General features: G+C 56.1%; 51 protein-coding genes, 1 tRNA gene and 1 pseudogene (2 of these 53 cut by a window edge). 30 read left to right on the forward strand and 23 right to left on the reverse strand.

Going from position 1 to position 57,671, the window contains the following annotated elements; all coding sequences use genetic code 11:
- The 7 genes from AC2FFF_RS01135 to AC2FFF_RS01165 form a co-directional block, all read right to left on the reverse strand.
- A protein-coding gene (locus AC2FFF_RS01135; protein ID WP_281972220.1) for a Do family serine endopeptidase crosses the window boundary here: on the reverse strand, nt 1–623 show its 5' end (the start). It extends 814 nt beyond the left edge of the window; the window shows 623 of its 1,437 coding nt (coding positions 1–623); its start codon is at nt 621–623; its stop codon lies beyond the left edge, outside the window.
- Between the two features lie 753 nt (nt 624–1,376).
- Complete coding sequence (locus tag AC2FFF_RS01140; protein WP_142634260.1) at nt 1,377–1,976, reverse strand: nucleotidyltransferase family protein; 600 nt, start codon at nt 1,974–1,976, stop codon at nt 1,377–1,379.
- Nucleotides 1,977–2,007: 31 nt separating this feature from the next.
- The gene (locus tag AC2FFF_RS01145; protein WP_281972219.1) at nt 2,008–4,425 is read right to left on the reverse strand and encodes a GcvT family protein; all 2,418 of its coding nucleotides are present in this window, start codon (nt 4,423–4,425) and stop codon (nt 2,008–2,010) included.
- 93 nt (nt 4,426–4,518) lie between these two features.
- Nucleotides 4,519–5,826 carry an HlyC/CorC family transporter gene (locus tag AC2FFF_RS01150; protein WP_142634257.1) on the reverse strand — a complete coding sequence of 436 codons (1,308 nt, stop codon included), beginning with the start codon at nt 5,824–5,826 and terminating at the stop codon, nt 4,519–4,521.
- Between the two features lie 63 nt (nt 5,827–5,889).
- Nucleotides 5,890–6,843 (reverse strand): site-specific tyrosine recombinase XerD, encoded by a 954-nt coding sequence (locus AC2FFF_RS01155; protein WP_496750531.1) that lies wholly within the window; start codon nt 6,841–6,843, stop codon nt 5,890–5,892.
- A 2-nt stretch (nt 6,844–6,845) separates the two neighbouring features.
- Nucleotides 6,846–8,369 (reverse strand): hypothetical protein, encoded by a 1,524-nt coding sequence (locus AC2FFF_RS01160; protein ID WP_281972217.1) that lies wholly within the window; start codon nt 8,367–8,369, stop codon nt 6,846–6,848.
- Nucleotides 8,359–8,508 carry a hypothetical protein gene (locus tag AC2FFF_RS01165; RefSeq protein WP_185956616.1) on the reverse strand — a complete coding sequence of 50 codons (150 nt, stop codon included), beginning with the start codon at nt 8,506–8,508 and terminating at the stop codon, nt 8,359–8,361. The genes AC2FFF_RS01160 and AC2FFF_RS01165 overlap by 11 nt, the downstream gene beginning before the upstream one ends.
- 79 nt (nt 8,509–8,587) lie before the next feature.
- Here AC2FFF_RS01165 and AC2FFF_RS01170 point away from each other — a divergent pair, with 79 nt between their 5' ends.
- Together AC2FFF_RS01170 and aroB are read left to right on the forward strand one after the other, a co-directional pair.
- Nucleotides 8,588–9,175: a shikimate kinase gene (locus tag AC2FFF_RS01170; protein WP_281972216.1), complete on the forward strand. Its 588-nt coding sequence runs from the start codon at nt 8,588–8,590 to the stop codon at nt 9,173–9,175.
- Nucleotides 9,176–10,282, forward strand: a complete 1,107-nt coding sequence (gene aroB, locus AC2FFF_RS01175; RefSeq protein WP_281972215.1) for a 3-dehydroquinate synthase — start codon at nt 9,176–9,178, stop codon at nt 10,280–10,282.
- On the opposite strand, the gene AC2FFF_RS01180 is transcribed toward aroB, so the two are convergent.
- Nucleotides 10,283–11,353, reverse strand: a complete 1,071-nt coding sequence (locus AC2FFF_RS01180) for a site-2 protease family protein (protein ID WP_271946697.1) — start codon at nt 11,351–11,353, stop codon at nt 10,283–10,285.
- An 18-nt stretch (nt 11,354–11,371) separates the two neighbouring features.
- Nucleotides 11,372–11,869 (reverse strand): single-stranded DNA-binding protein, encoded by a 498-nt coding sequence (gene ssb, locus AC2FFF_RS01185; RefSeq protein WP_142634245.1) that lies wholly within the window; start codon nt 11,867–11,869, stop codon nt 11,372–11,374.
- A 207-nt stretch (nt 11,870–12,076) separates the two neighbouring features.
- Between ssb and AC2FFF_RS01190 the strand changes: the two genes are divergently transcribed.
- Nucleotides 12,077–12,655 carry a lytic transglycosylase domain-containing protein gene (locus AC2FFF_RS01190; RefSeq protein WP_271946701.1) on the forward strand — a complete coding sequence of 193 codons (579 nt, stop codon included), beginning with the start codon at nt 12,077–12,079 and terminating at the stop codon, nt 12,653–12,655.
- A 141-nt stretch (nt 12,656–12,796) separates the two neighbouring features.
- Here AC2FFF_RS01190 and AC2FFF_RS01195 read toward each other — a convergent pair whose 3' ends face one another.
- From AC2FFF_RS01195 to miaA, 5 genes are all read right to left on the reverse strand, one after another.
- Nucleotides 12,797–14,884: a dipeptide ABC transporter ATP-binding protein gene (locus AC2FFF_RS01195; protein WP_142634241.1), complete on the reverse strand. Its 2,088-nt coding sequence runs from the start codon at nt 14,882–14,884 to the stop codon at nt 12,797–12,799.
- Nucleotides 14,885–14,976: 92 nt separating this feature from the next.
- Complete coding sequence (locus tag AC2FFF_RS01200; protein ID WP_281972214.1) at nt 14,977–16,440, reverse strand: ABC transporter permease; 1,464 nt, start codon at nt 16,438–16,440, stop codon at nt 14,977–14,979.
- Between the two features lie 13 nt (nt 16,441–16,453).
- A complete protein-coding gene (locus tag AC2FFF_RS01205) occupies nt 16,454–17,500 on the reverse strand; it encodes an ABC transporter permease (protein ID WP_281972213.1) in 1,047 nt (348 codons plus the stop codon).
- A gap of 117 nt (nt 17,501–17,617) precedes the next feature.
- Nucleotides 17,618–19,288: an ABC transporter substrate-binding protein gene (locus AC2FFF_RS01210; protein ID WP_142634235.1), complete on the reverse strand. Its 1,671-nt coding sequence runs from the start codon at nt 19,286–19,288 to the stop codon at nt 17,618–17,620.
- Nucleotides 19,289–19,608: 320 nt separating this feature from the next.
- Nucleotides 19,609–20,502, reverse strand: coding sequence for a tRNA (adenosine(37)-N6)-dimethylallyltransferase MiaA (gene miaA / locus AC2FFF_RS01215; RefSeq protein ID WP_496750527.1), 894 nt, complete (start codon nt 20,500–20,502; stop codon nt 19,609–19,611).
- Between the two features lie 95 nt (nt 20,503–20,597).
- On the opposite strand from miaA, the gene pyrH reads away from it, so the two are divergent.
- The 14 genes from pyrH (at nt 20,598) to AC2FFF_RS01285 (ending at nt 35,476) form a co-directional block, all read left to right on the forward strand.
- The gene (gene pyrH / locus AC2FFF_RS01220; RefSeq protein ID WP_271946712.1) at nt 20,598–21,350 is read left to right on the forward strand and encodes a UMP kinase; all 753 of its coding nucleotides are present in this window, start codon (nt 20,598–20,600) and stop codon (nt 21,348–21,350) included.
- Nucleotides 21,351–21,600: 250 nt separating this feature from the next.
- A complete protein-coding gene (locus AC2FFF_RS01225; protein WP_281972210.1) occupies nt 21,601–22,827 on the forward strand; it encodes an aminotransferase class V-fold PLP-dependent enzyme in 1,227 nt (408 codons plus the stop codon).
- 48 nt (nt 22,828–22,875) lie between these two features.
- A complete protein-coding gene (locus AC2FFF_RS01230) occupies nt 22,876–24,300 on the forward strand; it encodes a cryptochrome/photolyase family protein (RefSeq protein ID WP_496882809.1) in 1,425 nt (474 codons plus the stop codon).
- Between the two features lie 69 nt (nt 24,301–24,369).
- A complete protein-coding gene (locus AC2FFF_RS01235; protein ID WP_142634227.1) occupies nt 24,370–25,578 on the forward strand; it encodes an SAM-dependent methyltransferase in 1,209 nt (402 codons plus the stop codon).
- Between the two features lie 16 nt (nt 25,579–25,594).
- Nucleotides 25,595–26,035 carry a TrgA family protein gene (locus AC2FFF_RS01240; RefSeq protein ID WP_142634225.1) on the forward strand — a complete coding sequence of 147 codons (441 nt, stop codon included), beginning with the start codon at nt 25,595–25,597 and terminating at the stop codon, nt 26,033–26,035.
- Between the two features lie 28 nt (nt 26,036–26,063).
- A complete protein-coding gene (locus AC2FFF_RS01245; protein WP_281972208.1) occupies nt 26,064–27,182 on the forward strand; it encodes an NUDIX domain-containing protein in 1,119 nt (372 codons plus the stop codon).
- A 66-nt stretch (nt 27,183–27,248) separates the two neighbouring features.
- Complete coding sequence (locus tag AC2FFF_RS01250) at nt 27,249–28,283, forward strand: cysteine synthase A (RefSeq protein ID WP_142634220.1); 1,035 nt, start codon at nt 27,249–27,251, stop codon at nt 28,281–28,283.
- Nucleotides 28,283–30,709: a DUF3772 domain-containing protein gene (locus AC2FFF_RS01255; RefSeq protein WP_496882810.1), complete on the forward strand. Its 2,427-nt coding sequence runs from the start codon at nt 28,283–28,285 to the stop codon at nt 30,707–30,709. Before AC2FFF_RS01250 ends, AC2FFF_RS01255 begins: the two co-directional genes overlap by 1 nt.
- 88 nt (nt 30,710–30,797) lie before the next feature.
- A tRNA-Ser gene (locus AC2FFF_RS01260) sits at nt 30,798–30,887 on the forward strand.
- Nucleotides 30,888–31,250: 363 nt separating this feature from the next.
- Entirely contained in the window at nt 31,251–32,210 is a 960-nt protein-coding gene (locus AC2FFF_RS01265; RefSeq protein WP_271946727.1) for a glycosyltransferase family 2 protein, read from the forward strand.
- Entirely contained in the window at nt 32,207–32,593 is a 387-nt protein-coding gene (locus AC2FFF_RS01270; protein WP_271946729.1) for a GtrA family protein, read from the forward strand. Before AC2FFF_RS01265 ends, AC2FFF_RS01270 begins: the two co-directional genes overlap by 4 nt.
- Nucleotides 32,594–32,602: 9 nt before the next feature.
- Nucleotides 32,603–33,352 carry a methyltransferase domain-containing protein gene (locus AC2FFF_RS01275; protein ID WP_496750525.1) on the forward strand — a complete coding sequence of 250 codons (750 nt, stop codon included), beginning with the start codon at nt 32,603–32,605 and terminating at the stop codon, nt 33,350–33,352.
- On the forward strand, nt 33,349–34,758 hold the full coding sequence (locus tag AC2FFF_RS01280) for a hypothetical protein (RefSeq protein WP_281972204.1): 1,410 nt from the start codon (nt 33,349–33,351) through the stop codon (nt 34,756–34,758). Before AC2FFF_RS01275 ends, AC2FFF_RS01280 begins: the two co-directional genes overlap by 4 nt.
- Nucleotides 34,759–34,798: 40 nt before the next feature.
- Entirely contained in the window at nt 34,799–35,476 is a 678-nt protein-coding gene (locus tag AC2FFF_RS01285; protein ID WP_281972203.1) for a YrbL family protein, read from the forward strand.
- Between the two features lie 3 nt (nt 35,477–35,479).
- On the opposite strand, the gene AC2FFF_RS01290 is transcribed toward AC2FFF_RS01285, so the two are convergent.
- Nucleotides 35,480–36,358 carry a LysR family transcriptional regulator gene (locus tag AC2FFF_RS01290; protein ID WP_281972202.1) on the reverse strand — a complete coding sequence of 293 codons (879 nt, stop codon included), beginning with the start codon at nt 36,356–36,358 and terminating at the stop codon, nt 35,480–35,482.
- Nucleotides 36,359–36,569: 211 nt separating this feature from the next.
- On the opposite strand from AC2FFF_RS01290, the gene AC2FFF_RS01295 reads away from it, so the two are divergent.
- Together AC2FFF_RS01295 and AC2FFF_RS01300 are read left to right on the forward strand one after the other, a co-directional pair.
- Nucleotides 36,570–36,818: a hypothetical protein gene (locus AC2FFF_RS01295; RefSeq protein WP_142634203.1), complete on the forward strand. Its 249-nt coding sequence runs from the start codon at nt 36,570–36,572 to the stop codon at nt 36,816–36,818.
- A 43-nt stretch (nt 36,819–36,861) separates the two neighbouring features.
- Nucleotides 36,862–37,866 carry a GlxA family transcriptional regulator gene (locus AC2FFF_RS01300; protein WP_271946744.1) on the forward strand — a complete coding sequence of 335 codons (1,005 nt, stop codon included), beginning with the start codon at nt 36,862–36,864 and terminating at the stop codon, nt 37,864–37,866.
- 7 nt (nt 37,867–37,873) lie between these two features.
- On the opposite strand, the gene AC2FFF_RS01305 is transcribed toward AC2FFF_RS01300, so the two are convergent.
- From AC2FFF_RS01305 to AC2FFF_RS01325, 5 genes are all read right to left on the reverse strand, one after another.
- Entirely contained in the window at nt 37,874–38,434 is a 561-nt protein-coding gene (locus tag AC2FFF_RS01305; protein ID WP_281972201.1) for a sarcosine oxidase subunit gamma, read from the reverse strand.
- On the reverse strand, nt 38,427–41,372 hold the full coding sequence (locus tag AC2FFF_RS01310) for a sarcosine oxidase subunit alpha family protein (RefSeq protein ID WP_496750523.1): 2,946 nt from the start codon (nt 41,370–41,372) through the stop codon (nt 38,427–38,429). Before AC2FFF_RS01310 ends, AC2FFF_RS01305 begins: the two co-directional genes overlap by 8 nt.
- Nucleotides 41,369–41,656, reverse strand: a complete 288-nt coding sequence (locus AC2FFF_RS01315; RefSeq protein ID WP_281972199.1) for a sarcosine oxidase subunit delta — start codon at nt 41,654–41,656, stop codon at nt 41,369–41,371. Before AC2FFF_RS01315 ends, AC2FFF_RS01310 begins: the two co-directional genes overlap by 4 nt.
- 14 nt (nt 41,657–41,670) lie before the next feature.
- Nucleotides 41,671–42,921 (reverse strand): sarcosine oxidase subunit beta family protein, encoded by a 1,251-nt coding sequence (locus tag AC2FFF_RS01320; protein WP_271946755.1) that lies wholly within the window; start codon nt 42,919–42,921, stop codon nt 41,671–41,673.
- An 85-nt stretch (nt 42,922–43,006) separates the two neighbouring features.
- Nucleotides 43,007–43,855, reverse strand: coding sequence for a LysR family transcriptional regulator (locus tag AC2FFF_RS01325; RefSeq protein WP_281972198.1), 849 nt, complete (start codon nt 43,853–43,855; stop codon nt 43,007–43,009).
- A gap of 108 nt (nt 43,856–43,963) precedes the next feature.
- On the opposite strand from AC2FFF_RS01325, the gene AC2FFF_RS01330 reads away from it, so the two are divergent.
- The 6 genes from AC2FFF_RS01330 to AC2FFF_RS01355 are packed head-to-tail and all read left to right on the forward strand — an operon-like array spanning nt 43,964 to nt 49,652.
- Nucleotides 43,964–44,563, forward strand: coding sequence for an amino acid synthesis family protein (locus tag AC2FFF_RS01330; protein WP_142634190.1), 600 nt, complete (start codon nt 43,964–43,966; stop codon nt 44,561–44,563).
- A complete protein-coding gene (locus AC2FFF_RS01335; protein ID WP_271946763.1) occupies nt 44,535–45,314 on the forward strand; it encodes an alpha/beta fold hydrolase in 780 nt (259 codons plus the stop codon). The genes AC2FFF_RS01330 and AC2FFF_RS01335 overlap by 29 nt, the downstream gene beginning before the upstream one ends.
- A complete protein-coding gene (locus AC2FFF_RS01340; protein WP_496750521.1) occupies nt 45,311–46,219 on the forward strand; it encodes a flavin reductase family protein in 909 nt (302 codons plus the stop codon). The genes AC2FFF_RS01335 and AC2FFF_RS01340 overlap by 4 nt, the downstream gene beginning before the upstream one ends.
- Before the next feature lie 12 nt (nt 46,220–46,231).
- Nucleotides 46,232–47,266: an LLM class flavin-dependent oxidoreductase gene (locus AC2FFF_RS01345; RefSeq protein ID WP_496750519.1), complete on the forward strand. Its 1,035-nt coding sequence runs from the start codon at nt 46,232–46,234 to the stop codon at nt 47,264–47,266.
- An 8-nt stretch (nt 47,267–47,274) separates the two neighbouring features.
- Nucleotides 47,275–48,753 (forward strand): aldehyde dehydrogenase, encoded by a 1,479-nt coding sequence (locus AC2FFF_RS01350; protein WP_496750517.1) that lies wholly within the window; start codon nt 47,275–47,277, stop codon nt 48,751–48,753.
- 32 nt (nt 48,754–48,785) lie between these two features.
- Complete coding sequence (locus tag AC2FFF_RS01355) at nt 48,786–49,652, forward strand: urea carboxylase-associated family protein (RefSeq protein WP_282021309.1); 867 nt, start codon at nt 48,786–48,788, stop codon at nt 49,650–49,652.
- Here AC2FFF_RS01355 and argE read toward each other — a convergent pair.
- From argE to AC2FFF_RS01370, 3 genes and pseudogenes are all read right to left on the reverse strand, one after another.
- On the reverse strand, nt 49,649–50,806 hold the full coding sequence (gene argE / locus AC2FFF_RS01360) for an acetylornithine deacetylase (protein WP_282021308.1): 1,158 nt from the start codon (nt 50,804–50,806) through the stop codon (nt 49,649–49,651). The genes AC2FFF_RS01355 and argE overlap by 4 nt on opposite strands.
- Nucleotides 50,803–51,048 (reverse strand): annotated as a pseudogene (locus AC2FFF_RS01365) (M24 family metallopeptidase); the annotation flags it as partial. The pseudogene AC2FFF_RS01365 and the gene argE, both read right to left, overlap by 4 nt.
- Nucleotides 51,049–51,154: 106 nt before the next feature.
- Nucleotides 51,155–51,319 (reverse strand): aminopeptidase P family N-terminal domain-containing protein, encoded by a 165-nt coding sequence (locus AC2FFF_RS01370; RefSeq protein ID WP_425595578.1) that lies wholly within the window; start codon nt 51,317–51,319, stop codon nt 51,155–51,157.
- An 86-nt stretch (nt 51,320–51,405) separates the two neighbouring features.
- Between AC2FFF_RS01370 and AC2FFF_RS01375 the strand changes: the two genes are divergently transcribed.
- The 5 genes from AC2FFF_RS01375 to AC2FFF_RS01395 form a co-directional block, all read left to right on the forward strand.
- Complete coding sequence (locus AC2FFF_RS01375) at nt 51,406–52,449, forward strand: pyridoxal-phosphate dependent enzyme (protein ID WP_281972193.1); 1,044 nt, start codon at nt 51,406–51,408, stop codon at nt 52,447–52,449.
- Between the two features lie 576 nt (nt 52,450–53,025).
- On the forward strand, nt 53,026–54,117 hold the full coding sequence (locus AC2FFF_RS01380; protein ID WP_142634174.1) for an ABC transporter ATP-binding protein: 1,092 nt from the start codon (nt 53,026–53,028) through the stop codon (nt 54,115–54,117).
- A gap of 101 nt (nt 54,118–54,218) precedes the next feature.
- Nucleotides 54,219–55,307: an extracellular solute-binding protein gene (locus AC2FFF_RS01385; protein WP_142634172.1), complete on the forward strand. Its 1,089-nt coding sequence runs from the start codon at nt 54,219–54,221 to the stop codon at nt 55,305–55,307.
- A 70-nt stretch (nt 55,308–55,377) separates the two neighbouring features.
- A complete protein-coding gene (locus AC2FFF_RS01390) occupies nt 55,378–56,652 on the forward strand; it encodes an ABC transporter permease (protein WP_271946783.1) in 1,275 nt (424 codons plus the stop codon).
- Between the two features lie 5 nt (nt 56,653–56,657).
- Nucleotides 56,658–57,671, forward strand: partial view of an ABC transporter permease gene (locus tag AC2FFF_RS01395; protein ID WP_281972192.1) — the 5' portion only. It continues 198 nt past the right edge of the window; 1,014 of the gene's 1,212 nt are visible here — the first part of the coding sequence; the start codon lies at nt 56,658–56,660; the stop codon falls past the right edge of the window.

The following is a 57,671-nucleotide window of genomic DNA, read 5'->3' on the forward strand; positions in this document are numbered from 1 at the left end:
GCATAAGGTCCCTGCGAAATATTGCGGTCCTTGGCCGATACAATCCCGGTCGTCACGGTCGAGCTGAGGCCAAACGGGTTCCCGATGGCGACGACATCCTCGCCCACACGGATCACATCGCTATTGCCAAGCTTTACGGCCTGAAGTGGCTCGCCCGCGTCGATCTTGAGAACCGCGATATCGGTCAACGGGTCGGTACCGATCACCTCAGCCTCAAAAGTTCGGTCATCATTCAGGCGCACGGTCACGGTCGCTGCATCGTCGACCACGTGATGGTTCGTAATGATGTACCCGGCTTCATCCAGTACAAAACCTGACCCCAAACCCTGAGAAGGACCACGACGGGGGGCATCGAACCCTTCAGGCACGCCAAAGCGTTTGAAGAATTCACCGAATGGTTGGCCTTCGAAATCAAACTGCTGTCCATTTTCCGGGCCCTTGGCGGCGTTTTGTTCCGCGATGATGGTCACGACAGAAGGTGACACGCTCTCAACTAAATCAGCCAGCGCTTCGTCAGCTTTCGAGGGCAGGGCGGTCGTCGCCAATAATGCCGCACTCAGCGCTGAGACGCCTATCCAGTTTGATGTGCGTGGCATAAGAAGAGAGGATTTACGGATGCTCATTTTGGTCTCCTGATTGAAGCACGCGACACTGGCCGCGCCTTGGATCAAGAGATGCTGCATCAGTCTGTGACTTTCCTGATTGGTTGGTTAATAAATCTTAATTTTGCCACAAACGAGAGGCTCTATCCCGGCGTCGGGTGGCAAAGATTCGCGGAATTCTTCCGAATCATAAGGTGAGAATCGGTGGATTGTTGCCTGTTCGGCAGTCAAATGATGATTTTGGTTGAATTAAATCTGTTTGATAAACAAAGCGAGCGCTCAGAAATTGATGGATTTATGACACAGCCATTGGTTGTGAGTAGATCTGATGTCATAGGCTGAATTTGCCGGAAACATATCATATTATGAACATGTTATATATATGGTCTGTGATAAATGGAGTGTACTTGCATTTAGATTTTCTCGGACGAACAACCTATAGTAGAGACACATTGAGAGAAATGTTGCGTAAAAACCAAACTGATACATCAGAAAATGCAAGTTTAGGCCAATTTTACGTTGTTTGAGAGCATCTGATAGGCGACGATGGTCTTGCCCAAGCGAAGGGAAGTCGGCGGCACTAGGGGGTGCCAACGGCTTGTCACAGTCTCTGGAAGCGCTGAGCGGCATGTTAACGAGGGGGTCTTGTTTAGGTTCGGTTGCGGAATATTCGGAATGCCTAGTGTGTTCTGGACGCGCTTTCAGGATCAGTGAAAAGTGGTAGTCCTTAATTGGGTAACCGGCCCGGTCTTCATTGACCGGGCCGTACTCGTTTTAACTGTTGCGATTTTTGGTCCAGATATCCCATGCTTCGGGCGTGTCCAGATCCAGCACGGCATGTTGGCCGGGGAGCACACATAGATGGACCTTGTCCGGATGGTCCCGAACCACAGATTGTGCGCCTTCGTCTCCGGTCAGGCGGCTGATCTGATCGAACAGGAGACGGCTGAAGATCACAGGGTGGCCAGGCTGTCCTGACGCGGTCGACCCGCGCCAGATCAGCTTATCCGGATACGCCTTAGTTGCCTTGATCAGCGTCTGAAGGTCATCCAGAGTGATTTCAGGCAGGTCAGCTAGCAGAACCATGACGGCTTCGGCCTCTTGCCCAACAGCGGACAGAGCCCCTCGTAAGCTGGCATTCATACCTTCCTCCGCATCTGCGATTTCGACCAGATGCAGGTCCAGCCCCTGCAACACGTCGTACCTGGGATGAGGCTTGGACGGCAGGGCAACAATAACCGACGATGCGGCCCGTGCTGTCTGGGCGGAACGGAGCAGCAGCGGGCAGCCATCAATTTCTTGCAGCAGCTTATCTGCGCCTCGCATACGCCGGGATTGTCCGGCGGCCAGAAGGATGATGGGTATTTGCGTCATGCGCCGACAATGCAGACGTATGAAAGCAGTGTCATCCCCTCATACGCGCGCCATCAGCGTCGAATAACGGTTCTGAGATCACGCGTGCCTTGCACAACTGGCCAAGTATTTCGATTTCTACTTCCAGCCCGTCCGCAGCGCGGTCTGTTGGCAGAAACCCCATGGCAATGGACTTGCCTGCATAGTGTGAATAGCCACCCGAAGTGCAAAACCCGGCGACCTTTCCGCCCAGCCAAACCGGCTCATACGCGTTGACATCAGCGTCCTCGGCATCAACCTCGAACGCAACCAGTCGACGGGCAGGGCCAGAGGCGCGTTCAGCCTCGGCAGCTGCGCGGCCAATGAAATCGGCGTTCTTAGAGAATGAAATGAACCGATCCAGACCGGTTTCCGCGGCTGTGTAATCAGGCGAGAATTCTCGCATCCAGGATCCAAAGAACTTGTCCAGACGCAGGCTCATAATCGCGCGCATGCCAAATGGAACGATGCCGCGTTCTTGCCCGACCTGCCATAAGGTCCACCACAACTGCCTTTGTGCCATGGGATCGCAGTAGATCTCGTACCCCAAATCGCCGGTATAGCTGACGCGCTGGACGATGCAGTCGGTCATCCCAACGGTCATGCGGCGCAGATCGAGGAACCGAAATCCGCTCAGGTCATCACGGGTGCAGGCCGCCAGAACCTGCGTGGCTTTTGGACCGGCGATCTGGAACCCGTTCTGCCGATCGCTGATGTTTTCGACAGTCACGCCATTCTGCGCATTTTGCAGGAACCAGCGCATGTGAAACGCCTGAGAGCCGTAGGAGGCGGTCAGGCGGAACTCGGTCTCATCAAGACAGGAAACGGTAAAATCACCGATCAGCTTGCCCTTTGGTGATAGCATCGGGGTTAGCGACACGCGGCCCGGTTTCGGGATACGGCCCGCCATGATCCGATCCAGCCAATCGCGGGCAGCAGGTCCAACAATGCGGTATTTACCAAAATTGTGCACTTCGTTGATGCCAACACCAGATCGCACGGCCCGAACCTCGCGCCCGGTGGCATCGAATGCGTTGGATCGGCGGAACGAGGGCGTTTCATAGCCTGGTTCATCTCCCTGGGCGAAGTAATTGGGCACCTCAAGCCCGTATTGCTGACCCCACACAGCACCAAGATCGGTAAAGATATCATACATCGGCGTTGTGCGGGCTGGGCGGGCTGCCGGCAATTCCTCGTTCGGATAAGAGACGCTGAACCGCTTCTGATAGTTCTCGATGACCTTTGGACGGGTATAGCCCGGGCTGATCCAATTCCCGAACCGCGCCACGTCCATCGCAAAGACGTCGCGCTCTGGCTCACCCTCAATCATCCATTGCGCCAGTGTCAGACCAACGCCGCCGCCCTGGCTGAACCCGGCCATCACGCCGCAGGCCGACCAATAGTTGCGCAACCCCGGAACCGGCCCGACCAGAGGATTGCCGTCCGGTGCAAAGGTAAACGGCCCGTGGATCACCGATTTCACACCAGCCTCGGCCAGAACAGGAAAGCGGCGATAAGCGAATTCAATACTATCGGTGATCTTGTCGAAATCATCGGGAAGAAGCTCGTGACCGAAATCCCACGGGGTGCCGTCGACAGCCCAGGGCCTACAGGTTTGTTCATAAAAGCCGATGCACAGACCGCGTCCCTCTTGCCGCAGATAGCTTTCGCCGGCGGGATCCATGACATGGGGATGTTCGCCACCTGCGTCGATAATTGCCTCAATTTGGGGGATCGAGTCGGTGACCAGGTACTGATGTTCCATCGGATGCAGCGGGAAATAGACACCGGCCATGGCGCCAACCTCGCGCGCCCAGAGCCCACCAGCGTTGACCACATGTTCAGCATGAATCGTGCCCTTGTTGGTGACCACATCCCAGGTGCCATCGGCGCGCTGATTTGTTTCGTGCACCATGCAATGGGTTTCGATTGTTGCGCCGCCCATCCGCGCCGCTTTGGCATAGGCATGGGTGGTTCCGGACGGATCAAGATGTCCGTCCAGCGGATCATAGAGCGCGCCGATGATGCCGTCGGTATTGGTGATCGGTGCGATTTTCCTTATCTCTTCAGGGCCTACGATTTCGGTCTCTAACCCCATAAAGCGGTGCTTGGCACGTTCGGCCAGGAGCATGTCAAACCGGTCGCGGTTGTCGGCCAACGTTATGCCGCCAACGTGGTGCAGGCCACAGGACATGCCGGTGATCTCTTCCAGCTCTTTATACAGCCGGATCGTATAGCCTTGCAGTGCGGCCATATTGGTGTCGCCGTTCAATGTGTGGAAACCACCCGCCGCGTGCCAGGTCGAGCCACTGGTCAATTCGGACCGCTCCAGCAGCATCACATCCGACCAGCCCAGCTTGGTCAGGTGATAAAGAACCGAACACCCGACAACGCCGCCACCGATTACAGCTACCTGAGTTGTTGTCTTCACGTCACAGACTCCCCTTGCGATATAGTCAAAGCCTGCAATCGCAGAACCAGGGATACTGTTCCGTTCACGACATAGGCTGTCGCGGCGAGAGGATCAGAGGGGACGGATCTTCAGCTCTGTGATCCTGTTGCCTTCGCGCGCGACGACTTCGAATCTGAAACCGTGGAACGAGAATACCTGACCCGTGATCGGGATCATCTGCGCTTCGTGGATGACCAGACCGGCCACGGTATTGGCCTCTTCGTCGGGCAAAGACCATTCCATCGCGCGGTTTACATCGCGGATCGTCATGGCGCCTTCAACAAGGTACTGGCCGTCTTCGGTTCGCGTTACCGGGACGTCCTCATCAATATCAAACTCATCAGCAATCTCGCCGACGATTTCTTCGAGGATATCTTCAAGCGTGATTAGACCCCTGAGTGAACCATATTCGTCGACCACCAGCGCAAAATGGCTATGCATCCGCAGGAATTCCCGCATCTGATCGTCCAGAGTGGTCGTTTCAGGAACAAAATAAGGGGCGTTCGCTACCTTTGAGACATCGAACTCTTTCAGTCGGTTGTTTTCACGTTCGCTGCTTCCTGCATGAGCATACATAGCGCGGAACAGGTCTTTGGCGTGAACAACCCCAACGATGTTTTCTGGTTCGTCCCTAAAGACAGGCAGGCGTGTATGGGGGCTTTCAAGGCATTGTTTCAGGATCGCCTCGGGAGCGTCATCCGCATCAACCATCTCGATATTCGAACGATGGAGCATGATCTCTTCAACCGCACGTTCACCCAGATCCAAGGCGCCCAGAATACGGTCACGGTCTTCCTTCTCGACCACGCCTTCGGAATGGCCCAAATGCAGGGCCCCAACGATTTCGTCGCGCACGGCCAGAATGTTGCTATCCGGGTCGATCTGTACACCGAAGAGGCGTAAAACTCCCCGTACCAATAGGCGTACGGCCGAAACGACCGGTGAGAATAGGGTGACAACCACGCTGATGATCGGAGCAACGGCGGATGCCGCTTTTTCCGAATTGGTTATGGCATAAGTCTTGGGCAAAACTTCAGCAAAAATCAGAACCAGCAAGGTCATGACCAGGGTTGCCAACGCTACGCCGCTTTCGCCAAAGAGGCGCGTGAACATCGCTGTGGCCAACGAGGCCGCAAGAATGTTGACCAGATTGTTGCCCAGCAAAACCGATCCGATCAGCCGTTCGTTGTCGTCGGTGATGTCCAGCGCCTTCTGCGCCCCGCGCGACCCTTTGTCCGCCTGCGCCCGCAGCTTGCCGCGTGACGAGGCCGTCAGAGCCGTTTCAGAACCCGAGAAAAACCCCGATAAGAAGAGCAATAGCAATATGGCACCGGACGTAAGCCAGAATGTGCCGTCGATCAGAGAAGTTGAGGGTTCCATCGGTCCTTAGCTGCTTGTGTTTCTGCGTCTGTTATGGGGGCGCGGCTTGACTGGATCAAGGAGTTAGCCCTTTTCAACTGGATCTTTAGCTAATGGGTGATGCTGCAACACCAGTTCAGCCAGCCGTTCTTCCAGGACATGAGTATAGATTTCTGTGGTCGCCACATCCGCGTGACCAAGCAATGTTTGGATCGATCGCAAATCGGCACCGTTGGCAAGAAGATGTGTCGCAAAAGCGTGACGCAAGGTGTGAGGTGTAACCTTTTCGGGCGAAACCCCACCGTGAACCGCCAGTTCCTTGATCAGATGATAGAACATATGCCGTGTCAGATGCCCGGCCTTGCCACGTGAGGGAAAAAGAAATCGGGAACTCTGCCCACCCTTTGTAACACGCTTTTCCTCAGTCTCATCCCGAGCCGCCAACCATGCCGAAAGCGCCTGTCGAGCCGGAGGGGACAGTGGAACCATCCGCTCTTTGCCGCCTTTTCCCAATACCAAGAGCATCCTCGGATCGCCGCGCGCCGATGACACCGGCAACGATACCAGTTCAGTGACACGCATCCCGGTGGCATACAGGATTTCCATCAGGCAGGTATTGCGCAGCTTTTCGATGTTGTTTCGCCCGCTTTCGCGCGCAGCAGCCAGTAACTGGTCCACCTCGGATACATCCAGAGTTTTCGGCAGCCGCTTTGGCCGTCCTGGGCCTTTGATCTTGATCGCGGGGTTTGTCGAACGCCAACCTTCCTCGAATGCGAACCGATAAATCTGTTTTATAGCAGACAAACGGCGCGCGCGGGTGGATTGAGCCAATCCCTGTGCGTCGCAACTGATCAGGTAATCCTCAACCTGCTTGGCGTCGGCCTCGGCAAACCCAATTTTCCGGCGCCGCAGCCAGGCCGCAAAATCCTTGAGATCACGGCCATAGGCAACAAGCGTATTTTGGGCAGCGCCTAACTCGGCGGCCTGTGCTTCCAGAAAGGTCGAAATCCAGATTTCGTCAGAGCCCGGAGACGTCATGATCACTTGCCCTGCAGGATCAGCAGGTTCAGCGCGGCGCGGCGCGCGGTATCTTCTAGACCGACCCGGCGCAGGGTTGCCATGGCTGCTGTCAGGTCGACCAGATTTCCCCGCGATCCATGGGCAAACAGGACCATCGTCTCCAGAAGCGCCTCACCGAGGCGGCCTTCGTCCAGCATGTTGCCAATATCGGTTGGCACCGGCGCCGCCCATGCAAACCCCTCTGCGATGGCATCCGCCAGCGGCGAAGGGGAGGGCGCGCGCCCCGGATCACCCTGAGCCAGCGCAGCCAGAAACTGACTTTCTTCAGAATTGTCCGGAGCCGACAACGCCGCTGTTTCATATAGATCTGACAGCAACAGAATGCGCCAACGCAGATCCTCGGCCGCGGGTTTCTGTAGTTTGACCTGAGAGAGACGCCCGGCGAAAAGTTCAGCGAATGGCACTTCCAGGCCGATATTGCGCATCTGGTTCCAAACCACCGGCAGAGCTTTGGCGATCTTTGCCGAATTGCCAGAATCCAGTGCTTTTTCGAACCGCTGTATCGATGATACCCGGTCCCATACGGCTCCAGACGCCGCCGGAGACCGTTCTGTATAGAGCCCCAGAAGTTGATTTGGCGTAAGCGCCCCAACGCGGGTCAACCGTTCTGCGGCTTCGACCTGAGCCTTCCAGCCCGCAACATCCCGCAGATCCGCATTTGCGAAGACGCGGGGCAAAGCAGCCGAGGGCAAACGTTCGCCAATAGCTTCGAACAAGCGGAACATCAGGGGCGAGGGGTCGTCCGGTTGCGGCAGATACTCGGCGTCTTCGTACAGTTCGGGGCTTAGAAACCTGTCCAGAACCTCCAGCTCTTGTGGTGCCAGAACCTGTAGGGCATGGGCTGCCTCAAGCGTGAGAGCGGCCGAGTCCCAATCCCCACGCCGGGCCTTGCAGAAAATCTGAGCGGCATAGTCCCGTGACAAATGCGGCTGAGCAATCAGCGCCGTGCAACTGCGATCTTCATCCCCGGTCAGAAGGGTGGCGTCGAACCAGCGTTGAAATCGGTCAAGACTGTTCGTCGGGCCTGCCAGCTGTACCAATGATTGCGTGGGGTCCGCAGCGCCAAGATGCATGAGGCGGTCGAGCCGCGCCAAAAGCAAAATCTCTTCCCCTTTACTGGACGTCGGTGCCCGAGCTTCGGTTAAAAGCAACGTGAACAGCAAACGCTGCATTGCAGGGTTGTACTTGACCGGGACGCTTTCGATCAGTTCGGACAGGCGTTGGGGATCGCTGTTCTGCCACATGTCGACAGGCAATCCTGTGACAGTCGAAGCAACCAGGCCCAGGGGTTGTGACAATGCCTGAAGCGGGGTCACAAGAACATCGGGCTGACCGCCGGGCTGCGCCACGGGTGGCTCAAGCAAAACCGTCCCCGGAAGATTTTCCGGAGGATTGGCCAGCCATTCAATAACAGAAAGGGGTTCCTGCTGCGCCTGCGCTGTTCCTGCAAGAAACAGCGCAACCACCGCCACTTTATTCGACATTCAGTATTACCGGCTCCCTGACCTCGCTTTGCGGCGCAGAGAAATCTGCACCAAAAAACTCACCCAGGTAGACATATCCCACCAGCCCGATGAAACACAGGCAAATCAGATATATCAGGAACTTGATCAGACGGCCCATGGTCAAACGCTGCCTCAATTTTCTCTTTTGACCAAGTTATAACTGGCATTTTTCCTAAGATCACGTCATTCACGATGAAATGAGCGAAATTAAGCATAACACCCATGCGGCATCTGCCGTTTCGGACTATACACTGCACAAAACAGTGGTGCTTGTAGGTATGATGGGGGCCGGAAAGACCGCCGTAGGCCGCGCTTTGGCCGCTCGGTTGCGGGTTCCTTTCCTCGATAGCGATGCCGAAATCGAATCAGCGGCCAACATGACCATCCCCGAGATATTCGAGCGTGATGGCGAAGCCTTTTTTCGCAGCAAGGAAAGCCAGGTCATCGGGCGGCTTTTGGTCGAGGAAAAAGGTATCCTTTCTACTGGCGGCGGTGCCTTTATGACTGAACAAAACCGCGACATGATCACTCAACGCGGGGTGTCCGTTTGGTTGCGCGCCGATTTGGGTGTGTTGTGGAACCGCGTTCGTCACAAGGATACGCGCCCGCTTTTGCGCACCGAAAACCCGTTTGCGACCCTTCGTGCATTGTACGATCAGCGTGTTCCGATCTATGAACGCGCCGATCTGGCGGTTTCGTCCGACGGGGATGTCTCGATTGAAGATATGGTAGAGCGTGTCGTCAAAGCTCTGATGACGCGACCTGATGTTTTGGAACGGAATTAGATGCACCAAACCGTACATGTTGAGCTTGGGGATCGGTCCTATGATGTCGAGATCGGCCCCGATCTGCTTACGCAGGCCGGTCAGCGCATAGCGCCTTTGCTGCCGCGACCCAAAGTAGCGGTTCTAACCGATGAAAACGTGGCGAGCCTGCATCTTGACGCGTTGCGGGATGGGTTGGCAAGCGCAGGGATCGAAATGTCCGCATTGGCGCTGCCCGCGGGCGAAGCCACCAAAAGCTGGCCGCATTTTGAGCGTGCGGTCGAATGGTTGTTAGCCGAGAAAATCGAGCGGCGTGACGTGGTGGTTGCGTTCGGAGGTGGGGTTATAGGTGATCTCGCAGGATTTGCCGCGGCCGTTTTGCGCCGGGGCGTACGGTTTGTTCAGATACCAACTTCGCTGCTAGCGCAGGTCGACAGTTCGGTCGGCGGCAAAACCGGGATCAACGCACCGCAGGGCAAGAACCTGATTGGCGCATTTCATCAACCCTCACTGGTGCTGGCGGATACTTCGGTTCTGGGCACAATGACCGACAGGGATTTCCTGTCCGGTTATGGTGAGGTCGTAAAATACGGGCTGTTGGGGGATGCGGCATTCTTTGAATGGCTCGAGGGCCATGGCCCCGATGTCTCGGGCGGGGATATGGCCGCGCGGGTTCGGGCCGTCACCCGATCCGTTCAGATGAAAGCCGACATCGTCGCTCGTGATGAGACCGAGCAAGGGGATCGCGCCCTGCTGAATCTCGGGCATACGTTCTGTCATGCGCTTGAGGCTGCTACCGGGTATTCTGATCGTTTGCTGCATGGAGAAGGCGTTGCGATTGGATGCGCACTGGCATTCGAACTGTCGGCGCGACTTGGATTATGTTCGCAAGAGGACCCAAGCCGGGTTCGGGCACATCTGCGTGCGATGGGCATGAAAACCGACATTTCCGATATCCACGGGGATTTGCCCGACGCCGAAGCGCTGGTCGAGCTGATGGCGCAGGACAAGAAGGTTATCGATGGCCAACTGCGTTTCATTCTAGCCCGAGGCATCGGGCAGGCATTTGTCACGTCGGATGTTGCGCGGGATGCGGTTTTGAGTGTCCTCAAGGACGCGCTGGGTTGATCAACGTCCGCGAATGATCATTAACTCGCCAATATTTTCACGGGTAATATAGCCGACCATTTGATCTGACCGCGTGCAGACGGCAACTGCGGGGGCACCCCCGTGGAACTGTTTCAGAACCGCTTCCAATCCGCTGCTCAGGGTCACTGTCGGGATATCCTCAACCATGATTGAACTGGCCAATTCTGACCGGGGAATATCTTTGGCGAGAGCAGCAAACAGCCGGTCGCGCGTAACAAAGCCCTGCAGTTTCCCTGTTGCATCCAACAATGGAAATTCATGCTGAGTGGTGTGAATGACCGCTTGAGCGGCGGTCGCAAGCGTGTCGCTTGGCGATAGGGCGTGAAACTCGGTGATCATGGCGTCGCGGGCCAGAACCTGACGCGCCACTGATCGCATTGCGACGTCCTGGCTTTCTGCATTGGCGGCAACGAATACAAAAACCGCGATCAGAACCAACAACGGATTGCCTGTGCTTAGCCCCAGAAACCCCAATCCTACCGCCACTATCTGACCGGCAAATGCGGCAATGCGCGTGGCCTTGACCCGATCCATCCTCAGGCAGAGCAGTGCGCGAAAAACGCGTCCACCATCCATCGGGAATGCGGGGATGAGATTAAAGGCAGCCAGAAGAAGGTTCACATAGGCGAGGCGGTTCAATAGCCCGGTCTCGGGTGAATCAATATTGGCGAGTGTTTCAAATGGCATTCCTGCGCCCAAAAAGACGAGGATGATCCAGATGACGACGTTTACCGCAGGACCGGCCAAAGCCACCGATACCTCTTGCATGGGGTTCTCTGGCATCCGTTCCAATCGGGCAAGACCGCCGATCGGCAATAAAGTAATGTCCGGAGTTTTTATGCCATAGCGCCGCGCCATCAGCGCATGACCAAACTCATGCGCGACCACACATGCAAAAAGGGCAAGCACGAAAATCAGGTTCCCGATCGCGGCCTGCATCCCTCCGGTAGAATAGGCAGCGAATCCAACCCATGCCAACAAGAGGAAAAAGGTGACATGGACCTTCAGTTCCGACCCCAATAGTCGGCCGAGCGAGAAGGACCATGTCATGATGTGTCTCCGGTGTGCCTAGAACGGAATCTCGTCGTCGTCTATTCCACCAGATGCGGGTGCCGGGGCGCTGGATTGTCCGCCATAGGGGTCACCATAGCCACCACCTGCCTGGCCGCCACCGTAACCGCCGGATTGACCACCGCCACCGCCGCCGCCTTCTCCACGCGCATCCAGCAAAGTCAGCTCGCCGCGATAGGGGCGCAAAACCACCTCAGTGCTATAGCGGTCCTGACCGGACTGATCCTGCCACTTGCGGGTTTCCAGCTGACCTTCGATATAAACTTTGCTGCCCTTGCGCAGATATTGCTCGGCAATGCGGGCCAATGGTTCTGAAAAAATCGCGACCGAGTGCCATTCTGTCCGCTCGCGGCGTTCGCCGGTGTTGCGGTCTTTCCAGGTCTCGGAAGTGGCGATGCGCAGATTGCAGACCTTGCCACCGTTCTGGAACGACCGTACCTCGGGATCACGCCCCAGATTTCCTACCAGAATGACCTTGTTGACAGAACCCGCCATGTATTTCCCCGTTCTTAACTGACTTGAGTGCGCCCGAATCTGGCGCTGTGTATTTCTGAGACCCTATACGCCCTGAACCATGGTTGGAACATGGATCATGAGAAATGAACTGGTCGGGAGTTTGCACAGAGAAAATTTACCATGCTTTCATTATTGGCTGAAATACATATACTCACTCGGGTTCGTGACAGTGCGGGACAGGCATTAATGCGTTTCAGATTTGGTTTTTTATCGGTTCTATGCTTTGCGTTGACCTGTGGACTCGCTGCGGCGGATACGCTGTCTACCAAAAGCCGTAAGGACATCTTTCTGAAGCAATCCAAATATTTGGACGGCCGTGCGGCCACCCAGTACCGCGATTCAGATCGGTTGAAACCTAAGACGCCTCAACCACAATTCAGTAAGCGATATTCCGGCAACTATCGGGGTGAGTACCTGACGATGGCGCGACAAGCGGCTCGTAAACACGATGTTCCCGAAGAACTGTTCCTGCGCCTTGTTCAGCAGGAAAGTGGATGGAATCCCCATGCCGTGTCACATAAAGGCGCCTTGGGTCTGGCCCAGTTGATGCCCGGGACCGCACAATTATTGGGCGTGAACCCGCGCGACCCGAAACAGAATCTTGAAGGTGGAGCCCGGTATTTGTCCTGGCAATACCGCAAGTTCAAATCCTGGCGGCTTGCGCTGGCCGCCTATAATGCCGGACCTCAGGCTGTTGAAAAACACGGTGGCGTACCACCCTACAAGGAAACCCAGAATTACGTGAAGGTGATTTGGGGCGGTTAGGCCGCCCGATGAATTGCCGGATCAACAGGTGATGCGGCTTGGCCAAATCAGCGCGTTCAGTGACAGGCTGCTTGCGGTCGTGTCGCTTAATTAGGGCGCCAGAACCACCTTACCGACGCCTTTGTTGCGTACCCAATCCCATTACTCAGCGGCGATTTTTATGACGGGTTCCATACGTGCCAGGATGTCGTCTGCCAGATGGCATTTGACCTGATGACCGTCTGCCAGGGTTTTCACGGGTGGGACATCTCTTTCGCAAAGACCGTTGGGGACTTCGGATTTCCAGCGACAGCGGGTCTGAAACGGACAGCCAGGAGGCGGGTTCATCGCTGATGGGATGTCGCCTTCCAAGACGATGTGCTGCTTCTCGACCGATGTATCGGCGATGGGGACCGCGCTCAGCAGGGCTTCTGTATAGGGGTGATAGGGCGGTGCAAACACCTGATCAGTGGTGCCCAGCTCGACCACATGGCCCAGATACATCACCATCACCCGGTCGCTGAGATAGCGCACGATCGACAGGTCGTGGCTGATGAACAGCAGTGTGGTTTTGTGCTCGCGTTGGATCTCCATCAGCAGGTCGGTTACCGCCGCCTGCACCGATACATCCAGCGCCGAGACCGGCTCATCCGCCACCACGATCCGCGCATCCCCGGCAAAGGCGCGGGCGATGCCGACACGTTGTTTCTGCCCGCCCGATAGCTGTCGCGGCATCCGCTCGGCAAAGGCGCGGGGCAGTTTCACCAAGTCCAACAGTTCGAGCATCCGCTTCTTGCGCTCGGCCTCGGACTTGCCGACGCCAAAGATTTCCAGAGCGCGGATGATTTGACGGCCCACGGTCATCGAAGGATTCAACGTGTCGAACGGATTCTGGAACACCATCTGAACCTCACCCACCGTCTTGGCGTCGCGCTCTTCGATGGGCACGTCCTCGATATTGCGGTTGTCCAGCAGGATCTGCCCGTCCGTTGCCGTCTCCAACCCCATAAGAACTTTGGCAAAGGTGGATTTGCCGCAGCCTGATTCGCCCACAATTGCAAGTGTCTCGGATTCATGCGCCTCAAAGCTCAGAGTTTCGTTTGCTTTGACTACCTTCGCTTCACCGCCGCCAAACAATGCATTTGCCGCAACCTCATAGTATTTCTTGAGATTTTCCATCTTCAGAACAACGCGGCCAATCTCACCTTTTTCCTTTTGCTCGGCCAGGGTGATGGGCGCGTTCCAGTCGATCTCCTGAAATTTCAGACAGCGGGTATGATGCCGGTCATTGCCTGGCACGGCCTCCATCAGAATGTTCTGCGCGTCACAGCGACCTTCCTCGAAATAGTCGCAGCGTGGGCCAAAGTTGCAGCCCGGAGGGCGCTCATGGGGCAGGGGGAAATTGCCCGGAATGGCCACCAGCGGGCGCGCGTTCTTGTCCGCACCCGGCAGTGGAATCGACCGGAAGAGCGCCTGCGTATAGGGGTGCTGCATTTCGTCGAACACATCCTTAATCGAGCCGCGCTCGACCGCTTCGCCGGAATACATCACGCACAGCCGGTCGCAGGTTTCCAGCACCAGCCCCAGATTGTGGCTGATGAACAGCATAGAGGTGCCGTATTTCTTGCCTAGATCCTTGACCAGCTCGACCACCGCGGCCTCGACGGTCACGTCCAGCGCGGTGGTGGGCTCGTCCAGGATCAGCAACGATGGCTTGGACATCAGCGCCATCGCAATCACGATGCGCTGTTGCTGGCCACCCGACAGCTGGTGGGGGAAAGAATTCAGCATCCGCTCAGGATCGGGCAGGCGCACATCGGTGACCACTTCCAGCGCACGGGCATAGGCCTCGTCCTTGCTGACGCCCTCGTGGATCATCGGTACTTCCATCAGCTGCCGACCGATCTTCATCGCGGGATTCAGGCTGGCCATAGGTTCCTGATAGATCATGGCTATTTCATTGCCGCGAATATCGCGCAGTTCTTCGGCCGTCATCTCGGATAGGTCACGCCCCTTGAACTTGATGGATCCGCCAACAACACGCCCGTTCTTGCCCAGATCCTGCATAACGCCCAACGCAACGGTGGATTTCCCGCACCCTGATTCTCCAACCAGCCCGACAGCTTCACCAGGCTGCACGCTGACCGAAAAATCCATCACTGCAGGGATCTCGCGCAACCGCGTGAAAAACGAAATCGACAGCTTGTCGATCTCCAATATCGGGCCCTCATAGGACGCAAGTTTGGTCATCTGTGTTGCTCCTCACCAGATCCCGGGGATCCCCTTCATCTGGCCAAAAATACCTCGGGGGTCCGGGGGCAGGGCCCCCGGCCGCTCATACTTCAGTCCTTCAGACTTTCTTCGCGCAGGCCGTCAGCCAACAGGTTCAACCCAAGAACCAGTGTCAACAGCGCCAGCGCAGGTGGCAGGGCAGGGTGCAGATAGATCGACAAGAGCTTGCGCCCTTCATTGATCGTCGACCCCCAATCGGGACTTTCGGGTGGTAGCCCGAGGCCAAAGAATCCCAGGGTTCCCAAAAGGATGGTCGTATAGCCAATGCGCAGACAGAAATCGACGATCAGCGGCCCGCGCGCATTGGGCAGGATTTCCCAAAGCATGATGTACCATGGACCTTCACCACGGGTTTGCGCTGCGGCAACATAATCGCGGGTTTTGATGTCCAACGCCAGGCCACGCACGATACGGAATACCGTGGGTGAGTTTACGAAAACCACCGAAACGAACACGACCAGAATGCCGCCGGGGATATTGAACAGGTCCAGATAGGTGGGCAGTCCCCAAATGTTGTAGCTGTTGGTTTCGATGATGTAGCCGTCTGTTGAAATCAGAGATAGATAGAGCCACATCGCGATGCCCAACACTCCGATCAGCAGAGGTGTGCGGAAATTGGGCCGCGTATAGAACCGCGAATTTAGTAGGACGCAAAGAAACAGGATCGGAAAGACGAACAACACGGCTGCCATATAGTTCGGCACACCGGTTGCCACGATCTCGGGCGTGACCAGCAGATAGAACAGCAGGATTACCGGGAAGGCCAGTATCAGGTTTGCCAGGAAGGACAGGAACGTGTCCAGACGTCCGCTATAAAACCCCGCAGGCAGGCCCAAAGTAATCCCGACCATGAAGGCAAATATGGTTGCCATCGGTGCGATCTGCACCACGATCCATGCCCCTTTGACCATCCGGCTGAACACATCGCGGGCCAGATTGTCCCCACCCAGTAGATACCAGGAATATGTTCCGTCCTCGGTGCTGGGCATTGGAGTTCCGGGCAACTTGTTCTTCATACCTGAAACCTGCGCCAGCGGATCATGCGTGACGATCAGGTCCAGCGCACCAAAAATGCCGGTAAAGACCCAGAACATCACAAGGCCAAAACCGATCATGCCGATGGGGCTGTCAAACAGTTTGCCGTAAAGGCCCAGCTTGCGCTTGAAGGCGATCGACATTGCAAACAGGATGATCAGCGACATCCAGACAGGTAAAAACTGCCGAGAGATCGCTCCGATAATCCCGGCGCTTGTCCCCATCAAAATGCCAAGCACCACATATGCCAGACACAGCGCGACGCAGGCGAAAAAGCTGTATCTCAGCGCGATCTGCGTCAGGCCGCGCAGGCCGGTATCTGCATTGATTGTGCCGTCGATATTCACGACGACCGGCGTTTCGGGCAACACGATGCTGCCCAAGATCCAGACGATGATTGATACCCCTAGTGCAACCAGTGCGATCATCAGCAAGGGGTTCAGAATGGCGATAGAGCCGGTCCAGGTAAGTGGTTCCATGTTCTGTCCCTCCTTACGAAATTCGGATGCGTGGGTTGAGGTAGACATAGCCGATATCCGAGATCAGCTGCGTTACCAGCACCACAAAGACCGACACGACCGAAATCGCCAGCAGCAGCTGGATGTCGTTATTGCCTGCTGCCTGAACCAGCGCCCAGCCGAACCCTTTATAGTTAAACAGGGTCTCGACGATCACCACGCCGTTCAGCAGCCAGGGAAACTGCAGCATGATGACTGTGAACGGTGCGATCAGCGCGTTTCGCAGCGCGTGCTTCATGACAATATTCGGGAAGGAAACACCTTTGAGCCGCGCGGTACGGATATATTGCGCCGTCATCACCTCGGTCATCGAGGCGCGGGTCATACGAGCGATATAGCCCATCCCGTAGAGAGCAATAGTCAGTACCGGTAGGAAGAAGTTTTCAAAGGTCGGGTTCTCCATCGCCTGTGTCGCGGTGCCTTTGAACCATTTCAGGCCAACGGCGGACGAAGTGAAGATTGCGATAAAGATCACGCCCGACACATATTCCGGGGTCGCTGTCGTCGTGATGGCGAATGTTGAAAGGGTCCGGTCGGTGGCCGATCCTTCTTTCATACCCGCCAGAACCCCAAGGATCAGCGCCGAAGGGACCATCAGCAACATAACCCAAAGCATCAACCGACCGGTCAGGGCCAACCGGGTGCCAACAACTTTCGAAACTTCCTCTTTGAAAACAGAGGAGTACCCCCAGTATCCCTGCAGGATGCCACAGAAGCTTGGCGAGCTTTCTGCGGTTTCACCGGGCAGGATACATCTTCCTTGCACACTGCCGTCGTCGTTGGTGTGCCGATAGGATGGCAGCACGCCCAACCATTCGCCGTATTTGATCGGCGTCGGCTGCAGATACCCGTTTTTCAGAAGATAGCTTTCAACCTGTTCGTCGGACATCCGAAAATTGCCTTGTGTTTTGGCAAGCTTTTCGAGGTTTGGATACAGGTTGGTGAGGAAGAAGACCAAGAATGTCAGGCACAAAGCTGTGATGAGCATGATGCCGACACGCTTTAGAATGAATAGTCCCATATTAGCCCCTGTTGGTGGCCAGTGCAGGTGTCAAAAGCCCCACACTTCGCTGTTTTTTGGTCGCCACGATACGGACGAAAAAGCCGCGCCCAATCGGCGCGGCTTGTATCTGTCGGCTTAGGAAAGAACGCCGAACTTATAGATTTGTGGCAGGTCGGCGATGTGCTTTTCAACCCCAACCATATTATCGCGGTGGTGACGCATCGCCGTCCGCCAATAGGGTTGGATGGTCACGCCTTCTTCGATCATGATCGCCTGCAGCTTGGCCATGACTTCGCGACGCTTGTCGACATCCGCGATCGAGTTTGCCTCGGCCAGAAGCGCGTCGAACTCGTCATTGGCGAAACCAGCCTCGTTCCAGGCTACGCCCGATTTGTAGGCCAGCGCCAGAACCTGCGTGCCCAGCGGGCGGTGGTTCCAGTTGGTCGACGAGAAGGCGTATTTCGTCCAGTCGTTCCAGAAGGTCGAACCCGGAAGAACCGTATGACGTGCCTTGATGCCAGCATCGTTCAACTGAGCGACCACGGCCGCGGTCGTGTTGCGGCGCCAGTCGTCGTCGATGGACTGAACCTCATGCTCGAAGTCACCCATTCCGGCCTCGTCCATCAGCGCTTTGGCCGCTGCGGGATCAAAGGGCAGGCGGGTTACAGCGGAATCATGTTCCGGGTGCATCGGGCCAACATGGCAGTTGTCGGCAGGAATGCCGTATCCCGACATGCCCAGCTCCAGGCAGACGGCGTTGTCGACGGCCATGGCCAGGGCCTGCCGCACACGTTTGTCGGCGTAGATCTTGTTGCCGTCGGCATCTTCGGCCAGCTGGTTCGGGCGGATGACGATTGTAAAGCCCGATGGAATCTCGGACCGTGTCAGGCCGATGCTGTCAAAGATGTCTACGAATTCGCCGACCGACTCCCAGTTCATGTCGATCTCTTCGGCCTCATAAGCAGCCAGGAAGGCCGCAGGGTCGGTGCCGTAGTCGATGAATTCGATCCGATCGATATAGCCACCTTTGCCCGCAGCATATCCCCACCAGTCGTGCTCTTCATTGCGGACCAGTACACCCTTTACGCCCACTTCGTGGCTTTCAGGGATCATGAAGCCAGTGCCAATCGGGTTGGCCAGCATATTGTTGGGATCGTGGCTGCTGTGCACGATGGCTGCGGGGTAGTCGGCCATACCAGGAATGATCGTGATATCGGGCGTGTTGCAAGTCAGCTTGACCGTGTGATCATCGACCACAGTGATTGCACCTTCACCCGCTTTCTGGGTTGCCTCGTCAACCAGGGATGACATGCGCGATGCCATCGAGTTCCCCTCGACTGCCGCGTCACACCACATTTCGATGTTGCGGGCGACATCCGCTGCGGTGAAGTCATCACCGTTGTTCCACTTGACGCCTTTGCGAACGTTCAGCGTGTGCTCAGTCGCGTCATCGTTGGATTCCCAGCTTTCCAGCAACATCGGCTTGAACGAACCGTCATTGTTGTATTCGACCAGATATTCCAGCCATCCAGCCGTGAAGGTCGCAATTTGCGTCCAGTCATAAGTACGTGGATCTTTCAGGGCGCGCACTTCCATCTGATAGCGGATAGTTCCACCGCGCGGTGGCTCTTGTGCTTGTGCCGGAGACGCCAGGCCGATCATTCCATAGGCGGCGGGGACGGTAACCCCCAATGCCGTCACGCGCGCCAAAAACTCGCGGCGGCTTAGTTGCCCGTCGCGGTACTCTTGCGCGTGCATTTCCGCGGCACGATGGATCGGCGCTCCGGTAATGGTTTGGTGTTTCATTAATGTCTCTCCCTGTGACATCGATTTTGATGAAGTAGCTCTGAACCGCTCAGACCGGTTGGTGTCAGGCAGCAGGTTCGTGTGTTTTTTTTTGGATATGCAGCATCCCCATGGCGTCATTCGGCACCAGATTTCCCATGAGGTCAATGTCGGAAATCGTCATCAACTGCACAAAAGCGACATTTTGAGGCCGAAGTTTCCGTCATCGCGGATGCTTAATCTGTGCTCCGGGTAATTCAAATAAGTGACCGCCAATCAGATTCGATCACTTCGAACCTGCGGCTGTTGTCTTGAAAATGTGTTTGTAACGACCTTAAGTATCACTTTGATAAATCAGCGCGAATCCAGTTTCTCATGCGTGCGCGAAACCACGTGCGCTGACGTTTGGCAAATTGACGGGTCGAGATTGTGGCACGCTCGCGCGCGTCATCCAGTGTGATACGGCCTTCAAGATAGGCTACCAACTCGGGAACGCCGATGGCCTTGAAAGACGGCAGCGAGGCGTCATACCGGTTTCGCATCGCCTCAACTTCTTCCAAAGCACCACTTTCCAGCATCAGGTCAAACCGGCGCCTGATCCGATCCAATAGCCATTCTTTGTCGACATCAAACACAATGGGCACGGCGTCTTGCGGGTTCAGGACCGGAGGAGGGGTGTCGGCTTGCCAGTCCCGCAAGCTGCGCCCGGTGGCTTGCTGAACTTCCCACGCACGTTGAACGCGGGCGCGATTCCGGGTGTCAATCCCGGCCAGGGTTTTAGCATCGACCCCATCAATCAGTGTAGCTAGGTCCAGTTGATCCGCGGCAGCCCGAACTTTGGTCGGAGTCGCCGGGATATCGGCCATACCTTCGGTCAGGGCAGAAAAATACAAACCTGTACCGCCCACAATGATGGGGCGCTTACCGCCGGACAGCAATGGCTTGACCTCGCGCAACCAGTGGCCAGTCGAATAGTCCTGATCATAAGGCACATGACCATAAAGCAGATGCGGCGCGCGGGCTTCTTCCTCGGCGGAGGGACGCGCCGAGATCACGCGCCAGCAATCATAAACCTGGCTTGCATCTGCATTGACGATCGCGCCGCCGAACGTTTCGGCGATCTTCAGCGCCAATGCTGATTTCCCCGATGCGGTGGGCCCGGCGATCAAGACGGGTTTGTCGTCAGGAATAGGGGGAAGGCGGTCCCAAATCTGCGTCATCTTGGCATTGGCCATTCAGGTTGCCTCATTCCTTATGATCCGCATTGAACCCGCGGAGCTTTTGCTTCATTTTGCGCCGGAATTAAACCCGTGCCAGCCCGGAGCGCAATATGACCCTTTCCCCCACAACCGACACTGTCGATACGACCAAGGCGAAATACAGCCGAGTGATGCTGAAGATTTCGGGCGAGGCGCTGATGGGAGATCAGGGTTTTGGCCTGCATCCCCCCACCGTTCAGCGCATCGCGCAAGAGGTAAAGTCGGTGCATGACCTTGGGGTCGAGATCTGCATGGTCATCGGCGGTGGCAACATCTTCCGCGGCCTCAGCGGTTCAGCCCAGGGGATGGAACGGACGACGGCGGATTACATGGGTATGCTGGCTACGGTCATGAATGCGCTTGGCATGCAATCGGCGCTTGAGGAGGTTGGCGTATTTACTCGTGTGATCTCGGCCATTCGTATGGATGAGGTTTGCGAGCCTTACATCCGCCGCCGCGCTGTGCGGCATCTGGAAAAGAAACGGGTCTGCATCTTTGCCGCTGGAACAGGGAATCCGTATTTCACCACAGATACCGCAGCGACACTGCGCGCCAATGAGATGGCTTGCGAAGCGATCTTTATGGGTAAGAACGGCGTGGACGGTGTCTATGACAAAGACCCCAAAGAACATGCGGATGCGGTGCGTTATGACTCGGTCAGCTACGATGACGTGTTGGCAAAGCGGCTGAAAGTCATGGATGCATCGGCCATTGCGCTAGCGCGCGACAATAACCTGCCTCTGATCGTATTCGGATTGGATGAGCCGGGCGGTTTCCGCGGTATCCTGGCCGGTGAGGGAACCTACACAAAAGTTCAGGGCTGACACCCGAACGGTGCTCATTTTCAAGGCCGGGCATGATTGCCCGGCTTTTTCTTTGGTTCGGGGCACAGTGTTCTTGACGATGGCAAAAGCTGTGGGCAATTTGTCGGCGTACTTGCGCGGCAAAGGCGCAGGTTCTGCGGGCACCTGAACGTGTCGGCTGGGCTGGAAGACCTGCCATGATTTCTGAGGGTTCCGAAATCATGCTCGGGCACCTCTTGGATAGGCAAGCATGATCAAGGAGGCACGTGCCATGAGCACTCTGGATATCAATTTCGTTCGGTCGCAGTTCCCAGCTTTTTCCGAACCCAGCCTGCAGGGGCAGGCATTTTTCGAAAATGCTGGTGGATCATATACTTGCAAGCCGGTGCTTGATCGTTTGACGCGCTATTACACCCAGCGCAAGGTACAGCCCTATGCCCCCTATGATGCCAGCCGTCTGGCCGGAGAGGAAATGGACGAGGCCCGTGCCCGAATGGCTGCGATCATGGGTGTGGATACAGATGAACTGAGCTTTGGCCCGTCGACCACGCAGAACACCTATGTTCTGGCGCAGGCATTCCGACAGTGGATGCAGCCGGGTGATGCGATTGTCGTGACAAATCAAGATCATGAAGCCAATTCGGGGCCTTGGCGCCGTCTTGCTGATGAGGGCATAGAGGTTCGCGAATGGCAGATAGACCCCGAATCCGGGTCTCTGAACCCGCAGGATCTTGAGGACATTCTGGACGAAAAGGTGCGTCTGGTCTGTTTTCCGCATTGTTCGAACGTGGTCGGGGAAATCAATCCGGTTACCGAGATAACTGCGATTGCACATGCGGCTGGCGCGTTTGTCTGCGTCGACGGTGTCTCTTACGCGCCGCATGGATTTCCGAATGTCGGTGATCTGGGACCGGATATCTATCTGTTTTCGGCGTATAAAACCTATGGTCCTCATCAGGGATGCATGGTGATCCGCCGGGCATTGGGGAAGCTGTTGCCCAATCAGGGGCACTATTTCAACGGCGATGTTCTTTATCAACGATTTACCCCTGCAGGGCCGGATCACGCACAGATCGCCGCCAGCGCGGGCATGGCGGATTACGTCGATCTATTATGCGAACATCATGACGGACCCGGAACTGGTGCTGCAGCGCGGGGGGCGTTTGTCCACGACCTGATGCGCGGGCACGAGATCGCCCTGCTACAACCGGTTCTGGATGCGCTTAAAGATCGTAATGCAGCCCGTCTGATCGGAACCTCTGATGCCTCGCGGCGTGCGCCAACGGTGGCGTTGGCGCTGAACCGAAATGCTGAATCTGTTGCTGCCAGTCTTGCCTCGCATGGGGTTATGGCCGGTGGCGGAGATTTCTATGCCGTGCGTCCTTTGCAGGCCATGGGTGTGGATCTGGGTCAAGGTGTTTTGCGAGTCAGCTTTACGCATTACACATCGAAACAGGAAATTGATCAGCTTTTGAATGCGTTGGATGCTGTTTTGTGATCCAGTTCCGACACTGCTGCGTAGAAAGGTAAACAATACGGAGCAGTCATGGGACCCAAGAGCCCGCCGATAATTATGTGGTTCCGACAGGATTTGCGACTGTCGGACCATCCTGCACTCAGCGCTGCTTCGGCAACCGGGCGGCCAATCATTCCGGTCTATATTTTCGACGATCTAGGGCAGGCCTTGGGTGCGGCTCCTAAATGGCGCCTCGGCAAGGGCCTGGAGGTGTTTGACCGCGCGTTGGCGCAGTTGGGAAGCCGTCTGATCTTGCGGCGCGGGGATGCATTGGAGGTTCTGCAAAACCTGATCAAGGAAACCGGATCCACCGAGGTCTATTGGTCTCGGGCTTACGATCCGGACACGATTGCCCGAGATACAAGGATCAAGGCGGCTCTGACCAAATTGGGCGTACAGCCCAAATCGTTTTTCGGGCACCTGCTTTTTGAGCCCTGGACCGTCCAGACCAAGACCGGAACGCCTTTTCGCGTGTTTACACCAATGTGGCGATCGGTACAGAAACGCGAGGTTCCATTCCCACATGCGCGACCCGCCGCGCTGACCCCGCCGAAGGAATGGCCGCATACAGATACTCTGGAGTCGTGGGGATTGGCCGCGGGAATGAACCGCGGGGCATCAGTTTGCGCCCGATATGTTCAGCCAGGGGAAGACGCAGCGTTCAAAACGCTCCATCGGTTCTTGGAACGGCTTTCGGGGTATCCCGAAGCCCGGGATCAGCTGGCCGAGGATGGAACGTCGGGCATTTCCGAATATCTATCGCTGGGTGAGATTGGACCACGTAGCGTCTGGCACGCCCTTCAGGGCGCAGAGATGTTCGGCATGTCCGGTACCGAAGCCTATTTGCGGCAGTTGGTTTGGCGTGAATTTGCCTATCATTTGATGTTCCATACGCCTCATTTGTTAAGCAACAACTGGAAACCGGAATGGGATCAGTTCCCTTGGGGCCAAAACGCCTCTAGCCCCGAGATCATTGCTTGGAAGCAGGCAAGGACAGGCATTCCCGTGGTCGATGCTGGGTTGCGACAGATGTACGTCACAGGTCGCATGCACAATCGCGCCCGGATGATTGTCGCCAGTTATTTGACCAAACATCTGATGGCGCACTGGAAAATCGGTATGGGCTGGTTTTCCGATTGCCTGACCGATTGGGATCCGGCCTCAAATGCGATGGGTTGGCAATGGGTTGCTGGGTCCGGCCCAGATGCGTCCCCGTTTTTCCGTATTTTTAACCCCGAGGCGCAGCAAAAAAAATATGATCCCTATTGCGACTATGTACGGAAATGGGTGGCCGAAGGACAGTCAAACCCGCCCTCGAGCGCACTTGATTATTTTGAAGCCATTCCCTGCAAGTGGGGTCTTGATCCGTCTGCGCCATACCCAAACCCTGTTGTGGGTTTGGCTGAAGGACGCGCGCGTGCCTTGTCGGCCTATGAGGGCCGAAAAAGCCGGTAAAGAACTGAAAACTTGCCAGAAACACAAACTCGTTTTAGCCTTCTATAACAACCGCACAGGGGAGAGCGGATGGTTCTAACTACAATCGAAGGGCAGACAGACCTGCCAAGATATTTTGCACATGTTCTGAATATGCTGAACCAGATGGAGCAGGGGCAGCTTGATATTGCCTTGCCAGACGGTCGTGTATTTCGCACCGAAGGCAAACGCCCTGGGCCTGTCGCACGGGTCGATATTCACAATCCGGACGTATTTGCACGACTTATCCGGGAGGGTGAGCTGGGGTTTTCAGACGGATATCTGGAAGGCGATTGGAGCACACCTGATCTGCGTGCCTTCATGGATCTAGTGCATCTGGGTACCGAGACCGTGTACGACGATTTCACCGGGAAATTTCTGGTACAGGCCTATGAACGCCTGCGCTTTTGGTTGCATCGAAACAACCGTCGACAGGCTAAAAAGAATATCTCTTATCATTACGATTTAGGTAATGAATTCTATGGGTTATGGCTGGATGATACCATGACCTATTCCAGTGCATTGTTCGAAACCGGGCAGGAAAGCTTGGAAAAGGCACAAACCGCTAAATACGCCAGTCTGGTTGATGAAATGGGTGCCAAGCCCGGTGACCATATTCTGGAAATTGGCTGCGGATGGGGTGGTTTCGCCGAATATGCAGCAAAAGAGCGTGGCCTGCGGGTCACAGGCTTGACGATCAGCAAGGAACAGTTGAGCTTTGCCCGTCAACGCATTGAAAAAGAAGGACTTACGGATTTAGTTGATCTGAAGCTGCAGGATTATCGTGACGAACGGGGCCAATATGACGGGATCGCCTCTATTGAGATGTTCGAGGCGGTTGGTCAGAAATATTGGCCGGTTTATTTCGACACTATCCGTGATCGCTTAAAACCTGGCGCACAGGCAACCTTGCAAATCATTACCGTTGGCGATCATCGCTGGGATGTGTATAAGAATGGTGTTGATTTCATTCAGAAATATATCTTTCCGGGTGGGATGCTTCCGGCTCCGACAATTCTGCAGGAGCAGGTGGCGAATGCGGGTCTGACCGTGGTGAAGTCAAAAGAATTCGGCAAAAGCTATGATCTGACACTGCGCCGCTGGTACGAGACGTTCAATGACAAATGGGACGAGATTTCGGGAATGGGGTTTGATGAGCGTTTTCGCCGCATGTGGAATTATTATTTGACCGCTTGCGGCGCGGCCTTTGACACCGGCAACTGTGATGTGACACAGATCACCATAGCGAAACCTACTTAGTAAACGGACCTTTAGAATGCCCAGCGCCTCACGTCTTGTCGCAGCCCTTTGTCTGGCGGTGGTGGCATTTCTGGTTTCCAGCATGATCATAGCAAATGGTGAAGAAGGCAAAAGCTATGGCTACTTCACTGTCGTCAACATGGCCCTTGGGGTTGCGTGTGGTTGGAAAATCATGGGTAAACGGACCGGCAAGGGGTGGACCGCTGCCGTCAATAACGGACTGACAGGCATTGCCTCGCTGGTGTTTTGGGGTCTTTTCGTTCAGGGCACCTATGAGATGTTCCGCTTGGCCATGCGCCACCGCTATGACGGCCCGTTCGAGGCCCTTATGGCGATATTCAAGATTGGCGTTGGCTATGGCGAACAGTTGTTAGCTCCGGAAATTCTGTGGACTTTGGCTATTGGCGCTCTTATCGCCGGTTTGGCGACGGAAGAAGCAAGCCGCCGCTGGCGCTAGTACCCAAACACCAACGCGAGATACCCTTGTGAACGATCTGTTTTTCTATGGCACGCTTCGGCATCTGCCACTGCTGCAACTGGTGCTTGGCCGTCCGCTGTCATGCCTGACTTTGTCAGAGGCCAAGCTGAAGGATCACGCGGTTTACGGCGTGCGCGACGAGGCATTTCCGATGATCAAGCCAGAACGTGGGGCCGTTGCGGATGGCCTTCTGGTTCAGGGCCTCGAACCCGAGGATTTCAGGCGACTGATTTTCTATGAAGGGGGGTTTGATTATGATCTGCAGCGGCAGCCCGTTGAATTGCCCGATGGCTCTGTTGTCGAAGTCAGCGTGTTCTTTCCCGAGCCTGACCTGTGGTTGCCCGGTGAGCTATGGTCCTTGCAGGACTGGGCAGACGCGTGGGCGGATCTGACCCTAACCGCCGCGCAAGAGGTCATGGGCTATTACGGCAAGGCCGATGCCCTCAAGATCGCGCGCAGTTTTCCGTCGATCCGAACCCGCGCTTGGGCCAAGCTGGCTGCACGCAAACGCGGAACCGGTGACGCGCGTGATCCGAAGAAGGATGTGATCGTACACGAGCATACCCATGCCTATATTGACTATTTCGGCATGCAGGAGGTTCAGCTTCAACACCGCCGGAATAACGGCACAATGGGGTCGGTGCTGAACCGCAACGGCTTGATGCAGGGCAGTGCTGTGGTGGTTCTGCCATATGATCCGGGGCGTGATGCGGTGCTTTTGGTTGAACAATTTAGGACGCCGGTTTTCCTGATCGAAGACCCCGAGCCGTGGATGTGGGAACCCGTTGCAGGCATGATTGACCCCGGTGAAACGCCGCAACAGGCTGCGCGGCGTGAGGCGATGGAAGAGGCCCAGATCAGCCTCAAGTCGCTTGAATTTGCCGGAGAGGCCTATTCGTCCAGCGGATCGTCCACCGAATACGTCTATCTTTACGTGGGGTTGGCCGATCTTGAGAAAACGATAGACAATGGCGGGTTGGCCTCGGAAGGTGAGGATATCCGCACCAAAATCATTCCCTATGCTCAGTTCATGGATCAAGTCGACGGGCATGGGTTCAAGGATTTGCCGCTATTGTCACTGGCGCATTGGCTGGCTCGGAACAGAGACAGGTTGCGTGGGGCGTGATCGCGGCTTGTGGTTGTTGCGTAGCATCTGTAAATCTTCGTTGATACGTAAAGAAATGAGGGCGCCATGCGCATTGCGAAAGACCTTGCCGACGCAGTAGGGAAAACTCCGTTGATCCGGCTGCGCCGTATCAGTGAGGAAACCGGGTGTGAAATTCTTGGCAAGGCCGAGTTCATGAATCCTGGTCAATCGGTCAAGGACCGTGCCGCCCTTTATATCATTCGCGATGCCATAGCACGGGGCGACCTGAAACCTGGGGGCACCATCGTTGAAGGCACCGCCGGAAACACCGGTATCGGTCTGGCGCTTGTCGGGGCGTCGATGGGCTTCAAGACCGTGATCGTGATCCCGGAGACCCAGTCCGAAGAAAAGAAAGACATGCTGCGTCTTGCGGGTGCACAGTTGGTTCAGGTCCCGGCAGCGCCGTATCGCAACCCGAACAACTTTGTACATTACTCTCGCCGTCTAGCTGAAGAACTGGCGCAGACGGAACCCAATGGCGCAATCTGGGCCAATCAGTTCGACAACGTCGCCAACCGTCAGAGCCATGTCGAGACCACCGGCCCCGAGATCTGGGAGCAAACCGGCGGTAAGGTCGACGGCTTTGTCAGTGCGGTTGGTTCAGGTGGTACGTTGGCCGGTGTGGCCGAGGCCCTGCAGCCCAAAGGCGTCAAGATCGCATTAGTCGATCCGATGGGGGCCGGGTTGTATTCCTATTACAAAACCGGTGAGATCGCGATGGAGGGAAGCTCGATCGCGGAAGGTATTGGGCAGGTGCGGATCACCAAGAACCTTGAGGGGTTCAAACCGGATTTCGCCTATCAGATGACGGATAACGAAGCGTTGCCCTATATCTTTGACCTTCTGCGCGACGAAGGTCTGGTCATGGGCGGATCGACCGCCATCAACATGGCTGGCGCCGTGCGCCTGGCCAAGGATCTGGGTCCGGGCCATACCATTGTTACCATCCTGTGTGATTATGGCACGCGCTATCAATCCAAGCTGTTCAACCCGGAATTCCTGCGCGAAAAAGAATTGCCTGTTCCTGATTGGATGACCGAGGCGCCGCGTAGCATTCCGGGCGTTTTCGAGGACGTATGATGTTGCGGCAGGTCCGCCTGTTTCTGGCCATTGTTTCACTTTTGTTTGCAGTTCTGTCTGGTCCTGCAACGGCCCAGCTTTCGGATCGGCAAAGTGACTACTATCAGGGTTGGGTAAAAACGGCGGATCGGGCCGAAGATGTGATCGAGGCCAATCGGGCCTCGAACGCTTCGCTGGAAAATCTGCGATCGGAAATTCATACCTATCGAGATGTTTTCAACAGCGCGCGTGGTGCAAATACCGAACGTATCCAGACCCTGGAAAGCCAGATCAAGGCTTTGGGTCCCGGACCGGAAGGTGATGCAACCGAACCGGAAGACATTGCTACGCTGCGTTCACATCTTGAAAACCAACTGAACGCGCTGCGGGTGCCGCATATCATTTCCGACGAGGCCTTCAGTCGCGCCAACGGACTGATCGCAGAAATTGACCAGATCCTGCGAAATAGGCAGAAAAAAGAGCTGTTGGAGCGCGGCCCATCGCCACTGAACCCCAGCTATTGGCGGCCAGCCTGGGTTGACCTGACTGAAGCGGGCCGAAGCCTTTTCAACGAGGCTGTGCAGAACTACCAAACAGACGTGGTGCATGAGCAGCTTCGCAAACAGGGGCTTGGAATTCTTTTGCTGGTCTTTGTGGCCATTGTTTTGCTGGGCTATGGAAAACGTTGGTCCGAGGCTGCCGGGAACTATCTGCGTACCATAGGGGGGCAGGGAACTGGCGTATGGACATTCCTGACATCGCTGTTTCGGATAATTCTGCCATGGCTGGGTGTTTTGTTGCTGGTAAAAGCCGTCGTCTTGACGGGGATATTGGGATTGCGGGGAACCCTTCTGATAGAAAACGTACCGTTCTGGGCGGCCATTGTTCTGTACTACGACTGGATTGGTCGTCAGGTCTATGTAATGCAGCAGGCGCAGGGTTTCAGAAAGCTCTCGCCAAAGCGGATCACCGAGCTTCGAATCTACCTGGATCTGCTTGCCGTTTTTCTCATTTTGCACGATCTTGGGAACCTTTTCGAACAGATCGAGAATACTTCGGATGCGACGCGCGCAGTTGTGGGCTTCCCAGTTATTCTTGCAACTGCTCTGGTTCTGTTGCGTGCGCGGCAGATACGGCTTGCCGAGGTGCAGGCAGAACCTGATGGCAATGCCCGTGGAACCGGGGTTATCCAGCTGGTCGAATTCTTGCGCCGGGCATTGTTCCTGTTAGGAGTTGTCAGCCCGGTTCTGGCCGCCATCGGTTATAACAACGCGGCTGAGGCCATTGTTTTTCCAGCGGTAAAATCGTTGATCCTGATTGCCGCACTGATCATCCTTCAACGATTCCTGACTTCGGTTTACGGATTGATAACCCGCAAGGGCGAGGCAGCCCGGGACACATTGTTTTCGGTTCTGATTGGCTTTGCCATGGCCATTTTGGCCCTGCCGGTTCTGGCGCTGATCTGGGGCGCACGCGAGATCGATTTGTTAGAGGCATGGTCGCGGCTCCTTTTGGGGTTCGACATTGGGGGCGTGACCGTCTCGCCCAGTAATTTCTTTACTTTTCTGGTGGTTTTCCTGATCGGATACGGACTGACACGCGCCCTGCAGGGTGGGTTGCGGACCTCTTTGCTGCCAAAGACGAGCATTGATCCCGGTGGTCAAAACGCGATTGTTTCAGGGACGGGGTATGTCGGTATCTTCCTGGCAGCCTTGGTCGCCATCATGGTTGCGGGTTTCGATCTGTCGTCCCTGGCCATCGTGGCCGGGGCGCTCTCTGTCGGGATCGGATTTGGTCTGCAAACCATTGTCTCGAACTTTGTGTCCGGCATTATTCTTTTGGTCGAACGTCCGATCTCAAAAGGCGATTGGATCGACGTAAACGGGATGATGGGATATGTGCGCGACATCTCGGTACGCTCGACCCGGATTGAGACCTTCGATCGAACAGATGTCATTGTCCCAAACTCGGACCTGATCAGCGGTGTTGTCACCAACTATACCCGTGGAAATACGATCGGACGCGTCATTGTCCCGGTCGGGGTGGCCTATGGTACCGATACCCGCGTAGTCGAGACAATCCTGGGCGAAATCGCCAACGCACATCCGATGGTATTGGCGAATCCGGCACCCAACGTTGTGTTTCAGGGGTTCGGTGCGGATTCTCTGGACTTTGAAATCCGCGCCATTTTGCGGGATGTGAATTGGGTTCTTTCGGTGAAGTCCGACATGAACCATGAGATCAATCGCCGCTTTGTCGAAGAGGGGATCGAGATACCGTTTGCTCAGCGTGATGTCTGGCTGCGAAACCCCGAGGCTCTTCAATCGTCAGATAACGCGCAAATGCCCCCATCTGAGCCTGTTTCAGAGGCAAAAGCGCCCCCGGCCTCTTCGCCCGCCGAATTGACCGAGGCTGATCTTTCCGACGGTGATGGTGACGAACCCTGAGGCAAGTTCGGGCCTGAAACGAGCCAGAGAATTTTACACTAATCGGGCCTTGCAAATCCCCAGGCGATAGTCCAAATAACGCCCGCACGGAGAGGTGGCCGAGTGGTCGAAGGCGCACGCCTGGAAAGTGTGTAGGCGGGAGACCGTCTCCAGGGTTCGAATCCCTGTCTCTCCGCCACAACACCAGCTCTTGTCTTGGACGCTTAGGTGTTTCACATCTCAGACATTGTTTTGGAGCCCCCCAGCAAAAAAGGCTCGGTAAGCGATTCACATAACCCATGTTGAGCGAATTCATCCAATTTAGATGGCCCAGAATTACTGTTTCTTGTAGGCAAGGGAATTTCAGGATGCGAGGCAGTCAAACTGTTGGGTAGGGCCTATTCCTGTGTCGGTTGGGTAACTACAGGTGAAAACTCGGCGCTCGGCTTGTTCGCTGATGCGTCTGTTGGGATATCAATACATCTACAACGCCAAGTGAACGCTATTCCTTGGCTGGTCCGTTTTGCGATAGGTGCGCCGTAAAATCGCGCCCGGAGGTTAGATGTTACTGTCTGTCGTCATTCCATGCATGAACGAAGAGGAGTCGATCCCCTTACTGGTGGAGCGCCTGATCGCTGCGACTGAACAGTGGAACGCCGAATCCGAGATTATTCTGGTGGATGATGGGTCTAATGACGAAACATGGCGCGCAATCTGTGCCCAAAGCGAGTTTCATCCGCGTATTCGCGGTTTGAAGCTATCGGGTAACCGCGGTCACCAGATTGCTCTGACAGCGGGGCTGAATGCAGCCCAAGGGCAGCGGATTTTCATGTTGGATGCCGATCTGCAAGACCCGCCGGAGCTTTTGTCGGACATGATGGCGATGATGGATCAGGGTTATGATGTGGTTTATGGGCGTCGGAGTGAGCGAAAAGGCGAAAGTTGGATTAAGAAAGTAACAGCTCATGGTTTCTACCGCATATTGAACCGGCTTTCGGACGTACCCATTCCAAATGACACGGGCGATTTCCGGCTTGTTAGCCGTCGGGCGCTGGATGCGGTTCTGAGTATGCCGGAACGCGCGCGGTTCGTTCGGGGCATGTTCGCTTGGGTTGGTTTTCGTCAAATCGGGATCGAATACATCCGCGACCCACGGATCGCGGGCGAGACCAAATACCCGATGTCCAAGATGATCCGCTTTGCGCTTGATGCACTGGCGAGTTTTTCGATCAAACCGCTGCAGATCGCCACACGAATGGCCTTTCTGACACTGATTATCGCCGCGCTGATGGCGGTCTACGTCTTTTGGTCCTTGATCCTTTACAACGCGGTTGCGGGTTGGGCGTCGACGGTTCTGGTGATCAGTTTCTTCTCGGGTATCCAGCTATTGACGCTTGGAATCATGGGGGAATATCTCGGACGTCTGTATATCGAGGCCAAAAACCGACCACTCTATTTTGTAGATCAAGAGACCTCAGAGATTTCGGACACCATAGTAGAAGAGAAGACCGCGCAGAAATGAGCGAACGGCGCCGCATAATCCGGTTTGCCATCGTGGGCTTAGGCGTGGCTGGTTACTACATGCTGGCCTATCTGGGCCTGTTGCGCGTGTTTCATTCGCCTTGGATCGCCAATGCATTGGCTTTTGGGTCCGCAATCCTGATCCAATATATTGGGCAAACAGTCTGGACCTTCGGGCAGGCGCTGGTGGTTCCTGCACAGTTTGGGCGGTTTCTTTGCATGGTCGGAATTGGGCTGCTGGTTTCAGCTGCGATTACCGGACTGGCCGGTCCTCGTTTTGGCCTGAGCGAAGCTGCCTCGGCCGCTGTCGTTGTAGTTGTTCTGCCTGTGATCAACTTCGCGTTCCTACGGCTATGGGTCTATAAACCGCAGAATTCAACCTAGAGATTGGCAATGTCGCATATCTATTCAAACGAGTTCTTTGACTATATTGACCAGGGCGCCAGGCGGTCCGCAAACAGGCTAATTGCTTGCCTTCTAGGAAAAATCTCTGCGGACAGTGTCGTGGACTTTGGCTGCGGGCGGGGTGTGTGGCTGTCGGAGTGGCAGGCCGCGGGTTGCAAGGATATTGCCGGTGTCGATGGCGACTATGTGGATCGTGACAAGCTTGCGATACCGGCTGAGGCGTTTATCAGTGCAGATCTGTCCAAACCGGTCGAGCTTGGACGCCAGTTTGATTTGGCTCAGTCGCTTGAGGTCGGTGAACACTTGCCGCACGACGCGTCGGCCAGCCTGGTTCAGAGCCTGACCACACATAGCGATCTGGTCCTGTTCTCAGCCGCCGTTCCGGGGCAGGGCGGCGAGTTTCATATAAATGAACAGCGCCTGTCCTTTTGGCAGGGTTTGTTCGCTGAACGGGGATACACTGCCTATGATTGTTTGCGGCCTGAAATGTTCGGGGATCAATCGATCGAACCCTGGTATCGGTATAATTCTGTCCTCTATGCGAACCAATCAGGGGCAGCGCGGCTGTCTCAGGACGTGCTGGATACCAAAGTCGCGCCCGGCGCGTTGAAAGAGGTCGGCAGTTTAGGCTGGACCCTACGCAAGCTGGTTGTGCGTGCCTTGCCCCGGTCGGCTGTCACCGCTATCGCTCAGGTCCGGGCCTCTGTTATTGCAAGGTCATATGGCGACAAATCATGACGGAAAAAACATCTCGGCAGGAGTTTCTTTTTCTGTTCCTGCTTTGCATCGCTGCGTTGTTCTTGATCAATTGGCCACAGCTTTTCGACCCTTTCGTACGTCATGATGATTTCCCGGCGCTGCTGGGCTGGACCGAGATTGCCTACCACAAGGCCTTGGATGAAGGTCGTTGGTTGAACTACTGGTGGCAGTTCCGGCCATTTCTATGGCCCTCACAAATAAGCATGTATCTCTATAACATAGCCTGGGGCTTGTTCTCGGCTGCGGCAGCAGTCGCGATCATGGAGCGTTCGGACCCGATCTGGTACAAAGGTTATCTTGCGCTATTCATTGCGTTTTCGGTTCCAGCATTCCTGATTTCATACTGGTTCAACACGTTGCTGCCGGGGATCTGGGTTATCACCTTGTACAGCCTGGCAGTTCTGTTTCTGCCGCATCGTGTGTCGCTGGCCCTTTTGGTTGTGGCAGTGCCCTTATCCTTCATGGCCTACACGACCTATCCGTTCCTGTTGCTGACACTGATCCTGCTGTCAAACAAGGCGCCAAAAACCTATACCAGCGTCGCTGTTACGCTGATCATTTTCTTTGTCAGCCTGGTTCTGGCGTTGCTGAGTGTTTACACCCTGAACTACTTTTATCATGGGATATTTGGTATTCCGGTTGCTGAATGGCGTGGGCCCAACGAAGTAAATTCGGTCGATGACCTGCTGCTGAACCTTACCAAGGTCAAAGTATTCCTTCGATCCATCATCTATACAATGGGCGGAGGGACAATCAGCTATGGCTTGATGCTCTTGGCCCTATTTGCAGGTGCCTGGGGGTTCCTGTTTACCCGAAGACGGATGTTTGCCGTCGCGATCCTGATGGCTGCACTTGCTGGTCTGGCACCGCTTATCCTCAAGGCGATTATGTCGGGGGTGCAGGTCCCTGTTCGGGCATTGAACTGGCTTTGGATCTTGTTTGGAGTCGTGCTCACCACGTGTGGGGTTCAGTTTCTGCAGTCTTCAAAAAGATGGTTAAGTGTTTCGCGTATCTTGTTGATGTGCGTGTTGATGATCAATTTGATGCTCATTGGCAAAACATCGTTTATGTTCATCCCGCCTTGGCAAAAAGCAACGAGCGCATTGGCGCAAAGCCTGCCTGAACAGGTCGAAACCGTATATATCTATGGGCATTTTCTTGGCGTGAATGGCGCGGCAGACGCCAGAGTTCAATTCGAACGGGGGCTGCGGTTGCGGTTAAACTATCTGACCGGGGCCGAGATCATCATGTGCTGGAAGCAGCCCGATAGATGCGATGGGATTACACCTCCGTTCGATCCAGGCGACTGGGTCTCGACGCCTGTTGTCGCATCAACTGGTGACCAGGCCTTTATCCTTTTGCCGCGTCCCAATCTGGGGCCCTGATCAAAAGGTGAGTTGTAACAGGTTTGAGAAAATTCTATGAATGCGCCCACTTGGGCTGTCCGGCATTCAAGGACACAGACCCCAACCCCTGTTGGAACACCCGGACATGATTGACCTGAGCGACCACAAACCCCTGCGAAAAAGTCGCAACTACCTGATTTATCAGCACCCCGAGGTCGAAGGGGCGCTGCTGAAAGTGCGGGTGGACGAACCTGTGCGTAGCCATTTTCTGCCGCGTTATGCCGAATGGCGCTATGGCAATCTGCGCCAATGGAACCGCGAAGCAAACGAATATCTGGCGGCGCTCAACCGTGGATGCCCTGAGATCGAAAGGTTGGCGCAATTCATGGGATATGCGCCAACATCAGCGGGCCCGGCGATAGTGGTGGAAAAACTGACCGGCCCGGACGGAGATCTTGCGCCAACCCTGCATTCGGAACGCGTCGCGCTGGCCAAGGATCACGCCGGACGTGAACGTCTTCATGCTGAATTGATGGAACTGTTTGACGATCTCGAAAGCGGCCGGATCATTGTGGGTGACATGGGGTTCGAAAACATCGTTCGTGCGCAGGAAAGAAGCGGCAAGCTGACCGTGATTGACGGCGTTGGCGAAAGGGTTCTTTTTCCGCTGTCACTGGTCAGCGAAACAGCGTTTCGCAAGTCAATCGACCGCCGGCGACAGAGGATGTCGAGTGGCTTTGGTTTAATGAAGACCTGACCACTAAACTGCTACGCGCAGGGGAAACGTGCGTTCGACTTCTTTTGCTATCTCCGCAATCAGGGCTTTTGTCACGGCGTTGCGGTTGTTCATCTGAACCCGCGCGACATAGGCAAGCTCTGGAGGGGTAGGAAAGACATCGTTGATGACTTCCATGTCAGGTGTAATGTGCATCCCGTTCAATAGCGCTATGCCCAGCCCAGATCGAACAGCCGACTGGATTCCTGCTGCACTTGGACATTCCAGGATATTGTCAAAACGGTGGTCCTGCTGCTGACTGTCTTCCATTCCCCACCTTCGGTAGAAACACTGTGTGTCAAAGGACAGAAACGGAACCGGTTCTGACAGATTCAGACGATAGTCGGGTGATTTGACCCAATGAAGGGAATCCTGAAACAGGATCAGATCTTCGGGCTGCACGTCGTTGCGAAATATCTGAATCACCGCCAAGTCTAATTCACCAGCCTTCAACCAATCCTGAACATTCAGGCTTTGACCAGTGCGGGTTCGTACGCGAACATCGGGGTACAGCCGCGTGAAACGTCCAAGAATTTGGGCGATCCCCCTGGTTGTCGCATCCTCGGTCATGCCAAGCCGCAAGTGGCCGGTGAGCGGCCTGTTACCAAGTGAGGCCACCGCTTCGTCATGCAGAGTGGTAATTCGACGGGCGTATTCACAAAGACGCAGCCCGTCTTCGGTGAACAGGGGGGCACCTTTGCGACGAGTCAGCAGTTTGCAATTCAGTGCGCGCTCTAAACGGCCGATCTTATGGCTGACTGCCGATTGCGAAAGCGCCAGATGTCGGGCCGCACGGGTTACACCACCATAGGTCGCGATTGCGAGCAGCGCGCGCAAGGCGTCTATTTCCAAACGTTCGTTCATGATTTCCCATGACAGATTTTGATCATTGAATGATAATCATTCATTTGCGGCAAAGGCAAATGTCAGATTAGGTATCGCGAACACAATGTTCGCGGAGCTTCGAAATGAACAATCTGTACCCGGAGGATATCACAGACTTCGAACATCAGTCGGCATGCAAATCTGGTCCGCTGACGCTGTCTTCTTCTTTCGGCAAAGGAAAGTGTAACTGATGACGGAAGACAGAACAGCTAACCGCCGCCTGACAACACTGTTTGAGATCACCGGATCGGTTCTGGCTATGGCTTATGCCTTGCTGATTGCTTCGAATATTGGCGCTGAGATTCTTGGATTCTCCCTACTGTTGGTGTCATCGGCGCTGTTTGCCGCATGGGCATTGATTGATCGGCGCTGGACGTTTTTGCTGTTGCAGGCGTTCTATGCGACCTCTGCCATTATTGGACTGATCCGTTGGGCATAAACTTGGTGTAGGGTTGCCGCCAGGAACTTGTTAGGACGGATCTATGACGGATCAGGACAGAATCGATATCGGCTTTCTGCTGTTTGATGGATTTCCGATGGCTTGTTTGACATCGGTGATTGAACCCCTGCGGGCGGCCAATGAAATCGCAGGTCATCAAGCGTTTAGATGGTCGCTGGTTTCTGAACGTGGCCAAAAGGTTCAGTCAAGCGCAGGGGTTGGGTTCGAAGCAGATCGCGCGTTGGCGGACTGCAGGAATATCGACATTTTATTCCTGCTCAGCAGCCCGTCTTCGGTCTTTGACAACGCTGTTAGCGGCAATGCCTTGCTGCGTGGTCTCGGGAGGCACGGAACAGTTCTGGGTGGGATCAGCGGTGGCGTATTCCCTCTTGTGCGATCCGGTGCAATGGCAGGTCAGCCGGTCTCGGTCCACTGGTGCTATGAGGCGGCTTTTGAGGCCGAGTTTCCCGATATGGACGCCCGGAGCGAAGTGATCGTGCGCACCGTGACGCGCTATACCGCCGCCGGTGCAGCGGCAGGGTTCGACCTGGCACTGCATTTGGTTCACGATCGCTTGGGCGGTGACATTGCGCATGAGGTTGCGTGCTGGTTTCAACATCCGATGATGCGCGGTGCGGCAGTGCGTCAGCAGGTGCCCAATGCGACAGCGCCGAAAACGGGAGACCGCCTTCCACCGCTTGTTTCACGCAGCGTTGAAATGTTTGCCGCCAATATTGGTCAAGCGATCTCGATTGCCGAAGTTGCGAAACAAATGGGCGTCACACCTCGTCAGATCGAACGGGCATTCAAACAGGCAACCGGACACAGCCCCAGCCATTACTACCGTGCCATGCGGATGAAGGCGGCGCGGCAGATGGTGGTTTATACCAAAGACCCCATTTCCCAGATCGCGGCCGCTGTCGGCTATGGATCTGTCGCGCCCTTGGTGACGCATTACCGGTCGGCTTTTGGCCTGAGCCCCAGCGAGGACAGGCGCCGCATCAACCGTTTCCGGGTTGAGGATAACGCCCCTTTGCCCTCGGTCTAGGCGCTGACTAAAGCGCCGATCGCATCGCCGTCAGGATCGCATGGTGCAGAGATTTGGCGGATGAGCGCGGACCGTACAGGCTGTAGTGATCCGAACTACGACACAGCACGAAACAGCCAATATGGTGGATCGAGCTGCGCGCCGCCGTCCCTTTAGTCAATATGCGCAGATCCAACTGGCACAAAAGCTCCAGCACTGCTTGAATGTTCGCACCAGCCAAGTCGAAACGCACCCAGGCATCGGTCTGTTCAGTGACAGAGGCCGCAGACCCAATGGCAGATTTTACTTGCGTAGCAAGGTCCTCGTGCGTGTCATGCGGTGCTTCAACCATCCATTGCTCTGGCCCCGCCCAAAAGGCGGTGATTGCGGTTCCTTCAAACCTCTGGACCTTTGGTGCCTCAGCGCCAATTAGTTTCTTCAATGCGGCTTTGGCCGCTGTTTCCTGACCGAGCCGCGCCGCGACTGATGCCAACGCCACGCCCGGTATCTCGGAACAGGTGACAGGCCCAACCGTGTCTACCCGAGGGTCAGCCGCGCCGAGGGCGGTTATCGCAACCAGATTATCCACGCAGACGTTCTCCTTCCGGGTCAACGAAATGGGCCGAGACAATTTCCACCTCGACCGTCAGGTCCGTCAGCGGAGAGACAAGGCGCATTTTTTCGCCCAGCCTGTCGCCGCCGTTTTTCAACAGTCCCAGCCCGATGCTACTGTTCAGAATGGGCGAGTAGACGGCTGAGGTGACATAGCCCTGATCATGGGCCGCATCGAACGGGCCATCGTTCTTCATCAGGTGGCCACCGGCGGTTACCTTGTTTTCAGGCTCCAACGGTTTGATCCCCACCAGCATCAGTGCATCCGGTTGGTTCAGTGCCTCGCGTTCCGACAGGGTTGATCCGATGCTGTCCTTCTTTTTGGACACCATGCGGCCCATTCCCAGGTTCAGGGCGGTTGTGGTGCCGTTCAACTCGCTGCCTGCAGCATGGCCTTTTTCGACCCGCATGACGCCCAGTGCTTCGGTGCCATATGGGACAACGTCGAACTCTTCGCCCTCGGCCATCAGCCTGCGCATCAATGCGTCGCCATAGCGAGAGGGAACCGCGATTTCGAATGCCAGCTCGCCTGAAAAGGAAATCCGGAACAGCCGCGCCCGAAGGCCGCCGCACACGGTGATGGTTCCACAGGCCATAAAGGGAAAGGCCTCATTCGAGATGTCGAATTCCGGGTCGATGATTTTTCGCAGCAGCTTACGGGAATTGGGCCCGGCAACTGCATATTGCGCCCATCCTTCTGTGGTGGATATCAGCTGCACATCCATGTCCGGGCACAGGCACTGGCGCACGAATTCCATGTGGCGATAGACCAATACGGCATTTGCGGTCGTTGTGGTTACGACGAAATGATCCTCGGCCAGTCGCGCGGCGGTGCCGTCATCCATGGCTATGCCATCTTCGCGCAGCATCAGGCCATACCGGGTTTTGCCGACCGCAAGCTTGGCGAAACCGTTGGCATAGACCCGGTTCAGGAACGCTGCCGCATCGGTGCCCTGCACGTCGATTTTGCCCAATGTCGTGCAGTCGCACACCCCGACCGAGGCACGCGTCTGACGCACTTCACGGTCCACGCTCTCGCGCCAATGGGTCTCGCCGGGCAGGGGGAACCACTGCGCACGAAGCCAGTTGCCAACCTCGACAAACACCGCGCCGCGTTCTTCGGCCCAGTGGTGTGAGGGCGTCAGGCGGGTGGGGTGAAACTCTTTACCCTTCATCCGGCCTGCGAAAGTGGCAATCGGGACAGGGGTATAGGGCGGGCGGAAGATGGTGGTACCGGTCTCGGGGATCGACTTACCGGCCAGCTCGGCCATGATCGCCAGCCCGCCGATATTCGAGGTCTTGCCCTGGTCCGTGGCCATGCCCAGCGTGGTATAGCGTTTCAGATGCTCGACCGAACGGAAGCCCTCCTGATAGCTGAGACGGACATCCTTGACCGTCACATCGTTCTGCTGGTCCAGCCATGCGCGTTTGCAGCCCTGAACGTACCAGAATGGGGTCTGCGCGATGGGTGCGTCCTCGGCCTCGGGCAGATCGGGTTTGGCGTTGGTCAGGTCCAAAGCGGCGATTGCGGCCTCGGCGCCAGAGCGCAACGCACCGTGGGTAGACATATCGCCGTTTGCCGCGCCGGCAACGGACATGCCTACCGGCAGGTCCGCGCCGGGAACAAAGGCGGCCAGCGTCTCATCCCATGCGGGGCGGCCGCGCTGGTGGCAGGTCATGTGGACGTTGGGGTTCCAACCGCCCGAGACGCCCAAGGCACCGCATTCCAATGTCCGGGTTGAGCCATCGGGCAGGGCGACTTCGACAAAGCTCAGCCCCAGGCGGCCTTTGGTATTTGTGACCTGCGCGCCTTGCAGAACTTCGTAATCGTGGCTGATAGGTGCGTCCTTGCGTACATCGATCACTGCGGTGATTTTAACACCTTTGGCGTGCAGATCAGCTGCGGTGCGGTGACCGTCATCATTGTTGGTAAAGACGGCGACGCGCTGCGATGCCGCTGCTCCAAACCGGTTGGCATAGGTCCGCAGGGCGCTGGCTGTCATGATGCCGGGGCGATCATTGTTCTCGAATGCGATTGGCCGCTCGGTCGCGCCTGCGCACAGCAGCGCCTTTTGGGTATAGATACGCCAGAGGATTTGCCGGGGTTTGCCTGCGGGCAGGCTGGGCAGATGATCGCCCGTACGCTCGACCGCGCCATAAATTCCGTGGTCAAACGCGCCGATCACCGTGGTGCGCGGCATCAGGCGCACATTGGGAAGCGTGGACAGCTCGGCCACAGCCTGCGCCGCCCAGTCAGACGCCGCAGCATCGTCTATGGTGAGTGTTTCGCTGTTCAGGCGACCGCCCAGGGCGAAATCCTCATCCGCCAGAATGACATCCGAGCCCGCACGACCCGCGGTCAAAGCCGCCATAAGACCGGCTGGTCCGGCACCAATGATCAGCAGATCGCAATGGCGAAAGCCCTTGTCGTATTCGTCCGGGTCCTCTTGCATCGAAAGCGATCCAAGCCCGGCTGCGCGACGGATTGTAGGCTCGTACAGCTTTTCCCAGAAGGCTGCAGGCCACATGAAAGTCTTGTAGTAGAAACCCGCAGACAGGAAGTTGGAAAACATGTCATTCACGGCCAGCGCGTCGAATTTCAGGCTGGGCCAGCGGTTCTGTGATCGCGCCTCAAGCCCCTCGAACATCTCGATGGTTGTTGCGCGGGTATTGGGCTCTTTGCGGGCGCCCGAGCGCAGTTCGACCAAGCCGTTCGGCTCTTCGGATCCTGCGGTCAGAAGCCCGCGCGGGCGGTGGTATTTGAAAGACCGCCCGATCAGACGCACATCATTGGCCAACAGGGCCGAGGCCAGGGTGTCGCCGGGATGCGCGGTATAGCTGCGCCCGTCAAAGCGGAAGTTCAGCGTGGTGTTGCGGTCAATCTGTCCGCCGTTCAGCCGGTTCACCTGCGTCATTTGGAGCGCCCCCGTTCGCGGGCCACATCGCGGGCCAGTTCCACCTTTGAAATCTCGTGGGTCAGCGTGTTGCGCGTGACGACCAGCCAGGATCGGTCACCTGTTTCGTGGTACCAAAGTTCACGGTGCTCGCCTGCCGGGTTGTCACGCAGATAGGCATAGTCGTGAAAGGCTTCGGCGGCATTTTCCGCCTGCCAATCGGGGCGGTCAATCAGCGCGGCGTCGCCCAGATAGGTGAATTCTGATGCATCGCGAGGCCCAAGAAGGGGGTGGTTGATTATCATGTCTGGTGTCCCCTTTAATGCAGGTTGGGCTGATTGCCCGCGCCTTTTTCGTCGATCATCCGGCCGGTGCGGAACCGGTCCAACCGATAGGCCGTTGCGACAGGGTGCGGTTCGTCCTTCGCAAGCAGATGTGCAAAGCAATAGCCCGAAGCCGGAGTTGCCTTGAACCCGCCATAGCACCAGCCCCCGTTGAAATAGAGGCCCTCGACGGGCGTTTGGTCAATGATCGGTGAGCCATCCATCGACATATCCATCACGCCGCCCCACATCCGCAGCAACCGGGCGCGTCCGATCATCGGCATCAATGCCATGCCACCTTCGCAAACATCCTCGACCACGGGCAAGTTGCCGCGTTGGGCATAGGTGTTATAGCCGTCAAGATCGCCACCGAACACCAGCCCGCCCTTGTCGGACTGACTGACATAAAAATGCCCCGCGCCATAGGTGATGACACTGGGTAGGACGGGTTTTAACCCTTCAGATACAAAGGCTTGTAGAACGTGGCTTTCGATAGGCAGGCGCAGTCCGGCCATCCCCATAACGCGCCCCGAACTGCCCGCAACGGCGCATCCGACTTTGGAGGCGCCGATAAAGCCCTTAGTCGTTTCGACCCCAAGACATTTACCGTCTTCTATCCGCAGCCCAGTAACTTCACAGTTCTGAATAATATCGACGCCATGAAGGTCGGCTGACCGGGCATAGCCCCAGGCCACTGCATCATGGCGCACGGTACCGCCGCGCCGTTGAACAAGGCCGCCCTTGATCGGAAAGCGAGCGTCGTCGAAATTCAGATAAGGGTGTTCGCGCCGCACCTGATCTGCGTCCAGCAATTCGGCATCGGCCCCGTTCAGGATCATCGCATTGCCACGTCGCGTATAGGCGTCACGCTGACCGTCTGTATGGAACAGATTGACGATACCGCGCTGACTGACCATTGCGTTATAGTTTAGGTCCTGCTCGAGCGCTTCCCACAGCTTCAGCGAGAACTCATAGAACGGCTCATTCCCATCCAGCAGGTAGTTCGAGCGAATGATCGTGGTGTTTCGGCCCACATTTCCGCCACCGATCCAGCCTTTCTCGATTACGGCAACATTTCGTTGGCCGTAGATTTTGGAAAGGTAATGCGCGGTTGCCAGACCATGCCCGCCGCCGCCGATTACGATGATGTCGTAATGGGCCTTAGGTTCAGGTTCACGCCAGACCGGCTTCCACCCTTTGTGGCCGGTTAGCGCCTCTTTGATAACTCGAAAGCCGGAATATCTCATGAATCGGACCTTTTCTTCCAAACTTCATTATTTTCTGGCGCGGCGATATCCCCATATGCGACATAGGTGTGTCTGAATCAGACCCTCAGGCACAAGAAATAAGGCCGGAAAACCAATCGGTGAAATCCGATACCTCGGCTGAGTTGCGAAGGACGGATAAAAAATAGCCCTCACAGGCGGGTGCGGAATCTTTGCTGGCAAGGCGGACTTTGCCCGATTTCAGGGCTTGCTCTGCGATGATAGAATTCACCAGCGCAACACCGCTGCCTGAAACGGCAAGTTGCAGGGCGAGGCCATAGGAATCCACAAAATATGATGGCTTGCGCAGTTTCTGGCCGGTGATTTCACCCCATGACGCCCAACTGTCCGATGTGCCAACGGATTCGATCAGGGGCAGTTCAAGCCAATTGCCGCTTAGATTCGGCGACACCACCGGGACAAGGCGATTGGGATTCAACGGTTTCGCATTTTTCCCGACTTGTTTTTCTGAACCAAAGCGTACCTCAATATCGGCGCGCGATGCTGCGTATTCGTCAGGCCAGATCGTGCTGACAAATCGGAGTGAGGTTTCCGGGTGCTGGGCCTGAAATTCGGGTAATGCCGGCGAGATGACCCATTCGATGATGCTGATAGAGGCTGCCACCGTGATATGGCGAGCTTTTTCTTCGGCCAAATAGGGTGAGGCTGCGGAGTGCAACATATCCAAGGCTGCCTCGACTTGTGGCAGCAGCTTCCGCCCTTCATCCGTCAAAGAAAGACCGCGCGCGTGGCGGTGGAACAGAACGACGCCCAGACGGGTTTCCAAGGCTTTGATTTGTTGGCTGACTGCGGATTGCGTCAACCCGATCTCATCTGCCGCCGCGGTCGAACTGAGCCGCCGCGCGGCCGCTTCGAACGACCGAAACCACGTTAGAGGAGGGAGTGTTTTTGCCATCGGTAACCGACCTATTAGTGCTATTAATACCTAAGGCTCAAGTTCTTTCGTTTGTCAAAAGATGTTTCTAACGGTGATATTTCCTCAAGCAGATTTGGGGAGACGGCAGTGCAGCCAAATATCAGAAAAATAGTGACTTTCGACGAAGAGGTTCTGGTTGAAGGATTTCGGGCAGCGGAACGCCCGTGGCGCATGTTTGCCGTAGCGGCGGTTGTGTCGAACCCCTGGGCTGGCCGGTATGTCGAGGATCTGAGGCCGGAAATTCTGGCCTATGGACCTGTACTGGGGCAAATGTTGACTGACCGGATGGTCACGCTTGCAGGCGGCGGCGAGGTGATCGAAGCCTATGGCAAAGCGGCGGTTGTTGGGCTGGATGGCGAGGTCGAACATGCCTCGGGCCTGATCCACACGCTGCATTTCGGGAATTACTATCGTCAAGCGGTTGGGGCCAAGTCCTATCTGTCCTTCACCAATACCCGCGGTCCGGCGAACACTCCGATCATGGTGCCCATGATGGACAAGAATGATGCCGGGCGTAGATCGCATTATCTGACGCTGCAGTTTGCAATCCCCGACGCACCGCGCGCGGATGAAATTGTGGTCGTGCTGGGTGGCGCAACCTCGGGCCGTCCCCATCATCGGATCGGCGACCGTTATCAGGACCTCAAGGATTTGGGCCATGACGTGGACAACCCGGCCTCGGTCTGAACTCAGCACCCTGGCGGTGATTGATCAGGGCCAAGGGCCGCTGGTTATTCTGCTGCACGGGGTTGGCCTGCGGGCCGAGGCGTGGGGCGCGCAGATCGACGCCCTGGTCGCCGCGGGGTATCGTGTCTTGTGCCCGGATATGCCAGGACATGGTCAGTCGAGCTTTGATCATCCGACTGGCTTGGAGGCCTACGTGCACCGCACGGCGTCCGTGCTGACAGAGCCCGCTGTCTTGATCGGCCATTCAATGGGCGCCCTGATAGCGCTCCGACTGGCGGCGGATGTGCCAGATAGCGTTCTTGGCGTTGCGGCATTGAATGCGATCCATCGGCGTCCGGTTGCCGCGCACAAGGCCGTCGTCGCACGTGCCTCGGCCTTGGAGGTATCGGGGCCAAATGATCCCACGGTCACGTTGCAACGTTGGTTTGGCGAAGCCTCGTCCGCCGAGCGACAGGCCTGCAGGCGCTGGCTAACTGAGGTTGATCCGGCGGCCTACAAATCCGCGTATACCGCTTTTGCCGAAACGGACGGTCCTTCCGATGATGAACTGGCCCGTATCGCTTGTCCCGCCTTGTTCATGACCGGCGCGGATGAGCCGAATTCGACGCCTGAAATGTCTCGGGACATGGCGCGTTTGGTTCCCTCGGGACAAGCGTCAATCATCGCAGGTGCCGCACATATGTTGCCGATGACTCATCCCGCCGAAGTAAACGCACAGCTGTTGGAATTTGTGGGGGGGTGCCAGCCATGACAAGTATGGACCCCCGAGCTTTGCGTGACGCCTTTGGCAGCTTTATGACCGGGGTGACAGTGGTGACGGCACGGGACGAGCACGGTGCGCCGGTCGGGTTCACCGCAAACTCGTTTTCGTCTGTGTCACTTGACCCGCCATTGCTGCTGGTGTGTCCGGGGAAGTTTCTGTCCAGCCACGAAATTTTCGCCAATTGCACCCGGTTTGCGGTGAATGTGCTTGCAGATGGACAGCAAGAGATATCGAACACTTTCGCTGGGTATAAAGGGGACCGGTTTGCAAAGGTCGCGCACAGCAATGGCCTTTTTGATCTACCCCTAATCGACGGGGCGCTGGCGCAGTTTTGCTGCAAGACCCATCAGGTCCTTCCCGCCGGTGATCATACCTTATTGATCGGTGAGGTGGCAGAGTTCTCGCACTCGGTCGGGCAGGGTCTTGGATATGTCGGAGGGTCGTATTTCAGCCTGGGGCTCGAACGTGAAATCGACGCCATGGTACCGACGATCTGCGGCGCGATCATCCGCAAAGATGACAGTGTTTTGCTGGAGCAGAGCAACGGTGCCTATCGTCCCATTCAAATCGCCGGGGTTGAACGCGGCGGGCAGCGAAACCGGTTGACCCAGGGCCTGTCCGAACGTGGACTGAAGGTCGAGGTCGAACAGGTCTATTCCTCATTCGACGATGCGGAAACAAAGCAGCATTACACCTATTTTCTGGCCAGCTGTACCCGACCAACGCCGCTTGAGGGCGCCGAATGGATCAGAACGGATGACCTTCCGAACCTAAAATACGTGTCCGGTGGTGTCCGCCACATGATGACCCGCTATGCGATGGAAGCCAAAGAGGGGGATTTCTCTCTCTACCTAGGTGACGCCTCTCAGGGCGACATTCACAGCTTACGATAAAGGAGCAGGTCAATGGAATTTTCCCTGTTTGCCCATATGGAACGTTTGTCGCCAGATCAGCCGCATGACGTTCTGTATGACGAATTCGTCAGCCTTGTGAAAATGGCGGACGAGGGCGGGATGCGCGCCGTCTGGACTGGCGAGCATCACGGGATGGAGTTCACCATCGCGCCCAACCCCTTTATCTCGCTAGTCGATCTGGCTCATCACACCCGGAATGTACGGCTGGGGACGGGTACGGTAGTCGCCCCGTTCTGGCATCCGATCAAATTGGCCGGAGAGGCCGCCGCGGCAGATCAGATTACCAAAGGCCGGATCGAACTGGGGATCGCACGCGGCGCATATTCTTATGAGTATGAGCGCCTGATGCCGGGGATGGATGCCTGGGAAGCGGGCCAACGGATGCGGGAAACAACCCCTTTGCTTCCGCAAATCTGGCAGGGCGATTGCGCGCATGAGGGTGAGTTTTATTCCTTTCCGGCGACCACATCTGCGCCGAAACCGTTTCAGAAGAACGGTCCGCCGATCTGGATCGCGGCGCGGGACCCCAATAGTCATGAATTCGGTGTCCACAACGGGTTTAACATCCAGGTCACTCCCCTGTGGCAGGGCATGGAAGAGATTGAAACGCTGATGGACCGCTTCAATGCAGCCTGCGACAGCCATACCGGACCGCGCCCCAAAATCATGCTGTTGCATCACACATATGTCGGCAAAGACGCAGACGATGTTGCGCAAGGCGTTCAGGAATTGCGCCGGTATTACAACTATTTCGGTGCCTGGTTCATGAATAAACGCCCGGTCGCACAGGGTTTGATCCAACGAATCACCCAGGACGAGATGGATGCAAACCAGATGTACACAAGTGATAAGCTGGCGCGCGACCTGACGGTTGGTACAGCGCAGCAGGTTATCGACCGGATCAAACGTTATGAAGATTTGGGCTATGATGAGTTTTCGTTCTGGGTCGACAGCGGGATGACGAACGAGCGAAAACGTGCCTCTTTGGCGCGGTTCATCGACGATGTCATGCCAGCCTTTCAGTGAGGAACACTATGGGAAATTTACCGCATTTTCAGCTTTTCATTGATGGCGCCTGGTCTGAGGGGGCGACGTCTCAGGTCATGACATCTGCAAATCCCGCAACTGGGCAGGGGTGGGCTACGTTTTCCTGTGCGGCACCTGAGGATGTCGACAGGGCAGTCGCCGCCGCCAAACGTGCGCTTGATGATCCGCAATGGCGCGACATGACGGCCACCGCGCGCGGCAAGCTTCTTTATCGCCTGGCCGACCTAGTTGCCGAAAACGCTGCACGGCTTGGAAAATTTGAGACAACAGACAGCGGTAAATTGCTGGCAGAAACCTCGGCGCAAACTGGGTATGTCGCGGATTACTACCGCTATTTCGCAGGGCTTGCGGATAAGGTTGAAGGGACGGTTCTGCCCATCGACAAGCCGGATATGCATGTGTTTACCACGCGCGAACCCATTGGTGTTGTCGCGGCTATTGTGCCTTGGAATGCACAAATGTTCCTGACAGCGACTAAGTTGGGCCCGGCGCTTGCGGCTGGGTGTACCGTCGTGCTGAAGGCATCCGAAATCGCGCCGGCCCCGATGCTGGAGTTCGCGCGTTTGATTGAACAGGTAGGATTCCCCGCGGGCGTTGTCTCGGTCATCACCGGGGATGCGGAAAACTGTGCAATTCCACTGACCCGCCATCCCGATCTGGATCGCATCGCCTTTACCGGTGGCCCCGAGACAGCGCGCCATGTGGTCAGGAATTCCGCCGAAAACTTCGCCGTCACTTCGCTGGAGCTTGGTGGCAAATCGCCGATACTTGTTTTTGAAGACGCGGATCTGGATGGGGCCGCAAATGGCCTGATCGCCGGAAACTTTGGCGCGTCAGGGCAAAGTTGCGTTGCGGGCACGCGCGGGCTGGTGCAGCGATCCGTTCTGCAAGATCTGATCGGCCGCATCAAAGAAAAGGCGGGTGCAATCGTTTTGGGTGACCCGCTGGAGGCCGGTACCCATGTCGGACCGCTATGTACCATGGCGCAAGTGAACAAGATCGAAGAGACCCTGGCCAAGTCAGCGGAGCAGGGGGCCGTGGTCCATTTCGGCGGGCAACCTGCGGATCGGCCCGGCAATTACATGAACCCAACACTGGTCGAGTGCATATCGCCCGAGACCGAGACGTTGAAAGTTGAGATGTTTGGCCCGGTTATGTCTCTGCTGCCCTTCGATACCGAAGAAGAGGCCATCGCATTAGCCAACAGCACGGTCTTTGGGTTGGGGTCTGGCGTGTTCACGCAGAATCTGGCGCGGGCGCATCGGGTGTCCAAGCGGATCAAGTCGGGGATTTGTTGGGTTAATACCTATCGCGCGATCTCTCCTATCGCGCCGTTTGGCGGATTCAATCAATCAGGGTATGGCCGTGAAGCCGGGGTTGAGGCGATCCTGGATTACACCCGGACCAAGACCACCTGGATCAGCACCTCGCAAGAGCCGATGGCGAACCCGTTTGTGATGCGCTAGGTCTGTTGTCAGACAGATATCGGAGCGCGGTCATGAAGTTGAAACATCCGAATTTTGAACCTCCGGCAGACGCAAATGACCGGAGGGCGATCGCTCCGGTCATTTGCTATCCGCCCGAAACGATACCGCAACCTGATCTGGCTGCGTTGACCGACCTGAGGCAGCGCGCGGTGAAAACCGCCGAAGTCATAGCAGCCCCGCGTGATGCGGCCTGTATTGAAGTGCCCGCGGGGGCCTTTATTCGGGTGGTGTCGGTCGATGGCGCGCAGGTCGGTGATCTGAACATGTGGTACAAGCACGACCTGACCGAACGGTTCTATTCCGGCAAAACCCGCGCGCTGCATGGCACGCATCTGTCGACCGGGGATCGGATGTGGTCAAGTTTTCCGAATATGCGGCCCATGGCGACCATCGTTACGGATACTCTGGATTGGTATGGGTTCGATGCATTCGGCGGATCGGTGCATGACGTGATCGGGACCCGCTGTGACCCCTATACCGGGCGATTGCTGTCTGGCGATGACTACCATTATTGCTGCCATTCCAACCTGACACGGGCATTGGCCAGCCATTGTGGCCTGCCGCTGCATGAGGCCGAAATGCACGTCCACGACGTGTTGAACGTCTTCATGTGCACCGGATTTACGCAGGACACAGGCCAATACTTCATGAAGGCAAGCCCGGTGCGTCCGGGTGATTATCTGGAATTCTACGCCGAGATTGACCTGATCGTCGGCCTTTCAGCTTGTCCCGGGGGCGATTGCTCGTCCGAGCATTCCTCGGACGCAGCCGCCTGTTATCCATTGGTTATGGAAGTCTATGACCCCGGTGAAGACATCCGAAACGCGCATATTCAGCCCAAGCGATCTGCTTATGATCGCACCCATGGGGCAGGTTAAGAGGTCAGGCGTTGCCCAAGCCGGTCCAGCATCCGACAGCATAGGTCGAGCTGTTCGATCTCGACGTACTCATCTGCTTTATGGGCCTGTGTGATCGAGCCGGGACCGCAGACAATCGCGTGGGTGCCAAGCTGCTGAAACAGGCCAGCTTCAGTGGCGAATGACACAACACCTGTTCCGTTCGCCCCGGTCAGCTCGGCAACCAGTTTGCGGGCGGCGTTTTCTTCCATGGGCTCAAGGCCTGCAACCTCGGCCGTGATATCCTGCGTGATGCTGGCTTCACTATGGACGGCCTGCATTTCGGGCAGCAGGCTGTGCGTCACATAGTCAGTCAGGGTTTGCTTGACGAAATCTGCATCGCTGGCCTGAACCGGGCGCATTTCCCAGCCGACATCGGCTTTGCTGGCAATGACGTTATGGGCGACGCCGCTATTGAAGAACCCCACGTTTATAGTGGTCCAGGGTGGCTCGAAGGGGCTGTTTGTTGGCGCGCGGGATTTCAATATCTGGCGCAGTTCCAGAAGTTTTCCTACATAGCGTGCCGCGTATTCCGCCGCATTAACCCCATCATCCGGGGCCGAGCTGTGTCCTTCGAGCCCGACAAATCGTGTCGTGTATTCATAGCACCCCTTATGCCCTTCGATCAGGCACATTTCGGTGGGCTCTCCGATTATTGCGATATCCGGCACTATTCCTCGTTCGGAAAGATCGTTCACCATGTTCTGCGCGCCCAAACATCCGGTTTCTTCATCATAGGTGAAGGCAAAGTGCAGCGGTTGGGTCAGTTTTCTGGCATCGAGCGTTTCGGCAAGTGCAAGTGCGGCGGCGATGAAGCCCTTCATGTCACAGGTGCCACGTCCGTAAAGTCTGCCATCTTTCTCGGTCATCAAAAACGGGTCTGATGTCCAGTTCTGATCCGCGACGGGAACCACGTCCGTGTGGCCGGATAACAGGATGCCGCCGGGAATGTCTGGGCCTATGGAAGCAAATACATTGGCCTTGGTGCCAGTATCATCCCGGGTTTCGATGCAGCGTGCACCCAAGGCCTGCAACCTGTCCCTTAGATAGCTGATGATCTGAAGATTGCTGTCTGCAGATACCGTTTCAAACGCGATCAGATCGGCGAGGATATCTTGGGTTCTTTGCAGGGTCATGGCTTTACAAACAGCTTTCTTGGGCGGTTACAGAAACATTCGGCAGGACCGGTATCGGTGATCAGGATCGACTCGGTGATCTCTAACCCCCAGTCATTCAACCAGAGGCCAGGCATAAAGTGAAACGTCTTGCCAGGTTCCAGGATTGTCTCATCCTCGGGACGCAGAGATATCGTGCGCTCACCCCAGTCCGGGAGATAGCTCAGACCCACTGGATAGCCGCAGCGCGCGCGGCTTTCAATGTGGACGTATCTGACAATCAGGCATCCACACTGTACGTCGTTCCCCATTAGTATCCTGATTGCGTCCCCACTAGATCGGGTCTGCGTCATGAAAGACCAAAACGCCCTAATGGACGTAGAACGACCACCCCTCGTATCCGGTTAGCCACGTCATGTTCGAAGGATCTTCGAAGAACAGCGCGTCCAGCCCGGCCTTGGCCATGGCTTTTCGTGTTTTGGACAGCCGACGGTCAAATTCCCCCCGCATGAATGCCGGATTCACTTGGCTCATCGGATCCTCGTGTCGTGATTAGAGACGTGTTGACAGAACTTTACGAATCCGATCACGTCAATGGACAACTCAGGAAGGAAATACTGTTGAAACTCAGTTCAAACCCACACCGCGGCAAGGAAAAATTGATTCCTAATGCTCCATTTCCTTCGATAAACGCGGCTCGCGTAGCTGATTTGTTAACAGTTTGCCCTGCAGCAGCGGAAACCAATCTGGTTGAAGCCAAGGATTTGGCCAATGTCGCCGATCTATGGGTCAAAGATGAGCGTGGGCGCATGAACCTCGGGTCATTCAAGGCTTTGGGGGCTGCCTATGTCATCGCCCGTCACGCTGCTGATCTGGCGCAGACACCGGATGAGTCTACTTTACGCGGGAAAACCTATGTCACCGCTAGCGCGGGTAACCACGGGATGAGTGTAGCAGCAGGTGCACGGATATTTGGGGCTGATGCAGTGGTCTATATCGCCGAAACCGTACCTGAAAGTTTCGCGGAACGCCTTCGTGCGCAAAAAGCCAGGGTCGTTCGTCAAGGTACGGATTATGCCGCCAGTATGGAGGCTGCTGGCAAAGCGGCGCAGGATAACGGTTGGACATTGCTATCTGACAGTTCGTGGGACGGGTATTACGAGCTGCCGCACACCCTGATGGAGGGATATCTGCAGATGGCTGCAGAAGCGGTGCGCCAATGCCCAAATGCGCCCACGCATATCATTTTGCAGGCCGGGGTAGGTGGGCTGGCAGGGTCGGTTGCAGCTTATGCGCGCCATGCCTGGGGTGATGGACCCAAAATCATTGTCGTGGAACCCGAAGCGGCCCCTGCGTTGCAAGCCAGTATCGAAGCAGGTACCTGCGTCTTTGCGGATGGGCCTGACAGCATCATGGGGCGGCTGGACTGTAAAGAACCATCGCTGATCGCGCTGAATGGTCTGGCGCGGGATGCAGACTGTTTTCTGACGCTCTCGGATGACGACGTGGTGCGGTATTTACCGGCCATGGCAGAGGCTGGGTTGGCGACAACTGCTTCGGGCGGGGCGGGCGTCGCAGCAGCGATGAATGCAGATGTCTGCGAGGCCCTGAACATTGGAAGCGATGCCCAAGTTCTGTGCATTTTATCCGAAGTACCGGATTGAAGAAGGCCAAGAAGCACCTGAATCCTGCCCTGGAATAAGCGCAGGAAGCGGCAAGTTAAGAGGGTGCAACTGCCCCCAAAGGCAGAATCCGATTGCGCCTGAAAACGCGGGGTTCGCAAATCCGTACCTCTGCCCTATCAAAATGAGATTAATAGCCCCCCAAAGCGCGGTTTCTAGATTGGATTGCACCAGATAATTTTGGCGTTTTCCAATCGGTCAAGGAATTTCGACATGCGAATCTCTCAGCAACTCAGTATCGATGTCGAGGTCTGGGCTGGGAGATGCGTCGGTTTAAATAGCAATTATAACCCATTTAAATAATTAGATTTATGTTGGTGATTGGGAAGTTAAATAGAGGCGAATGAAGCAAGTTAATTACGCCATTCAAGGCCTTGCGTTGCGGACGAGATATCGAAATATCAGTTGAGCTGAAGTGAATTACAGGATTCTTTGTCGCCTAGCTGTCACATTTATGGTTGCGTGGTTGGTCCCCCATGTCCTTAAATAGGGTGGACTGGTCTTTGAGATCCGGATGAACCGGGCAAGCAAAGACCGCACAGGGGAGCCAAGTTGGTAATGTCAAATGACGCAGCGTTCGTCGAATTTCAGCGTGTTCAAAAATCTTATGACGGCGAGATACTCGTCGTAAAAGACCTTAATCTCTCGATGCCAAAGGGTGAGTTTCTAACTATGCTCGGCCCCTCGGGGTCAGGCAAGACAACTTGCCTAATGATGTTGGCCGGATTTGAAACCGCTACTCATGGCGAAATCATGTTGGACGGACGCCCGATCAACAACATTCCACCACATAAGCGCGGGATTGGCATGGTGTTCCAAAACTATGCATTGTTCCCGCATATGACTGTGGCTGAAAACCTTTCGTTCCCGCTTGAAGTGCGCAACATCGGCAAAAGCGATCGGGAAGAAAAAGTGAAGCGTGCGCTGGATATGGTCCAGATGGGCGCCTTTGGCAGCCGTCGTCCGGCGCAACTGTCCGGCGGTCAGCAGCAGCGGATCGCCTTGGCCCGTGCTTTGGTGTTCGAGCCTGAGCTAGTTTTGATGGACGAACCGCTGGGCGCGCTGGACAAGCAATTGCGCGAACATATGCAGTTCGAGATTACCCGTCTGGCGCATGAGCTGGGGATTACGACAGTTTACGTGACCCACGACCAGACAGAGGCGCTGACGATGTCGGATCGCGTGGCCGTGTTCGACGACGGACGCATCCAGCAGCTTGCGCCGCCGGATCTGCTCTATGAAGAGCCCGAAAATAGCTTTGTTGCCCAGTTCATTGGTGAAAACAACACCTTGGAAGGCGCTGTTAAGTCAATCGACGGCGACTCGTGCGTGGTTGCACTGGATGATGGATCAGAAATTGACGCCAAACCGGTCAATGTCAGCGCTGCTGGTGAACGGACCAAAGTTTCAATCCGCCCCGAACGGGTGGAGTTCAACAAAGATCGCCTGCATGCCGATGCGCATACGCTAAAGGCGACTGTCAAAGAATTCATCTATATGGGTGATGTCTTCCGGTTCCGCCTATCTGTGGCGGGCAATGAAGACTTTATCATCAAGACCCGAAACGCTCCCGATGCGGTTCGGTTGTCGCCCGGCCAGGAAGTTGAAATCGGTTGGTTGGCCCATGATTGCCGGGCACTTGACGCCTGATGAAGAACGTCCCCTGGTGGATCGCTGGGGGGTAAATGGCGGCCGGGTTGCCCCGTGATCCGGTCTGTTCAGAAATTTACGGGTATAACAGGGAGTTAACAATGAAAGTTAAAACCACTTTGATGGCAAGCGCCATTGTTGCCGTGGCCGGAGGCGCCATGGCCGAGGAGATGACGATTGTCTCGTGGGGCGGCGCCTATTCCAAGTCACAGCTGAAGGCGTATCACGAGCCCTATTCTGAAAAGAGCGGCATCACTATCCTTAACGATGACAGCTCGGCCGAAGCGGTTGCCAAGCTGCGGGCAATGAACGAAGCGGGCAACATCACCTGGGACGTAGTGGATGTTGTTGCTGCGGACGCAATTCGTCTGTGTGACGAAGGTCTGGCGATGGAGATCGACCCCGACACCATGCTGGCCCCGGCGCCCGACGGCACCTCGGCTGCCGATGATTTCGGTGACCTGCTGGTCAGCGAGTGCTTTATCCCGCAGATCGTGTATTCGACTACATTCGGCTATCGTACAGACTTGGTAGGTGACACACCTCCGACCGATGTCTGCGCCGTATTTGATCTGGAGGCCTATCCGGGCAAGCGTTCACTTGAAAAGCGCGCCATCAACAACATGGAATGGGCGCTGATCTGTGACGGCGTCGCCAAAGATGACGTTTACGACGTTCTGGCGACCCCTGAAGGTCAGGATCAGGCGTTGGCGAAACTGGGAACCATCAAGGACAACGTCGTCTGGTGGTCCGCGGGTGCCGACACGCCGCAGCTTCTGGCCGATGGCGAGATCATCATGGGCTCGACCTATAACGGCCGTCTGTTCAGCGTGATCGAAGAGCAGAAGCAGCCCGTTGCCATGCTGTGGGACGCGCAGATCTTTGACCTGGACGGCTGGATCATCCCCGCCGGTCTGAGCGAAGAGCGTCAGCAGCGTGCGCTGGACTACATCATGTTCGCAACGGACACGCAGCGTCTGGCGGATCAGGCCAAGTACATCTCGTACGGTCCGGCCCGTGCCTCGTCGGCTCCGCTGGTTGGTCAGCATGCCGAGCTTGGCATCGACATGGCGCCGCACATGCCGACCGATCCGGAAAACGCCAAGAACACGTTCCTGTATAACTACGAGTTCTGGGCGGATTACCGCGATGACATCGAAGCGAAATTCCAGGCTTGGCTTGCGAAATAATCGTTTGATTTCATGAAACAGTCGGGGGCGGTGCGCCGCCCCCAGACCCAAGCAGAGTCAAGGGGCACAAATGACTGACGCAAGCCAAAATGCGGGGCCGATGCTGGCAGCGGACGGAACGCCGCTCAAGCAATCGCTGGCACGTTCACTGCGGCGGCAGAAATTACGAGCATTGATGCTCGTCGCTCCGCTTCTGCTATTTGTCATGTTTTCCTTTATCGTGCCGATTGCTTCAATGCTGTTCCGCTCGGTTGAAAACAGCATGGTTTCAGAGACCCTCCCGCTTACTGTGGAAGCCCTGCAAAGCTGGGACGCCCAAAGCGGTGAGCTTCCGGACGAAGCAGTATACGACGCATTTGTTCGCGACATGGTCGTTGCCGTTGATAGCAAAACCCACACCCGCCTTGGCTCGCGTCTGAACTACGAAGAGACTGGCATGTCTTCTTTGTTCCGCCGCTCTGGCCGGAAAATGGGCAAGCTTGACCCTGAAACCGATGGACCGTTCAAGGAACAGATCATAGAGATTCACGAAGGCTGGGGCGATCCTAAGACATGGGCAGTGATCAAGACCCATTCGCCAACGGTTACCAATGGTTATTTCCTGAACGCGGTCGATATGCGCCGCACGCCCGAAGGCGCGCAGTCGCAGCCTGAAGACAAGCAGATTCTGATCAAGCTGTTTGGCCGCACATTGTTCATGTCGCTGGTGATTACGGTGTCCTGCATCTTGTTGGCCTATCCGGTTAGCTACCTGCTGGCGACCCTGCCGATGCGGGTGTCGAACCTGCTGATGATCCTCGTTCTCTTGCCTTTCTGGACCTCACTTCTGGTGCGGACCTCGGCGTGGAAAGTGATGTTGCAACAGCAGGGCGTGATTAATGAAACATTGGTCTGGCTTGGACTTGTGGCCGATGATGCACGACTGGTGATTATCAATAACCAGATCGGTACGATCATTGCGATGACGCATATCCTGCTGCCGTTCATGATCCTGCCGATGTATTCAGTGATGCAGACGATCCCGGTGACTTACACGCGCGCGGCGAAATCCATGGGCGCGACCAACTGGACGACCTTCTGGCGTATCTACTTCCCACAATCCATTCCGGGTATCGGAGCGGGCTCGATCCTCGTGTTCATTCTGTCGATCGGTTACTACATCACGCCTGAAATCGTTGGCGGCACAAAAGGTGTCTTCATCTCGAACCGGATTGCCTATCACATCTCGTCCTCGCTGAACTGGGGGCTGGCTGCGGCCTTGGGTACAATCCTGCTGGGTGTCGTCATGCTGCTCTACTGGGTCTACGACAAGATCGTGGGCATTGATAATGTGAAGTTGGGATAATCGACATGGCTGCACTTACACCGATATCCCGCAAACCGCTCTCCATGGTTCTGCCCAGTGTCGCCTTGGCGGGTGCCTTCGCCGGCGTCTTTGTCGGCGCGGGCAACGGCTCGATCCTTTTGGGCATTCTGGGTGGCGCAGCTCTGATCGCCGCGCTGGCCTGGGTCTACATCAACGTTCTGAAGAACGAAAAACTGGCGCGCTGGATCAATATCCTGGGTTTCGGCATCATCGGTTTCCTGTTGTCAGGTCCGATGGGTGGCATTCTGGGCCTGTTGGGCGGTTGGTTTTTTATCTTCTTTATCTATTGGCTCTATGAAGGCCGGTATCGCCGCAAACTGCTCAGCTATCTGACGCCAAAACAGGTGTTCTATCACTATCTGTTTCGGGTTATCTGCGGTGCGATCTTCGTGTTCCTGATCACCCCGATCCTCGTGGTTCTGCCGCTGTCGTTCAACGCGCAGGACTTCTTTACCTTCACCCCTGAGATGCTGAGTCTGGACCCCGAAGGGTATTCGCTAAAGCATTACCGCGATTTCTTCACCAACAATGAATGGCAGCGCAGCTTCAAGAACTCGCTGATCATCGCGCCGATTGCGACGATCATCTCGGTCTCGCTGGGCACGTTGGCGGCCATCGGCCTCAGCCAGAGCCACGTACCCGGCCGCCGCGTCATCATGGGCGTCCTGATCTCGCCGATGATCGTGCCGTTGATCATCTCGGCCACCGGCATGTTCTTCTTCTACAGCGATATCGGTCGCTTCATGGAAGGCACGCTGGGCATGAACAAGAACTTCGTGGGCTATGTGAAAGTTGTCCTTGCCCACGCCGTTCTGGGCATCCCCTTCGTCATCATCACCGTGACTGCGACGCTGGTGGGCTTTGATCGCTCTCTGACACGGGCGGCGGCGAATATGGGCGCGGGCCCGGTGCGGACGTTCTTCAAGATCCAGATGCCCTTGATCCTGCCGGGCGTGATCTCGGGCGGCCTCTTCGCCTTTATCACCTCGTTCGATGAG

The organism is Ruegeria sp. YTSA226 (genome assembly GCF_059609905.1).

Coding starts and splice junctions, on each gene's coding strand:
- AC2FFF_RS01195 (WP_142634241.1), bottom strand. CDS start 14,884: ATGACCAAACTTGCGTCCTATGAGGGCCCGATATTGGAGATCGACAAG.
- AC2FFF_RS01325 (WP_281972198.1), bottom strand. CDS start 43,855: ATGGCAAAAACACTCCCTCCTCTAACGTGGTTTCGGTCGTTCGAAGCG.
- argE (WP_282021308.1), bottom strand. CDS start 50,806: ATGACCCTGCAAAGAACCCAAGATATCCTCGCCGATCTGATCGCGTTT.
- AC2FFF_RS01290 (WP_281972202.1), bottom strand. CDS start 36,358: ATGAACGAACGTTTGGAAATAGACGCCTTGCGCGCGCTGCTCGCAATC.
- AC2FFF_RS01310 (WP_496750523.1), bottom strand. CDS start 41,372: ATGACGCAGGTGAACCGGCTGAACGGCGGACAGATTGACCGCAACACC.
- AC2FFF_RS01140 (WP_142634260.1), bottom strand. CDS start 1,976: ATGACGCAAATACCCATCATCCTTCTGGCCGCCGGACAATCCCGGCGT.
- AC2FFF_RS01255 (WP_496882810.1), top strand. CDS start 28,283: ATGTTGCGGCAGGTCCGCCTGTTTCTGGCCATTGTTTCACTTTTGTTT.
- AC2FFF_RS01235 (WP_142634227.1), top strand. CDS start 24,370: ATGGTTCTAACTACAATCGAAGGGCAGACAGACCTGCCAAGATATTTT.
- AC2FFF_RS01275 (WP_496750525.1), top strand. CDS start 32,603: ATGTCGCATATCTATTCAAACGAGTTCTTTGACTATATTGACCAGGGC.
- aroB (WP_281972215.1), top strand. CDS start 9,176: ATGCACCAAACCGTACATGTTGAGCTTGGGGATCGGTCCTATGATGTC.
- AC2FFF_RS01335 (WP_271946763.1), top strand. CDS start 44,535: ATGACGTGGACAACCCGGCCTCGGTCTGAACTCAGCACCCTGGCGGTG.
- AC2FFF_RS01345 (WP_496750519.1), top strand. CDS start 46,232: ATGGAATTTTCCCTGTTTGCCCATATGGAACGTTTGTCGCCAGATCAG.
- AC2FFF_RS01295 (WP_142634203.1), top strand. CDS start 36,570: ATGACGGAAGACAGAACAGCTAACCGCCGCCTGACAACACTGTTTGAG.
- AC2FFF_RS01190 (WP_271946701.1), top strand. CDS start 12,077: ATGCGTTTCAGATTTGGTTTTTTATCGGTTCTATGCTTTGCGTTGACC.
- AC2FFF_RS01225 (WP_281972210.1), top strand. CDS start 21,601: ATGAGCACTCTGGATATCAATTTCGTTCGGTCGCAGTTCCCAGCTTTT.
- AC2FFF_RS01280 (WP_281972204.1), top strand. CDS start 33,349: ATGACGGAAAAAACATCTCGGCAGGAGTTTCTTTTTCTGTTCCTGCTT.
- AC2FFF_RS01170 (WP_281972216.1), top strand. CDS start 8,588: ATGAGCGAAATTAAGCATAACACCCATGCGGCATCTGCCGTTTCGGAC.
- pyrH (WP_271946712.1), top strand. CDS start 20,598: ATGACCCTTTCCCCCACAACCGACACTGTCGATACGACCAAGGCGAAA.
- ssb (WP_142634245.1), bottom strand. CDS start 11,869: ATGGCGGGTTCTGTCAACAAGGTCATTCTGGTAGGAAATCTGGGGCGT.
- AC2FFF_RS01380 (WP_142634174.1), top strand. CDS start 53,026: ATGTCAAATGACGCAGCGTTCGTCGAATTTCAGCGTGTTCAAAAATCT.
- AC2FFF_RS01385 (WP_142634172.1), top strand. CDS start 54,219: ATGAAAGTTAAAACCACTTTGATGGCAAGCGCCATTGTTGCCGTGGCC.
- AC2FFF_RS01370 (WP_425595578.1), bottom strand. CDS start 51,319: ATGAGCCAAGTGAATCCGGCATTCATGCGGGGGGAATTTGACCGTCGG.
- AC2FFF_RS01165 (WP_185956616.1), bottom strand. CDS start 8,508: ATGGGCCGTCTGATCAAGTTCCTGATATATCTGATTTGCCTGTGTTTC.
- AC2FFF_RS01160 (WP_281972217.1), bottom strand. CDS start 8,369: ATGTCGAATAAAGTGGCGGTGGTTGCGCTGTTTCTTGCAGGAACAGCG.
- AC2FFF_RS01230 (WP_496882809.1), top strand. CDS start 22,876: ATGGGACCCAAGAGCCCGCCGATAATTATGTGGTTCCGACAGGATTTG.
- AC2FFF_RS01180 (WP_271946697.1), bottom strand. CDS start 11,353: ATGACATGGTCCTTCTCGCTCGGCCGACTATTGGGGTCGGAACTGAAG.
- AC2FFF_RS01300 (WP_271946744.1), top strand. CDS start 36,862: ATGACGGATCAGGACAGAATCGATATCGGCTTTCTGCTGTTTGATGGA.
- AC2FFF_RS01210 (WP_142634235.1), bottom strand. CDS start 19,288: ATGAAACACCAAACCATTACCGGAGCGCCGATCCATCGTGCCGCGGAA.
- AC2FFF_RS01200 (WP_281972214.1), bottom strand. CDS start 16,440: ATGGAACCACTTACCTGGACCGGCTCTATCGCCATTCTGAACCCCTTG.
- AC2FFF_RS01155 (WP_496750531.1), bottom strand. CDS start 6,843: ATGACGTCTCCGGGCTCTGACGAAATCTGGATTTCGACCTTTCTGGAA.
- AC2FFF_RS01205 (WP_281972213.1), bottom strand. CDS start 17,500: ATGGGACTATTCATTCTAAAGCGTGTCGGCATCATGCTCATCACAGCT.
- AC2FFF_RS01285 (WP_281972203.1), top strand. CDS start 34,799: ATGCGCCCACTTGGGCTGTCCGGCATTCAAGGACACAGACCCCAACCC.
- AC2FFF_RS01240 (WP_142634225.1), top strand. CDS start 25,595: ATGCCCAGCGCCTCACGTCTTGTCGCAGCCCTTTGTCTGGCGGTGGTG.
- AC2FFF_RS01270 (WP_271946729.1), top strand. CDS start 32,207: ATGAGCGAACGGCGCCGCATAATCCGGTTTGCCATCGTGGGCTTAGGC.
- AC2FFF_RS01390 (WP_271946783.1), top strand. CDS start 55,378: ATGACTGACGCAAGCCAAAATGCGGGGCCGATGCTGGCAGCGGACGGA.
- AC2FFF_RS01265 (WP_271946727.1), top strand. CDS start 31,251: ATGTTACTGTCTGTCGTCATTCCATGCATGAACGAAGAGGAGTCGATC.
- AC2FFF_RS01320 (WP_271946755.1), bottom strand. CDS start 42,921: ATGAGATATTCCGGCTTTCGAGTTATCAAAGAGGCGCTAACCGGCCAC.
- AC2FFF_RS01315 (WP_281972199.1), bottom strand. CDS start 41,656: ATGATAATCAACCACCCCCTTCTTGGGCCTCGCGATGCATCAGAATTC.
- miaA (WP_496750527.1), bottom strand. CDS start 20,502: ATGGCCAATGCCAAGATGACGCAGATTTGGGACCGCCTTCCCCCTATT.
- AC2FFF_RS01340 (WP_496750521.1), top strand. CDS start 45,311: ATGACAAGTATGGACCCCCGAGCTTTGCGTGACGCCTTTGGCAGCTTT.
- AC2FFF_RS01350 (WP_496750517.1), top strand. CDS start 47,275: ATGGGAAATTTACCGCATTTTCAGCTTTTCATTGATGGCGCCTGGTCT.
- AC2FFF_RS01250 (WP_142634220.1), top strand. CDS start 27,249: ATGCGCATTGCGAAAGACCTTGCCGACGCAGTAGGGAAAACTCCGTTG.
- AC2FFF_RS01355 (WP_282021309.1), top strand. CDS start 48,786: ATGAAGTTGAAACATCCGAATTTTGAACCTCCGGCAGACGCAAATGAC.
- AC2FFF_RS01150 (WP_142634257.1), bottom strand. CDS start 5,826: ATGGAACCCTCAACTTCTCTGATCGACGGCACATTCTGGCTTACGTCC.